At 62.5% G+C, this 55,988-nt stretch carries 54 protein-coding genes and 2 pseudogenes (1 of these 56 cut by a window edge); 17 read left to right on the top strand and 39 right to left on the bottom strand.

The genetic code is table 11. The features are described 5' to 3' along the window. Nucleotides 1–402: 402 nt before the first annotated feature. A pseudogene (locus tag P3T40_RS28845) lies at nt 403–1,569 on the top strand (2-isopropylmalate synthase); the annotation flags it as partial. 36 nt (nt 1,570–1,605) lie between these two features. Here P3T40_RS28845 and P3T40_RS28840 read toward each other — a convergent pair. Then, nucleotides 1,606–1,989 carry a nuclear transport factor 2 family protein gene (locus P3T40_RS28840; RefSeq protein WP_429271117.1) on the bottom strand — a complete coding sequence of 128 codons (384 nt, stop codon included), beginning with the start codon at nt 1,987–1,989 and terminating at the stop codon, nt 1,606–1,608. Nucleotides 1,990–2,033: 44 nt separating this feature from the next. After that, nucleotides 2,034–2,149 (bottom strand): annotated as a pseudogene (locus tag P3T40_RS28835) (acyloxyacyl hydrolase); the annotation flags it as partial. Nucleotides 2,150–2,550: 401 nt separating this feature from the next. Here P3T40_RS28835 and rpoH point away from each other — a divergent pair. From rpoH to cydX, 5 genes are all read left to right on the top strand, one after another. Beyond that, the gene (gene rpoH / locus P3T40_RS28830; RefSeq protein ID WP_429271116.1) at nt 2,551–3,486 is read left to right on the top strand and encodes an RNA polymerase sigma factor RpoH; all 936 of its coding nucleotides are present in this window, start codon (nt 2,551–2,553) and stop codon (nt 3,484–3,486) included. A gap of 283 nt (nt 3,487–3,769) precedes the next feature. After that, nucleotides 3,770–4,030, top strand: coding sequence for a cytochrome oxidase putative small subunit CydP (cydP, locus tag P3T40_RS28825; protein WP_429271115.1), 261 nt, complete (start codon nt 3,770–3,772; stop codon nt 4,028–4,030). Further along, nucleotides 4,020–5,615, top strand: coding sequence for a cytochrome ubiquinol oxidase subunit I (locus P3T40_RS28820; RefSeq protein ID WP_429271114.1), 1,596 nt, complete (start codon nt 4,020–4,022; stop codon nt 5,613–5,615). The genes cydP and P3T40_RS28820 overlap by 11 nt, the downstream gene beginning before the upstream one ends. Before the next feature lie 66 nt (nt 5,616–5,681). Next, entirely contained in the window at nt 5,682–6,818 is a 1,137-nt protein-coding gene (gene cydB, locus P3T40_RS28815) for a cytochrome d ubiquinol oxidase subunit II (RefSeq protein ID WP_429271113.1), read from the top strand. Nucleotides 6,819–6,886: 68 nt separating this feature from the next. Then, the gene (cydX, locus tag P3T40_RS28810) at nt 6,887–7,006 is read left to right on the top strand and encodes a cytochrome bd-I oxidase subunit CydX (RefSeq protein ID WP_429271112.1); all 120 of its coding nucleotides are present in this window, start codon (nt 6,887–6,889) and stop codon (nt 7,004–7,006) included. A gap of 140 nt (nt 7,007–7,146) precedes the next feature. Here the strand turns inward: cydX and nagE are convergent, their stop codons facing one another. From nagE to P3T40_RS28785, 5 genes are all read right to left on the bottom strand, one after another. Further along, nucleotides 7,147–8,925 (bottom strand): N-acetylglucosamine-specific PTS transporter subunit IIBC, encoded by a 1,779-nt coding sequence (gene nagE, locus P3T40_RS28805; RefSeq protein WP_429271111.1) that lies wholly within the window; start codon nt 8,923–8,925, stop codon nt 7,147–7,149. Between the two features lie 86 nt (nt 8,926–9,011). Then, nucleotides 9,012–11,570, bottom strand: coding sequence for a phosphoenolpyruvate--protein phosphotransferase (ptsP, locus tag P3T40_RS28800; RefSeq protein ID WP_429271110.1), 2,559 nt, complete (start codon nt 11,568–11,570; stop codon nt 9,012–9,014). A gap of 39 nt (nt 11,571–11,609) precedes the next feature. Then, the gene (locus P3T40_RS28795) at nt 11,610–12,617 is read right to left on the bottom strand and encodes an SIS domain-containing protein (RefSeq protein WP_429271153.1); all 1,008 of its coding nucleotides are present in this window, start codon (nt 12,615–12,617) and stop codon (nt 11,610–11,612) included. Next, the gene (gene nagA, locus P3T40_RS28790) at nt 12,610–13,713 is read right to left on the bottom strand and encodes an N-acetylglucosamine-6-phosphate deacetylase (protein ID WP_429271109.1); all 1,104 of its coding nucleotides are present in this window, start codon (nt 13,711–13,713) and stop codon (nt 12,610–12,612) included. Before nagA ends, P3T40_RS28795 begins: the two co-directional genes overlap by 8 nt. A 106-nt stretch (nt 13,714–13,819) precedes the next feature. Further along, nucleotides 13,820–14,554, bottom strand: a complete 735-nt coding sequence (locus P3T40_RS28785; protein WP_429271108.1) for a GntR family transcriptional regulator — start codon at nt 14,552–14,554, stop codon at nt 13,820–13,822. Nucleotides 14,555–14,935: 381 nt separating this feature from the next. Here P3T40_RS28785 and P3T40_RS28780 point away from each other — a divergent pair, with 381 nt between their 5' ends. After that, nucleotides 14,936–15,862, top strand: a complete 927-nt coding sequence (locus P3T40_RS28780; protein WP_429271107.1) for a bifunctional helix-turn-helix transcriptional regulator/GNAT family N-acetyltransferase — start codon at nt 14,936–14,938, stop codon at nt 15,860–15,862. Between the two features lie 18 nt (nt 15,863–15,880). On the opposite strand, the gene P3T40_RS28775 is transcribed toward P3T40_RS28780, so the two are convergent. The 6 genes from P3T40_RS28775 to P3T40_RS28750 form a co-directional block, all read right to left on the bottom strand. Then, nucleotides 15,881–16,693 (bottom strand): MetQ/NlpA family ABC transporter substrate-binding protein, encoded by an 813-nt coding sequence (locus P3T40_RS28775; protein WP_429271106.1) that lies wholly within the window; start codon nt 16,691–16,693, stop codon nt 15,881–15,883. Nucleotides 16,694–16,904: 211 nt separating this feature from the next. Further along, nucleotides 16,905–17,522 carry an SCO family protein gene (locus P3T40_RS28770; protein WP_429271105.1) on the bottom strand — a complete coding sequence of 206 codons (618 nt, stop codon included), beginning with the start codon at nt 17,520–17,522 and terminating at the stop codon, nt 16,905–16,907. 4 nt (nt 17,523–17,526) lie between these two features. Next, a complete protein-coding gene (cyoE, locus tag P3T40_RS28765; RefSeq protein ID WP_429271104.1) occupies nt 17,527–18,432 on the bottom strand; it encodes a heme o synthase in 906 nt (301 codons plus the stop codon). Between the two features lie 5 nt (nt 18,433–18,437). Beyond that, nucleotides 18,438–19,547, bottom strand: coding sequence for a COX15/CtaA family protein (locus P3T40_RS28760; protein WP_429271103.1), 1,110 nt, complete (start codon nt 19,545–19,547; stop codon nt 18,438–18,440). Between the two features lie 90 nt (nt 19,548–19,637). Next, complete coding sequence (locus tag P3T40_RS28755) at nt 19,638–20,300, bottom strand: SCO family protein (RefSeq protein ID WP_429271102.1); 663 nt, start codon at nt 20,298–20,300, stop codon at nt 19,638–19,640. A gap of 19 nt (nt 20,301–20,319) precedes the next feature. Continuing rightward, on the bottom strand, nt 20,320–21,036 hold the full coding sequence (locus P3T40_RS28750; RefSeq protein WP_429271101.1) for an SURF1 family protein: 717 nt from the start codon (nt 21,034–21,036) through the stop codon (nt 20,320–20,322). A gap of 87 nt (nt 21,037–21,123) precedes the next feature. On the opposite strand from P3T40_RS28750, the gene P3T40_RS28745 reads away from it, so the two are divergent. After that, nucleotides 21,124–21,333 (top strand): twin transmembrane helix small protein, encoded by a 210-nt coding sequence (locus P3T40_RS28745; RefSeq protein ID WP_429271100.1) that lies wholly within the window; start codon nt 21,124–21,126, stop codon nt 21,331–21,333. 298 nt (nt 21,334–21,631) lie between these two features. Here the strand turns inward: P3T40_RS28745 and P3T40_RS28740 are convergent, their stop codons facing one another. The 7 genes from P3T40_RS28740 to P3T40_RS28710 form a co-directional block, all read right to left on the bottom strand. Next, complete coding sequence (locus P3T40_RS28740; RefSeq protein WP_429271099.1) at nt 21,632–22,489, bottom strand: cytochrome c oxidase subunit 3; 858 nt, start codon at nt 22,487–22,489, stop codon at nt 21,632–21,634. 166 nt (nt 22,490–22,655) lie between these two features. Continuing rightward, nucleotides 22,656–22,892, bottom strand: a complete 237-nt coding sequence (locus P3T40_RS28735; RefSeq protein WP_429271098.1) for a DUF2970 domain-containing protein — start codon at nt 22,890–22,892, stop codon at nt 22,656–22,658. A 12-nt stretch (nt 22,893–22,904) separates the two neighbouring features. Next, nucleotides 22,905–23,039 (bottom strand): cytochrome oxidase small assembly protein, encoded by a 135-nt coding sequence (locus P3T40_RS28730; protein WP_216352739.1) that lies wholly within the window; start codon nt 23,037–23,039, stop codon nt 22,905–22,907. Between the two features lie 127 nt (nt 23,040–23,166). Beyond that, nucleotides 23,167–24,783: a cytochrome c oxidase subunit I gene (gene ctaD, locus P3T40_RS28725; RefSeq protein WP_429271097.1), complete on the bottom strand. Its 1,617-nt coding sequence runs from the start codon at nt 24,781–24,783 to the stop codon at nt 23,167–23,169. 44 nt (nt 24,784–24,827) lie between these two features. After that, entirely contained in the window at nt 24,828–26,489 is a 1,662-nt protein-coding gene (gene coxB, locus P3T40_RS28720; RefSeq protein ID WP_429271096.1) for a cytochrome c oxidase subunit II, read from the bottom strand. Between the two features lie 65 nt (nt 26,490–26,554). Further along, a complete protein-coding gene (locus P3T40_RS28715; protein WP_429271095.1) occupies nt 26,555–27,028 on the bottom strand; it encodes a DUF2244 domain-containing protein in 474 nt (157 codons plus the stop codon). Nucleotides 27,029–27,297: 269 nt separating this feature from the next. Further along, nucleotides 27,298–28,275 carry a methyltransferase domain-containing protein gene (locus tag P3T40_RS28710; protein WP_429271094.1) on the bottom strand — a complete coding sequence of 326 codons (978 nt, stop codon included), beginning with the start codon at nt 28,273–28,275 and terminating at the stop codon, nt 27,298–27,300. Between the two features lie 84 nt (nt 28,276–28,359). Between P3T40_RS28710 and P3T40_RS28705 the strand changes: the two genes are divergently transcribed. Together P3T40_RS28705 and trmL are read left to right on the top strand one after the other, a co-directional pair. Beyond that, nucleotides 28,360–29,142: a ComF family protein gene (locus tag P3T40_RS28705; RefSeq protein WP_429271093.1), complete on the top strand. Its 783-nt coding sequence runs from the start codon at nt 28,360–28,362 to the stop codon at nt 29,140–29,142. A gap of 40 nt (nt 29,143–29,182) precedes the next feature. Then, complete coding sequence (trmL, locus tag P3T40_RS28700; protein WP_429271092.1) at nt 29,183–29,653, top strand: tRNA (uridine(34)/cytosine(34)/5-carboxymethylaminomethyluridine(34)-2'-O)-methyltransferase TrmL; 471 nt, start codon at nt 29,183–29,185, stop codon at nt 29,651–29,653. A gap of 57 nt (nt 29,654–29,710) precedes the next feature. Here the strand turns inward: trmL and P3T40_RS28695 are convergent, their stop codons facing one another. The 4 genes from P3T40_RS28695 to P3T40_RS28680 all read right to left on the bottom strand — a co-directional run bounded on the left by P3T40_RS28695 (nt 29,711) and on the right by P3T40_RS28680 (nt 32,088). Then, entirely contained in the window at nt 29,711–30,709 is a 999-nt protein-coding gene (locus P3T40_RS28695; RefSeq protein WP_429271091.1) for an NAD(P)H-dependent glycerol-3-phosphate dehydrogenase, read from the bottom strand. Nucleotides 30,710–30,729: 20 nt separating this feature from the next. Next, the gene (gene secB, locus P3T40_RS28690) at nt 30,730–31,200 is read right to left on the bottom strand and encodes a protein-export chaperone SecB (protein ID WP_074300905.1); all 471 of its coding nucleotides are present in this window, start codon (nt 31,198–31,200) and stop codon (nt 30,730–30,732) included. A 205-nt stretch (nt 31,201–31,405) separates the two neighbouring features. Beyond that, the gene (gene grxC / locus P3T40_RS28685; protein WP_429271090.1) at nt 31,406–31,666 is read right to left on the bottom strand and encodes a glutaredoxin 3; all 261 of its coding nucleotides are present in this window, start codon (nt 31,664–31,666) and stop codon (nt 31,406–31,408) included. Beyond that, entirely contained in the window at nt 31,663–32,088 is a 426-nt protein-coding gene (locus P3T40_RS28680; protein ID WP_429271089.1) for a rhodanese-like domain-containing protein, read from the bottom strand. Before P3T40_RS28680 ends, grxC begins: the two co-directional genes overlap by 4 nt. 147 nt (nt 32,089–32,235) lie before the next feature. Here P3T40_RS28680 and gpmA point away from each other — a divergent pair, with 147 nt between their 5' ends. The 3 genes from gpmA to P3T40_RS28665 all read left to right on the top strand — a co-directional run bounded on the left by gpmA (nt 32,236) and on the right by P3T40_RS28665 (nt 35,871). Further along, the gene (gene gpmA, locus P3T40_RS28675; protein ID WP_429271088.1) at nt 32,236–32,982 is read left to right on the top strand and encodes a 2,3-diphosphoglycerate-dependent phosphoglycerate mutase; all 747 of its coding nucleotides are present in this window, start codon (nt 32,236–32,238) and stop codon (nt 32,980–32,982) included. A gap of 376 nt (nt 32,983–33,358) precedes the next feature. Continuing rightward, on the top strand, nt 33,359–34,948 hold the full coding sequence (locus P3T40_RS28670) for a S41 family peptidase (protein WP_429271087.1): 1,590 nt from the start codon (nt 33,359–33,361) through the stop codon (nt 34,946–34,948). Between the two features lie 164 nt (nt 34,949–35,112). Next, nucleotides 35,113–35,871: a HesA/MoeB/ThiF family protein gene (locus tag P3T40_RS28665; RefSeq protein WP_429271086.1), complete on the top strand. Its 759-nt coding sequence runs from the start codon at nt 35,113–35,115 to the stop codon at nt 35,869–35,871. A 56-nt stretch (nt 35,872–35,927) separates the two neighbouring features. Here P3T40_RS28665 and ptsP (P3T40_RS28660) read toward each other — a convergent pair whose 3' ends face one another. The 7 genes from ptsP (P3T40_RS28660) to P3T40_RS28630 all read right to left on the bottom strand — a co-directional run bounded on the left by ptsP (P3T40_RS28660) (nt 35,928) and on the right by P3T40_RS28630 (nt 43,626). Beyond that, nucleotides 35,928–37,679, bottom strand: a complete 1,752-nt coding sequence (gene ptsP, locus P3T40_RS28660) for a phosphoenolpyruvate--protein phosphotransferase (RefSeq protein WP_429271085.1) — start codon at nt 37,677–37,679, stop codon at nt 35,928–35,930. 301 nt (nt 37,680–37,980) lie between these two features. Beyond that, nucleotides 37,981–38,250, bottom strand: coding sequence for an HPr family phosphocarrier protein (locus tag P3T40_RS28655; protein WP_429271084.1), 270 nt, complete (start codon nt 38,248–38,250; stop codon nt 37,981–37,983). A 53-nt stretch (nt 38,251–38,303) separates the two neighbouring features. Then, the gene (locus tag P3T40_RS28650; protein ID WP_429271083.1) at nt 38,304–38,792 is read right to left on the bottom strand and encodes a PTS sugar transporter subunit IIA; all 489 of its coding nucleotides are present in this window, start codon (nt 38,790–38,792) and stop codon (nt 38,304–38,306) included. A 308-nt stretch (nt 38,793–39,100) separates the two neighbouring features. Then, a complete protein-coding gene (gshB, locus tag P3T40_RS28645; RefSeq protein WP_429271082.1) occupies nt 39,101–40,057 on the bottom strand; it encodes a glutathione synthase in 957 nt (318 codons plus the stop codon). A gap of 127 nt (nt 40,058–40,184) precedes the next feature. Further along, nucleotides 40,185–41,474, bottom strand: coding sequence for a glutamate--cysteine ligase (gene gshA / locus P3T40_RS28640; RefSeq protein WP_429271081.1), 1,290 nt, complete (start codon nt 41,472–41,474; stop codon nt 40,185–40,187). Nucleotides 41,475–41,747: 273 nt separating this feature from the next. After that, entirely contained in the window at nt 41,748–43,250 is a 1,503-nt protein-coding gene (locus P3T40_RS28635; RefSeq protein ID WP_429271080.1) for an ammonium transporter, read from the bottom strand. Between the two features lie 37 nt (nt 43,251–43,287). Next, the gene (locus P3T40_RS28630; protein WP_006048089.1) at nt 43,288–43,626 is read right to left on the bottom strand and encodes a P-II family nitrogen regulator; all 339 of its coding nucleotides are present in this window, start codon (nt 43,624–43,626) and stop codon (nt 43,288–43,290) included. Nucleotides 43,627–44,047: 421 nt separating this feature from the next. Between P3T40_RS28630 and P3T40_RS28625 the strand changes: the two genes are divergently transcribed. Both P3T40_RS28625 and P3T40_RS28620 read left to right on the top strand, forming a co-directional pair. Further along, a complete protein-coding gene (locus tag P3T40_RS28625; RefSeq protein WP_429271079.1) occupies nt 44,048–44,302 on the top strand; it encodes an accessory factor UbiK family protein in 255 nt (84 codons plus the stop codon). A gap of 103 nt (nt 44,303–44,405) precedes the next feature. Continuing rightward, nucleotides 44,406–46,043: a YifB family Mg chelatase-like AAA ATPase gene (locus P3T40_RS28620; protein ID WP_429271078.1), complete on the top strand. Its 1,638-nt coding sequence runs from the start codon at nt 44,406–44,408 to the stop codon at nt 46,041–46,043. A 330-nt stretch (nt 46,044–46,373) separates the two neighbouring features. Here P3T40_RS28620 and P3T40_RS28615 read toward each other — a convergent pair whose 3' ends face one another. Then, nucleotides 46,374–47,018 carry a hypothetical protein gene (locus tag P3T40_RS28615; RefSeq protein WP_429271077.1) on the bottom strand — a complete coding sequence of 215 codons (645 nt, stop codon included), beginning with the start codon at nt 47,016–47,018 and terminating at the stop codon, nt 46,374–46,376. A 137-nt stretch (nt 47,019–47,155) separates the two neighbouring features. On the opposite strand from P3T40_RS28615, the gene P3T40_RS28610 reads away from it, so the two are divergent. Next, nucleotides 47,156–47,689, top strand: coding sequence for a TlpA disulfide reductase family protein (locus P3T40_RS28610; RefSeq protein ID WP_429271076.1), 534 nt, complete (start codon nt 47,156–47,158; stop codon nt 47,687–47,689). A 71-nt stretch (nt 47,690–47,760) separates the two neighbouring features. Here the strand turns inward: P3T40_RS28610 and P3T40_RS28605 are convergent, their stop codons facing one another. The 4 genes from P3T40_RS28605 to P3T40_RS28590 all read right to left on the bottom strand — a co-directional run bounded on the left by P3T40_RS28605 (nt 47,761) and on the right by P3T40_RS28590 (nt 53,222). Then, a complete protein-coding gene (locus P3T40_RS28605) occupies nt 47,761–49,113 on the bottom strand; it encodes a sigma-54-dependent transcriptional regulator (protein WP_429271075.1) in 1,353 nt (450 codons plus the stop codon). A gap of 48 nt (nt 49,114–49,161) precedes the next feature. Next, on the bottom strand, nt 49,162–51,201 hold the full coding sequence (locus P3T40_RS28600) for a sensor histidine kinase (RefSeq protein ID WP_429271074.1): 2,040 nt from the start codon (nt 51,199–51,201) through the stop codon (nt 49,162–49,164). Nucleotides 51,202–51,232: 31 nt separating this feature from the next. After that, nucleotides 51,233–52,528: a dicarboxylate/amino acid:cation symporter gene (locus P3T40_RS28595; protein WP_429271073.1), complete on the bottom strand. Its 1,296-nt coding sequence runs from the start codon at nt 52,526–52,528 to the stop codon at nt 51,233–51,235. 394 nt (nt 52,529–52,922) lie between these two features. Then, entirely contained in the window at nt 52,923–53,222 is a 300-nt protein-coding gene (locus P3T40_RS28590) for a zf-TFIIB domain-containing protein (protein ID WP_429271072.1), read from the bottom strand. A gap of 137 nt (nt 53,223–53,359) precedes the next feature. Here P3T40_RS28590 and P3T40_RS28585 point away from each other — a divergent pair, with 137 nt between their 5' ends. Then, nucleotides 53,360–54,241, top strand: coding sequence for a LysR family transcriptional regulator (locus tag P3T40_RS28585; protein WP_429271071.1), 882 nt, complete (start codon nt 53,360–53,362; stop codon nt 54,239–54,241). Here P3T40_RS28585 and P3T40_RS28580 read toward each other — a convergent pair. The 3 genes from P3T40_RS28580 to P3T40_RS28570 all read right to left on the bottom strand — a co-directional run. Further along, complete coding sequence (locus tag P3T40_RS28580; protein WP_429271070.1) at nt 54,214–54,675, bottom strand: TerB family tellurite resistance protein; 462 nt, start codon at nt 54,673–54,675, stop codon at nt 54,214–54,216. The genes P3T40_RS28585 and P3T40_RS28580 overlap by 28 nt on opposite strands. Before the next feature lie 161 nt (nt 54,676–54,836). Beyond that, entirely contained in the window at nt 54,837–55,907 is a 1,071-nt protein-coding gene (locus P3T40_RS28575) for an ABC transporter ATP-binding protein (protein WP_429271069.1), read from the bottom strand. Between the two features lie 19 nt (nt 55,908–55,926). Beyond that, nucleotides 55,927–55,988 carry the end of an ABC transporter permease gene (locus tag P3T40_RS28570; RefSeq protein ID WP_429271068.1) on the bottom strand. Its footprint extends 742 nt past the window's final position, so 62 of the gene's 804 nt are visible here — the last part of the coding sequence; the start codon falls outside the window, past its right edge; the stop codon is at nt 55,927–55,929.

Below are 55,988 nucleotides of genomic sequence, written 5' to 3'. Positions count from 1 at the left end.
TCCGAATTACCTCCGGCCGCCTAGCGCGGCCCCTATCGCTACGTCTAGCGTAAGCCAGGCGTAGCGCCGCGCGTTGGCCGCCTCAGCGGCTGTCGCACGGTCCCCAAAGTAGTTCCCGCAGTTCCCGCAGTTCCGCGTCACCCCAAAACCGTCGTTCCTTTTAAAACCTGTCAGTCGTCTGCATTCGTCCGTTTACCGTTCGGACGAGTCGCGAGGGTCAAATGCGCGCTTCATGGGCATCACTCAAGGTCGTTACCGGCGTCATCATCGCCATGACGTGCTTCGTACGCGCCCGTTCGTTACTCCCGCTAGCGCCCGGCTCGCGGGCCGTGCATCCGTGGCAGCCCGCCAGCCGCTCGACGCCACACCCCTTTGCAAATGACGAAACGAACGAGGCTCACCATGTTGCGCAACCCTGCTGAAAAATACCGTCCCTTCCCCGCCGTCCGTTTGACCGGCCGAAAATGGCCCAGCCGCACGATCCAGCAAGCTCCCGTCTGGATGAGCACCGATCTGCGCGACGGCAACCTGGCGCTGATCGAGCCCATGAGCATCGCGCAAAAGCTCGAATTCTTCGAGATGCTGGTCGCGATCGGCTTCAAGCAAATCGAAGTCGGCTTTCCGTCGGCCTCGCAGACCGACTTCGATTTCGTGCGCAAGCTGATCGACGAAAAACGCATTCCCGCCGACGTGACGATCGAAGTGCTCGTCCAGTCGCGCGAAGAGCTGATTGCGCGCACCTTCGAGGCGCTCGACGGCGTGCCGCGCGCGATCGTGCACCTCTACAACGCGATCGCGCCGTCGTTTCGCAAGATTGTGTTCAACCAGTCGAAGGATGAGGTGAAAGCGCTTGCGGTCGAAGGCACACGGCTCATCAAGCAGTACGCGCAGGCACGGCCGCAGACGCACTGGATCTACCAATACTCGCCGGAAACGTTCAGCATGACCGAGCTGCCGTTCGCCCGCGAGGTGTGCGACGCGGTCGCGCAAACGTGGCGGCCCACGCGCGATCACAAGATGATCGTGAACCTGCCGGCGACGGTCGAGGCGGCCACGCCGAACGTCTACGCCGATCAGATCGAATGGATGGACCGCAACCTCGCCTATCGGGATAGCATCGTCTTGTCGGTTCATCCGCATAACGATCGCGGCACTGCGGTAGCGGCTGCGGAGCTCGCGTTGTTGGCGGGGGCAGACCGCGTCGAAGGGTGCCTGTTCGGCAATGGCGAGCGCACCGGCAACGTCGACCTCGTCACGCTCGCGATGAACCTCTATACGCAAGGCATCGACCCCGGTCTCGATTTCTCGGACATCGACGCGGTACGCCGCGTGGCGGAGCGGTGCAACCAGCTTCCCGTGCATCCGCGTCATCCGTATGCGGGCGACCTCGTCTACATGGCGTTCTCCGGCTCGCATCAGGATGCCATCCGCAAGGGCTTCGCGCAGCAGGCGCCGGATGCCGTCTGGGAGGTGCCGTACCGGCCGGTCGACCCGGCCGACGTGGGACGCAGCTACGACGCCGTGATCCGCGTCAACGGCCAATCGGGTAAGGGCGGTCCCACCTATCTGCCTGACCACCGGGTCGCGGCCTGACGGCCACGGGCTTCACTCGATCGCGCAACGGGTCGCCTGCCATGCCACCAGCCGCCATTGGCCGTCCACCTGAGCGTGGATCGCGGTATAGGCGATCGGGAACAGCAGCGCGCCGTTGTTCGCCTCCATCTCGATCAGCGCGCGGCCGGTCACGATGAAGGTCTCGCGCCCCGCCGGCAGCACGTCCTGCGACTGGATCTCGATCTGCCGGTAGCGGCGCCGCCCCGCCGTGATACCGTCGATGAACTGCTGCTTCGTTTCGCGTTTGCCATTCGTATGGATATAGCTCACGTTGTCGGAAAGCAGTTCGTCGAGCAACGGCCCGTTACCGTCGACCATCGCGCGAAAGCGGTCGCGCTCGAGCCCACGAATCGCTTCGATCACCTTTTCGGCCATTGCTCAGCCCCTTTGCCTCGACGGGCCGACAGCGGCCACGGTCGTCAGAAGTTACGTTGCAAATGTAGCTGGCTGAAATTTATACCAGGATTCGGCTCTTTGATACCGCCGTTCGACACCCGCTCAATCCGGTAGCCCGCCAGTACGGTTGATGGCCGCCGAGAAGCCACCTGATCGAATTCGGCCGCGACCCAAGCTCGGATCGGCTATTTTCGGCGAGGATCAACCGCGCCGGGCACCGAGTAAACCCTCTATATATTAGGGGCCACAAGAGCAATAAATCATAAGAAGAAAGCGGCAAACAGCCAGATTGCCACCCTAAACAGCGCAAAACCGGTGATTCCGCACAGACAGACGCGCATCTACGGCAAATCCTACGCTCATCCCTACAATAGTACAGAAGGCGTATGATGCTATTGAAAACCAAATTTCAATAGCCGAGCGGGAACCCGGATACCCCCACGCACTCTAAGTATTAGCACTCGGATATTCAGAGTGCTAACATCCACGCTGGAGTCGAAGTCCGACTAAGCTATTTGCTGATTCCAAGGAGTTTTCTACGTGAGCAACGCAATGACCCTTCCGAGTACTCTAAGCCCGTCGTCGGCTAAGGCCGCTTCGGCAGGTGCACTGGCGCTCTCGCATTCTTCGCTGCTGCCCGGCCAATTGGGCAATATCGACGCCTACATCCAGGCCGTGAACCGGATTCCGATGCTGACGCCGGCGGAAGAACGCCAGTTCGCCACTGAATTCCGCGACCAGGCCAATCTGGAGTCTGCGCGCCGCCTTGTCCTGTCGCACCTGCGGCTGGTGGTTTCGATCGCGCGTAATTATCTGGGCTACGGCCTGCCGCATGCCGACCTGATCCAGGAAGGCAATATCGGCCTGATGAAGGCTGTGAAGCGCTTCGATCCGGAACAGAACGTACGTCTCGTGTCGTACGCCATGCACTGGATCAAGGCTGAGATTCACGAATACATCCTGCGCAACTGGCGCATGGTGAAGGTCGCCACAACCAAGGCGCAACGCAAGCTGTTTTTCAACCTGCGCAGCCACAAGCAGGGTTTGCAGGCGTTCACCCCGGACGAGATCGAAGGTCTCGCCAAGGAACTGAACGTCAAGCGCGAAGAAGTGGCCGAGATGGAAACGCGTCTGTCCGGCGGCGACATTGCGCTGGAAGGTCAGGTGGAGGACGGCGAAGAATCGTACGCGCCGATCGCCTATCTGGCCGATTCGCATAGCGAACCGACGGCTGTGCTCGCCGCGCGCCAACGCGACAAGCTGCAAAGCGACGGTATCGCTAGCGCGCTCGAATCGCTGGATGCACGCAGCCGCCGCATTATCGAAGCCCGCTGGCTGCACGTCGAAGATGACGGCTCGGGCGGTTCGACGCTGCACGATCTCGCCGACGAATTCGGTGTTTCGGCCGAGCGCATTCGCCAGATTGAAGCGAGCGCGATGAAGAAGATGCGCAGTGCATTGAACGAGTATGCGTAACGTAATACGGCGCCATGTGGCGCCCTGTCAGACCCTAGCCCTGCCCTCGTAAGACGGCAGGGCTTTTTCTTCTTGCCCTTCGGAAATCGCACCCCGCTTCCTTGACGTATCGCAAGCTTGCTTGTATTACTGAGTTGGACGGCACCCATCCGCGACCCAATGCCACAGTCGCGAACTTCCTCGCTGCCAGCCCCTATCTTAATATCGTTATGTACTCGCCAAGCCGTTTGTCCGGCTTGAATCCGACCGGGTAAACCGGTGTGAAGTCGTCCACCGACCGATCATGACCATAACGCTGAACGACCGGAGTCCGCCTCGCCCCACGCTGCGCGCGCGACTCGCCGGCTGGATGCCCGGCCCGACCTTCGCGCGAGATATTGCCATCGTGCTTGTTGTCAAATTCGCACTACTGATGATGATTAAGTACGCGTTCTTCAACCATCCTATGGCGGAAAACATGTCCATGCCGCCCGCACTCGTCGCGCAAGCACTGCTTTCAGTGCCTGCCTCGCATCCGTCTCAAGGTGATCAACATGCCCGTTAGCGATGTCGTCGATCTTTCGCGCCTCCAGTTTGCCGTGACGGCGCTGTACCACTTTCTTTTCGTACCCCTTACGCTTGGTCTGTCGTGGTTGCTCGTCATCATGGAAGCCGTCTACGTGATGACCGGCAAGCAGATCTACAAGGACATGACGCAGTTCTGGGGCAAGCTGTTTGGCATCAACTTCGCCATGGGTGTCACAACGGGCCTCACCCTGGAGTTCCAGTTCGGCACCAACTGGTCGTACTACTCGCATTACGTCGGCGATATCTTCGGCGTGCCACTCGCCGTCGAAGGGTTGATGGCGTTCTTCCTCGAATCGACTTTCGTCGGCCTGTTTTTCTTCGGCTGGAACCGTCTGTCGAGAGTGCAGCATCTGCTCGTCACCTTCCTCGTTGCACTGGGCTCGAACCTGTCCGCGTTGTGGATCCTCGTAGCGAACGGCTGGATGAACAATCCGGTCGGCGCCGAGTTCAACTACGAAACCATGCGAATGGAACTGTCGAGCATCTTCGCCGTGCTATTCAATCCGGTTGCTCAAGTGAAGTTCGTGCACACGGTTTCGGCCGGCTATGTGACGGCCTCGATGTTCGTGCTCGGCATCTCGTCGTGGTATCTGCTCAAGCGCCGCGACACCGAATTCGCGCTGCGCTCGTTTGCGATTGCGGCGGGTTTCGGCCTTGCATCGACGGTCTGCGTGATCGTGCTCGGCGACGAATCCGGCTACCGGACCGGCGAAGTCCAGCAGGTCAAACTCGCCGCCATCGAATCGGAATGGGAAACAGCGCCGGCGCCGGCCCCATTCACGATCTTCGGGATTCCGAACCAGAAGGAAGAAAGGACCGACTACGCGATCCGGGTTCCGTACGCGCTCGGCATCATTGCGACGCGTTCGCTCGATGAGCCGGTGCTGGGCCTGAAGGATCTGATCGCGCAAAACGAAATCCGCATCAAGGACGGCATGATCGCGTACAGCGCACTGCAGCAGCTCAAACAAGGCAATGCCACCGATGACGCCAAGACGGCCTTCGCGCTGCACAGGGACAATCTCGGCTATGCCCTGATGCTCAAGCAGTTCACTGCCAATGTGACTGACGCGACGCCGGACCAGATCGCCCAGGCGGCAAAGAAGACCATCCCGCCCGTGTTGCCGGTGTTCTTCTCGTTCCGCATCATGGTGGGCCTCGGCATCCTGTTCCTTGCGACCTTCGTGACCGCGTTCTGGTTCTGCGCGCAACGCTCGCTTCTGCTCGACAAGCGCCGCTGGTTCTTGCGCTGGGCGGTGTGGGCGATTCCTTTGCCGTGGCTTGCGGCGGAATTCGGCTGGGTGGTTGCTGAAGTGGGACGTCAACCATGGACCATTGCCGGCATCCTGCCCACCGCCTTGTCTGCCTCGAGCCTGACCGCTACCGACCTCTATCTGAGTATCGGCGGCTTTGTGGTGTTCTATACGGCCCTCTTCGTGATCGAGATCACGCTGATGTTCAAGTACGCGCGCCTTGGCCCGTCGTCACTGCATACGGGACGCTATCACCACGAAACGCCGCCGGGTCAGCCGTCCAAGCCGCTGAGCACCACAACTGCATGATCGATCGTCACCAGACTGCGCAAGCTGTCCTGGCAGTCCTAGCTGTGTAAAAAGGGAAAAATCATCATGGACTACGCAACCCTCAAAGTGATCTGGTGGGTCCTGATCGGCGTGCTGCTGATCGGCTTCGCCCTCACCGACGGCTTCGACATGGGCGCGGCCATTCTGCTGCCGTTCATCGCGAAGACAGATTCAGAGCGGCGCATCGTCGTGAACACGGTCGGCGCGACGTGGGAAGGCAACCAGGTCTGGTTCATCACCGCAGGCGGCGCGATGTTCGCTGCGTGGCCGCTCGTCTACGCGGCGTCGTTCTCGGGCTTCTACTTCGCGATGCTGCTGGTGTTGTTCTCGCTGTTCTTCCGGCCGGTGGGGTTCGACTACCGCAGCAAGCGCGAAGATCAGCGCTGGCGCACTGCTTGGGACTGGGCGTTGTTCATCGGCGGCTTCGTACCGGCGCTGGTGATTGGCGTCGCGTTCGGCAACCTGCTGCAAGGCGTGCCGTTCTCGTTCGATACCGACCTGCGCGTCACCTACCACGGCAGTTTCTTCGCACTGCTCAATCCGTTTGCGGTGTTGTGCGGGCTCGTCAGCGTGTCGATGCTGGCCGCACACGGTGCCGCGTTCGTGAAGATGAAGACCGACGGCGTGATTGCACGGCGCGCTTCGATTGCGTTGCGCATCGCTTCGCTGGTTGGCGTTGCGTTGTTCCTGATTGCTGGCGTGCTGGTCGCCACGATCATTGGCGGTTATCAGATCGTCGACGCTGCGCCGTTCGATACGGTCGCCAATCCGCTGTTGAAAAGCGTGGTCGGCGCGCCCGGTTTGTGGCTTACCAATTACTCCACGTACCCGTGGATGGTCGCGGCGCCGGTGATCGGTGTGGTGGGCGGCGTGCTGGCGTTGGTGCTCGCCAGTTCGCGCTTTGAAAAGAGCGCGTTCATTACGACCGGGTTGATGATCATCGGCGTGATCCTGACGGCGGGCTTCTCGATGTTCCCGTTCATCATGCCGTCGTCGCTCGACGGCCGTAGCAGCCTCACGGTATGGGATTCGACTTCGAGCCAGATGACGCTGCAGATCATGCTGATCGCCGTGATCATATTCTTGCCGATCATATTGATCTACACGAGCTGGGTGTATCGCGTGATGCGCGGCAAGGTCACGGCGGCTGCGCTCGAAGAGAACAGTCATTCGATGTATTGAAGCGTCCCGCGCTCGTCGTTGTGGACTTCTCGCGCAAGTAACCGAAACCGAACTCACAGGAGCACATCATGTGGTATTTCAGCTGGATTCTCGGCGTTGGCGTGGCACTCTCGTTTGGCATCATCAATGTGATGTGGCTTGAATCGCATCGGCCGGCGGAAGTGGTGGCGAAGCGTAGGGCGAATTGACTGGCCGTGCGAGCGGCTTGTACATGCAGTTCACACATAGCCAGCGGTAAACGCAAGAGCGACGCCCTAAGGCGCCGCTCTTTTTTGTGCTGCTTCACCGATACGCGTGGACGGTCAATGCCGTCCTTACATCACCTATATCACGCAGGTTGAGCCGCAGTCGCACCCGTTGCGCCCGCAGCCGGCAGACGCGCCGACAACTGCTGCGCATAACGCTGTGCCGCTTCACCGACGACGATATGGAACGTATCCACCGAGATCCACGCCACGTCGAGCGAAGCGAGACGCTGACGATCCACCGCGGTCGGGTCGGTCACCACGATACGCAGACGGGTCGACGCGACAGCATCCAGCGAAACGATGTTGGTCGCACCGCCGAACACAGCGAGCCAGCGCGTCGGATCAGGATCGAGCGGACCACTTTGAGCTGCACCAACCGGGGCCGCTGCCGCAGCAGGCGCTGCTGCCACCGCTGCCGGCTTCGCTTCAACGCCACCGCCTTGAGCAATCACAGTACGGATCTCATCAGCAATGATGTCCGCTTCCGGCCCGATGATCACCTGCACGCTGGTCGCACCGCGCTTGAGCACACCTCGCGCACCAATGGTCTTGAGATCCGTTTCCGAAACCTTGCTCGGATCGACCACCGACAGACGCAGACGCGTCGTGCAAGCATCGACGATCGACAGATTCGCCGCACCGCCCAGTGCAGCGATATAGCGCACTGCGCGCGGCACAGCTGCCGCCGCTGCCGGCGCTACGAATCCGCCCTTATCGAACGACTCCACCTGTTCTTCAGCAGCAGCGGGTTCGCGGCCCGGCGTCGCCATGTTGAACTTGCGGATGAAGAAGCGGAACAGGCCGTAGTACACGACGGCATAAATCGCACCTATCACCAGCGCCAACCAGCCCTTGGTCGACAGACCATAGTTCAGCACGTAGTCGATCGCGCCAGCCGAGAAGGTGAAGCCCAGGTGAATCCCAAGCGCCGAGCAGACGGCGAGCGAGATCCCGGTCAGTACCGCGTGGATCGCGTACAGCACCGGTGCGAGGAACATGAAGCTGAATTCGATCGGCTCGGTCACGCCCGTCAGGAACGAGGTGAGCGCCATCGAGAACAGCAGGCCGCCGACCATTGCACGGCGTTCCTTCGGTGCCTCATGGAACATCGCAAGACAGGCTGCCGGCAGACCGAACATCATGACCGGGAAGAAGCCCGTCATGAAAGTTCCCGCGGTCGGATCGCCCGCGAAGAAGCGGTGCAGGTCGCCCGTGACTGCAGCACCACCGCCCGGCGGCGTGAACGAGCCGAACACAAACCACGTCAACGAGTTCAGGATGTGATGCAGACCCGTGACCAGCAGCAAGCGGTTCAGCACGCCAAACACGAATGCGCCAATCGCGCCTGCGGTAGTCAGCCAGTGGCCGGCCATGTCGATAGCAGCCTGCACAGGCTGCCAGACGTAGCCAAGCACAATGCCGATCACCAGACAGGTCACCCCCGTGACAATCGGCACGAAGCGTTTCCCTCCGAAGAACGCGAGGTACTCGGGCAGCTTGATGTCCTTGTACTTGTTGTACAGCATGCCGGCCACGATACCGGCCACGATCCCCGACAACACGCCCATGTTGAGCTTGTCGTTGATGTCCTTCATCACCGCGATTTCGACCAGATAACCGATCGCGCCCGCGAGCGCCGCCACGCCGTTGTTGTCCTTCGCGAAGCCGACCGCAATGCCGATTGCGAACAAGAGCGGCAGGTTGTCGAAAATCGCTCCGCCGGCGTCGGCGATCATCTTGATGTTGAACACATCAGGCTGGCCGAGACGCAGCAAGAGCCCTGCGACCGGTAGCACTGCAATCGGCAGCATCAGCGCGCGGCCGAGCCGTTGCACCTTCAGAAACGGATTTCCATCCATTGATACCTCCACTCCTTTGTCTCGTTGTTGAGTCGTTGCTTTACGTGTAGTTACTGAGCGAAATTCCGCCGTGGACTATATGGGGTTCAGTCCAGCGGCCAGGTTTCGCGGCTCACTGCTCTTACCGCCTGCGCCGATTCCAGCGCCAGGACATCCTGGGCGCGTTGCTGGCACAGCTGATAATTGAGGTTGCGCACTCGCGCCTTGATGCCCGGTACCGAAACCGGATCCACCGACAGCTCGGTCACGCCCAGGCCGACGAGCAGCGGCACCGCCAGCGGATCGCCCGCCAGTGCACCGCACACGCCCACCCATTTGCCATGCTTGTTCGCGCCCTGCACGGTCGCCGAAATCAGACGCAGCACCGCCGGATGTAGGCCATCGGCTTGCGCGGCGAGGTCGGCCTGGCAGCGGTCCATCGCCAGCGTGTATTGCGTCAGATCGTTGGTGCCGATCGAGAGGAAATCTGCGTATTGCGACAGTTGATCGGCCAGCAACGCTGCTGACGGGACTTCGATCATCACGCCGACTTCGATCGGATCGGTGCGGCCCATTTCGCGGGCGAATTCGTCGATGCGTTTGCGCAGGCGGATCAGTTCGCCGGCGTCCGTCACCATCGGCAACAGGATGCGCACCGCGCCGAGCGGTTGCACTGCCAGCAGGCCGCGCAACTGGTCATCGAGCAGGTCCGGGCGCACCTGCGCGAGACGGATGCCGCGCAGGCCGAGTGCCGGATTCGGCTCGGGCGGCAGCGTCAGATAATCGACTTCCTTGTCCGCGCCGACATCCAGCGTACGGATGATCGCGGTACGGCCGCTCAGTGCGTCGACAATCGATTGATAGCTTTGGCGATGCTCGTCGGTGGTCGGGGCCGAGGCGCGGTGGATAAACAGCAGTTCGGTGCGCAGCAGGCCAACCGCGTCGGCGCCGTTCTCGACCGCTGTCTTCGCGTCGTCCAGCGTGGCGATGTTCGCCGCCACTTCGATCGCGCGGCCATCTGCCGTCGCCGCCGCCTGTTGCGAGGTGCGGCGGTTCGCTTCGCGCACACCGGCGAGCCGGCTGCGTTCGAGACGGGCGCGCTCCACATCGAGGGCCGTCGGCGCAAATTCGATCCGACCTGCGGTCGCATCGACCACAACCTCAGTGCCTTCGGGAATCGCATGCAGTGCATCGCCGACAGCCACCAGCGCCGGAATGCCGCTCTGCCGCGCGAGGATCGCAGCGTGCGAGGTCGCGCCACCACGTGCCATCACGAGCGCCGTGACATGGGCACGGTCCAGCGACGACAGATCGGAAGGCGTGAATTCTTCGGCCACCAGCACCGCTTCGTTCGGCAGCGTGCGAGCCGCGTTGTTCGAATAGCCGAGCGCGCGCAGCACGCGCTTTTCCAGATCGCGCAGATCCGCGGCCCGTTCGGCGAGCAGCGCGTCGTCGACTTTCGTCAGGACAGCGATCTGTGCGCGAATCGACTGGCGCCATGCAAAACCGGCGCTTTTTCCGAGGCTGATCTGGTCTCGTGCGGCGTCGAGCAGCGTCGGATCTTCGAGCAGGACTCGGTGAACTGCGAAAATCCCCGCCTCGCCATGCGCGCCACGTTGTGAAGCGTCGCGCACGGTCGTATTCAGTTCGGCGTCGACGGTGGCGAGCGCCTTGTCGAGCAGGCGGCTTTCCGCCGCCGACGTGCCGCTTGCCGTCTCGGGCGGATCGAGATCCGCATCGTCCCAACGCACCAGCTTGCCGACCGCGACGCCAGGAGCCGCACAAACGCCCGCGAGCGTATTCGGCGCGAGCGGCGCACCGTTTGATTGCGCCACTGGTTGCGGCGCGGGCGAGATTTGCCGGGCCGGTTTTTCTTCGACTTCGCCATGCGCTTTGCGCAGCAGTTCATGCGCGACCGCTTCGACCGCGGCCGCCGCTTGCGGACCGACGCCGAGAATTTCTATCGTAGCGCCCTCGCCCGCGCCAAGGCCGAGCAGGCCCACGACGCTTTCGATCGGCGCCTTGCGGCCTTCGTAACGCACTTCAACGCGTGCATCGAGACCGCGCGCCGCTTCGCGCGCACGCGCTGCCGGTCGCGCATGCAAGCCACCAGCGTGGCCAAGCGTGACCGTCTGGCGCGCTTCTTCCGTCACGTTGGTGGCCTGGCGCGATGCTTCCGCCGCTGCACCTCCGCGCGGACGCAGCACGAGCAACGGTGTTTCGCCGGCCTTCAGCATGCCGCCTTCAGCGCGCTCGACGATCTCGAACGCATCCGAATTCGCAATCGCGATCACCGAGACCAGGCTTGGCGCGTTGCACGCAACCAGATCCTGATCGAATTCGATCAACAGATCGCCCGTGCGCACCTGCGCGCCTTGCGTGACCTTCGGCGTAAAACCGCGGCCGTTCAGTTCGACCGTGTCGATACCGATGTGCAGCAGGATCTCCGCACCTTCGGCTGTCGCCAAGGTCAACGCGTGGCCGGTGCGCGCCAAATGCGTCACAACCCCGTCGCATGGCGCGACGAGTTTGCCCTCAAGCGGATCCACGCCAATACCGTCACCGAACATGCCGCCCGAAAACACAGGGTCGGGCACGTTCGCGAGCGGTACGACCGGACCGGTCATGGGCGCGAGCAAAACAATATGGCCTTGGGAAGGGCTCATCAAGCGGGACTCCTCGACACGTCGCATCTGATTTCTCGATCAGTGAGTTTCGGTGACTTTATTCAGATGGCGCGGCGCATCGGGGTTGCGTCCGCGTGCGGCAGCAAGACCGGCAGCCATCACATAAAAGGAAAGAATGGCGGCGATCGGGTCGAGCGCCGCATGGGCCGTCGTGACGAGCGGCAAGGTGGCTTCCGGCACATCGGCCGGGGCAGCGAGCAGAACGCGTGCGCCGCGTGCCTGCATGTCGCGGGCAAGCTGGATCAGGCCGGCCTGCTCGGGGCCGCGTGGGGCGAACACCAGCAGCGGGTAGTCCTGATCGATCAATTCCATCGGACCATGGCGCACTTCTGCGCTGGAGAACGCTTCGGCCTGGATGCCCGAGGTTTCCTTGAGCTTGAGTGCCGCTTCCTGCGCGATCGCAAGACCGAGACCACGGCCGATCACGATCATGCGTTCTACACCACGCAATTCTTCGACGGCCTGGCTCCAGTCGAGCTGGCCGGCGCGGCGCAAGGCTTCGGGCAAGTCGCGCAGTGCGCCGAGCAAGGCTTCGTCGCGCTGCCAGTGCGCGACCAGTTGCGCGGAAATCGACAGCATCGCGATATAGCTCTTGGTGGCCGCGACGCTCAATTCGGGACCGGCGACCAGCGGCAGATGCCATTCGCACGCATCGGCCAGCGGCGATTGCGGCGCGTTCACGGCCGCCACGGTCAGCGCGCCGGCCTCGCGCAGCGCGGCCATCGTGCCCACCAGATCGGGGCTCTTGCCGGACTGCGAGAACGCGAGAGCCAGCTGATCGCGCACTTGCAGCGGTGCCTGCTGCAGCGTCGCGACTGACATCGGCAACGAAGCGACCGGCACGCCAAGGCGGCTCATCGTCAGGCTCGCGAAATAACTTGCTGCGTGGTCCGAACTACCGCGCGCAACCGTTAGCGCGACATGGCGCGGCTGTTCAGCGAGCTTCTGCGCAAGCGCCTCGACGCGAGACGTATCCGCAAGCTGCGCGGCGACCACTTCTGCGGACGCCAGCGCTTCGTTAAGCATATTCGACAATTGATTCTCCTTCGACGTAAGTCGCGGTCAGCGCCAGTTCACGATCGAACACGACGAGATCGGCCCATGCACCACGCGCGATGCGGCCGCGGTCTTCGATGCCGAGGTAGTCGGCGGCGTAGCGCGACAGACGATTTGAAACATCGGCCATCGGCAGGCCGATCGATACCAGATTGCGCAGCGCCTGATCCATCGTCAGGGTGCTGCCGGCGAGCGTGCCGTCGGCAAGTCGGACGCCGCCCAGACACTTCGTGACATGCTGGCTGCCGAGACGGTATTCACCGTCCGGCATGCCGGTGGCGGAGGTGCTGTCCGTCACCACATACACGCGTGGAATCGCGCGCATCGCGGCGCGAATCGCACCCGGATGAACGTGCAGCAAATCGGGGATGATCTCGGCGAATTCGGCGTGCGCGAGCGCTGCGCCAACCATGCCGGGATTGCGGTGATGCAACGGCGACATCGCGTTGAACAGGTGCGTAAAACCGCACGCGCCGTGCTTGAGCGCCGCGACCGCATCGTCGTAGGTGCCGAGCGAATGGCCGAGCTGCACGCGCACGCCGCGCGCAGCGATTTCGGAAATGATCTCCATGTGGCCGGAGATTTCCGGCGCGATCGTGACCACGCGGATCGGCGCAATCGACAAATACTTCAGCACTTCATCGAGCACCGCGGACACCGCGGCATCCGGCTGCGCGCCGAGTTTGCCGGGATTGATGTACGGACCTTCGAGATGAACACCCAGCACGCGCGAGCCACCCGGTGTGCGCACCCGTGCGACGTCGCCAAGATTCGCGACGACGTTCATCAGCTCTTCGCGCGGCGCGGTCATCGTGGTGGCGAGCAGGCTCGTGGTGCCGAAGCGGGCATGCGTGCGCGTGATCGTCTCGATCGCGTTGCCCGCTTCCATGACGTCGGAGCCGCCACCGCCGTGCACGTGCAGATCGATGAAGCCCGGCAGGATGTACGGCGCGTCGTTCGTCGACGGGTCAACACGCTCACCCGTGAGCGCCGTGATGCGGCCGTTTTCGTATTCGAGCGTGCCGTAAATCCACCCATCGGTGGTGAGTATGTTTCCGGTCAGCATGAGTCTCTCTGATATTACGTAGTGCGATACGTTGCCAATTCGCGCTCTTCAGCGTTGCGCGAGGGTTTCGCCGGTACTGCACCGGTCCTGCTACGTTATTGCGCCGTCATTGGCGCAACTCGGCGACAAAGTCGTAGTAGTCGTCCCGGCAGTAGGTGTCCGTCAATTCAATCGCGCGCTGGTCAGCGCTGTAGCCGATTCGCGTGATCACCAGCAGCGCCGAGCGCGGCTCAATGTCCATCAGCGATGCAATCTCGCTCGTCGCATTGACAGCCCGAAAGTGCTGCAGCGCACGCACAACCGCCATGCCGCGCTGCTCCAGATAGCTGTACAGCGAGACGCCAATGGCCTGCGGGTCGGGCACGATCGCGGCCGGCAGCGCCGAATGTTCCACCGCCATCACGATGCCGTCCGCGCGCCGCAGGCGCCGCAGGCTCGTCACCGCCGCGCCCGGCGACAGGCCGAGGTGCACCAGTTCGTCGCGGTTCGCCGCACGAATGCCGCGTTCGAGCCAGACCGAGTCCGGACGAAAGCCGCGTTGCTGCATCTTTTTCGTGAAGCCGGTGAGCCGCGACAACGGATCTTCGACGCGCGGTGTAATGAAGCTGCCCGCCCCTCGCGCACGCCGGATCAGACCTTGCTCAACCAGCAGCTCAATCGCCTTGCGCGCGGTAATGCGCGACACGCCAATCGCGTCCGACAGCGTGCGCTCCGACGGCAACGCTTCACCCGCCGACCAGACGCCACAGTGGATCGCTGTGGCCAGGTTGCGCGCGAGTTGCAGGTAGAGCGGCGTGACGTTGCGAGCGTCAGGCATCAATGCGGACCAGCGTGTTTCCATGGGACTCAGGTGGGTCGAAAGGACAAGCACGGGCTACGGAAAGAGAGCCCATTATATAACCACCATAATACCAGTCAATCGAGTTGTTCCATGTGCGCCGGATCGCCCGCAAAGCCTTGATACAAAGGGGATTTGACGTAATTTCCCGAGGTTTTTTGGGCGTCTGCGGCCCTCAGTATTTACCCGTATTGGAGATAATTTGCGGCTCGGTAGCGAACCACTGGTTCGCTACCGCACAGAGCGCGCAACTCCGCGCTTGTACTTTGGTATTACCAATATATGGAGGGCGTGGCTGGAGCGCAGCATTTGCAGCTTTTATATAGGATTGCATCCAATATAGTGCTGTGTGACATCCACAAAAAACCTCCGGGGAGCCGTACGTTGATCGATTCCGCAGCGCTGCGGCGCGCTGAGGCAGTCCGCCATTTCAACCGCTTCTATACGAAGCACATCGGCGCGCTGCACGAGCGGCTGCAAAAGAGCGTGTTCTCGTTGACCGAAGTACGCGTGCTGCACGAACTGGCACGCGGTCGCGCGCAAACTGCCGCGGTGTTGACGCGCAACCTGGGGCTGGACAGCGGCTATCTGAGCCGCCTGCTGACGAGCTTCGAGCGCCGCAAGCTGATCACCCGGCGTCCCTCGGAGAGCGACGCACGTCAATCGCTCATCTCGCTGACGGACGAAGGCCATGCCGCCTACGAACCGCTTGACGCCGTTGCTATCGAAGAAGTGATGTCGGTGCTAGACCGGCTCGCTGGCAGTTCGCAGGAGCAGTTGATCGGCGCAATGAAGCTTGTAGAACGGCTGCTCGACGATCAACCGCGCCGCGGCATCGTCACATTGCGGGGGCCTCGTGGCGGCGAATATGGCTGGCTGGTGCATCGGCAAGCCGTCTTGTTTGCGAATGAACACGGCTGGGATCAGTCGTTCGAAGGGCTGCTCGCTAGGACCGTCGCCGACTTCACCCTGAATCGCGATCCGGTGCGCGAGACGTGCTGGATCGCCGAACAGGACCATTCGATCGTCGGTTCGGCAATGGTAATGGCTGTGTCGGCGACGATTGCACGCATCGAACTGCTATACATCGAGCCCGACATGCGCCGGCTCGGCATCGGCACACAACTGGTCAACGAATGTGTGCGCTTCGCGAGGCGCGCGGGCTATACCAGGCTCACACTTTCGACCGTCACAACGCTCGCCGAGTCGCGGCGGCTCTGCGAGCGCGCGGGTTTTGTCTGCGCGAGCTCGGCACCCGAGCTGCGCTTCGGCCATGACTTGACGGTGGAGCGTTGGGAGCGCGATCTGTAGATCGTGCTCCGCGCGTGTTTAGAACGACGGCACCACCGAGCCCTTGAACTGGGTCTTGATGAACTGGCGCACGTCTTCCGACTGGTAAGCTGCGACCAGCTTCTTCACCCATGGTTTGTCCTTGTCCTGCGTGCGCACGGCAATCAGGTTCGCGTACGGGCTGTGGATGTCCTCGAGCGCGATGGCATCCTTGGTCGGCTGCAGGCCGCCGGCCAGCGCGTAGTTGGTGTTGATCGCGGCTGCATCGACGTCGGAAAGCGAGCGCGGCAATTGCGCAGCGTCGAGTTCGACCAGCTTCACCTTCTTCGGATTGTCGGCGACGTCGAGCGGCGTCGCGCTGTTGCCATTCGTGCCGGCGCCGGCCTTCAGCTTGAGAACGCCTTGCGCCTGCAGCAACAGCAGCGCGCGGTTCTCGTTGGACGGATCGTTCGGCACCGCGACCTTCGCACCCTGCGGCAAATCCTTCAGCGACTTGTATTTCTTCGAGTAGATGCCGAGCGGCGAGATATAGGTGAGACCGGCGCTCACGATCTTGTAGCCACGCTGCTTTACCTGGCTATCGAGATAGGGCTGGTGCTGGAAGCTGTTGGCATCCAGATCGCCTGCGTCGAGCGCGGCGTTCGGTTGCACGTAGTCGTTGAACTCGATGACCTTCACGTTCAGGCCTTCGCGCTGCGCTACTTTCTGGACCACGGCCCAGATTTGCGCGTCGGGACCGCTGATGGTGCCAACCTTGATGACCTTGTCATCGGCATGGGCGCCGAAGCTGGTCACGAGAGCTGCGGTGGCGACAACTGCGGAGAGGGCTTTGAGGATATTTCTGCGCTGCATGGTGTTCTCGTTGGTTCTGATCAGTGTCAGATTCGGGTGAAAGGCCAGCGGCGTGTGATGCGTGCCGCCAACTGGACCGTAAATGGTCTCATAGGCCCCGCGAGAAGGGAAATATCACGAACTTATATGGGTATGCCCCGGTGCAGGAGGCCTGGGAAGCGGCGAATTGCCATGCGCCTGCTTGCGGCAGCAGGCGCATGGCACTCATGCTTTAACCGAGCAGCAGCTTGATATCGTGCACCCAAGGCGCGGCGCCCTGGCCGTCGCGCGCGAAGAGCCGCAGCTTGCCGTCCGGATCGAAGACGTAGCTCGCGGCCGTGTGGTCCATCGTATAGCTGTCGGGCGTCTTGCCCGGCACCTTCGCGTAGTAGACGCGGAAGTCCTTCGTCACCTGGGTGAGCTGCGCCTGATCAGCGGGACGCAGGCCGACAAACGAAGGATTAAAGGCCGGCACATACTGCGCCATCAACGCGGCGGTATCGCGCTCGGGATCGACGGTGACGAACAGCACCTGCACACGGCTGGCGTCCGCAGGGCCTAGTTGCTGCAGCGCTTGCGAGAGCTCGGCCATCGTCGTCGGACAGACGTCGGGGCAATGTGTGTAGCCGAAGAACAGCACCACCACCTTGCCCTTGTAGTCCGCGAGCGTGCGAGTCTTGCCGCTGGTGTCGGGCAGCGAGAAGTCCGTGCCGAACTGTGTGTTGCCGGTGATGTCGACGTTCTGGAACGAGGGGGCGGGTTTGCCGCAGCCCGAGGCCAATACCGCGCCGCCGAGCGCACAGGCCATCAAGGCGGCGCGCGCCACGCGCGCTAGCCGGTTTGTGAGCATGGTGTTACGCGCCGATCAGGACACGTGCATAGTGATCGATCAACAGCGCGGCGAACAGCAGCGACAGATAAATGATCGAGTAGCGGAACAACTGACGTGCGAGCGTATCGGAGTACTCGCGATAAATCTTCCACGCGTAGGCGAGGAACACGGCGCCGAGCAGCACCGCCGCCACCAGATACACGATGCCGCTCATGCCCGAGATGAACGGCATCATCGTGACCGCAAACAGGATCACGGAGTACAGGAAAATATGCAGCCGCGTGTACTGCTCGCCGTGGGTGTTCGGCAGCATCGGCAGACCGGCGTTTTCGTAGTCCTTGCGGCGATACAGCGCGAGCGCCCAGAAATGCGGCGGCGTCCACACGAAGATGATCAGCACCAGAATCCATGCATCGCCGGGCACATGACCCGTGACCGCGGCCCAACCGAGCGCTGGCGGCATCGCACCCGAGGCGCCGCCAATCACGATGTTCTGCGGTGTAGCCGGCTTGAGCAACAGCGTGTAGATGACCGCATAGCCGACGAAAGTGGCGATCGTGAGCCACATGGTCAGCGGATTGGCGAACGTATAAAGCGTCCACATGCCTAGGCCGCCGAGTACAGCCGAAAACAGCAGGATTTGCGTTGTGGTGATTTCGCCGCGTGCGGAAGGACGCCAGGAGGTGCGACGCATCTTCGCGTCGATTTTCTGCTCGACGAGGCAATTGATGGCAAACGCCGCGCCGGCCAGCAACCAGATGCCGACGGTGCCGCCAATCAGCGGGGTCCACGGCACCATGCCGGGCGTGGAGAGGAACATACCGATTACCGCGCAGAACACGGCAAGCTGCGTGACGCGCGGCTTGGTCAGCGCGATGTATTGGGAGATCCGGCTACCGGGGGTCTGGGAAAGAGTTGTGCTGTCCATGAGGGTCACGCTGGCGCGGCATCGCGCGCGGGGAACGCGGCGCGGCCGGGACGGCTATAAGCGATTCGAAAGTTTAGCATAACGAGCAGAAGCAGCAGGATCGCGGCGCCACCGTTATGGGCGACTGCAATGGCTAACGGCCATTGCAGGACAATGTTCGACAGGCCGGTGATGAACTGGATCAGCACCACCATCACCAGGCCGTTGGCGGGCCGCCGCAGCGACTCGAAACGGCGCACCTTCAGTGCAAACCAGAGCAGATAGGCGATCACCACGATGGCAAAGGTCCGGTGAGTCCAGTGGATCGCCACCAGCGCATCCTGGGTGATCATCTCGCCGTCGCCGGTCATGCCGAGCGCGCGCCACAGGTGGAAGCCGTGGGCGAAGTCCATCGGCGGAATCCATTGACCGTTGCAGGTCGGGAAGTCGGTGCAGGCGAGCACCGCGTAATTGGTACTCACCCATCCCCCCAGCGCGATCTGCACGATTAGCAGCGCCAGCCCGGCAAGCGCTGCCGCACGCCAGTGGGCGGCCTCGGGTTCGTAGGCGGGCAAGGGCGTCTGGCGCGCCGCCAGCCAGCCGAGGGTGCCGAGCAAGGCGAGGCCCAATAGCAGGTGCGTCGTCACGATCACCGGCTGCAGTTTCAGCGTCACGGTCCACGCGCCGAACGCGCCCTGCACGAGAATCAGCAGCAGCAGCGAAGTCGGCCACCACGGCGACACATGCAGCGGGCGCCGCCTGATGCGCGCAACCCATGCGATCAGCATCTGCGCCACGATCAGCACGCCAATCGCCATCGCGAAATAGCGGTGGATCATTTCGATCCACGCCTTCGTCATGCTGACCGGCCCAGTGGGCATGGCCAGATGAGCCGCGGCAATCGCCGCATGTGCGATAAACGGGGACGACGTGCCGTAACAACCTGGCCAGTCCGGGCAACCGAGACCGGAGTCGGTGAGACGCGTGAAGCCGCCGAACATCACGAGGTCCAGCGTCATGAAGGTGGTGACCCAGACCAGCTTGCGGAATTTATTGTCGTCGGCCTTGACCCATACGTAGGACAGCGGCAACAACGCAATGCACAAGCCGATCAGGCCCAGTTGCAATACGAACATCTCTCTACCTTCTCGCGATAAACGTGGCGGCCAATGGTGCTACAGGCGATCCACCCCGCGGCGCACCTTGCTCCGCGACAAAACGTCGCATCAGCCAATGCTCGACCACTTCAGCAGTTTCGTGATGTCGCCCTTGATCTTGCTCGGGTTCGGATCTTTCGGGAAACGCATCATCAGGTTGCCGTTCGGATCAACCACGAAGATGTGATCGGTGAGGGTCGTGCCCGCATCCACGGGGAGCCAGGCGGCCAGCGCGGCCGGATCGGCGATCAGCTTGTGCGTATCCGGATAGGCTTTCTCGATGACGTCGGCCACGTTGCCAGCATCGGTGCGCAGCCACACCTCGACGACCCGCTCGCGCTCCGGCCCTTGCGTCGCGCGCACCTGGCGCATGAAATACAGCTTGGTCACGCAGGCCTTGTCGCAGGCGCTGCTATCCACAGAAACCAGCAGCCATTTGCCGCGCAGCGACGCGAGTTTCAGCGGCTTGCCGTCTTCGCCGGTCACGACAAGCGCATCGGGAATCGGCCGCTGCGGCTCGACCAGGGTGCCATAGCTGGTGGTGCCGCCGGAGGGCTTGATCACGTAGTACGTGAAATACGAGCCGATCACCGGCGCAGCGCACACAATCGCGATCAGCAGCATCATCCAGCGGCCGCGATTCCACGATCCTTTGCCTTGGGGCTGACCGGGCGTCGCAGCCGGAGCAGCGGATTTGCCGGCTTGCGGCGAACGGGGAGATTGCGTCGACACTACAAAACCTCTTTCAATGTTAGGCGCTAGGCGCGTGCTCTTTCTTTGCTGCGCGCCGCGCTGCATACAGACCGAATCCCACCGCTGCGATCGCCATGCCCCACCATTGAAGCATGTAGCCGTAGTTGCGCTCGACGTCGGTATCCGGCGCCGGCCAGTCGCGCACGAGCTTGTCGCCGTCGTCGCTCAGTTGCTGAATCACGAACGGCTGCAACGGCAATCCGGTCTCCGCGGCGTAGGCCCCCACATCCAGATTCTGCCGGATCAACTGGTGCGCGGCCGAACCGCCCTGCCCGAGTTCGAACGCGCGGGTTGCGTCGGCGCGCGCAATGCCTTCGATCTCGATCTGACCTGCCGGCGTGGCGTACGGTTCGATGGTGGTGCGATTGGCAATGTTGCGCGGCAACCAGCCGCGATTGACCAGCACATAGCCACCATCCGCGAGTTTAAAGGGCATCACGACGTAAAAGCCCGGCTGATCGTTATACGGGCGATTGTCGAGGTAAACCACCTTATCGGCGACGAAACTGCCGCGTGCGCGCACCCGGTGAAACTCGATGTCTTTCAGCGCAACCGGCGCGCTGCTAACGGGCTCGGCCGGCGCGTTTTCGAACTGCGTGATGTGGGCCTGCAGGGCCTCTTTCTGATGCGCGCGATCACGCTGCCAAAAACCCAGCCGCACCGTCACCGCCACGACGATCAGGATCAGCAGTGCCGGCAACCAGCGGATCTTCATCGTGCCGGCCCCAACGCCATACGCGGCGCAACGCACGGTGCGATAATAACCATATTGCCTTTGCGCTCCTGAATTTCAGCTGATTTCATGCACATTCTCGTTCCCATCGCCTTCGCCCTGATCATCGCCAGTATGGCCTCGGCGCTGTACTTCATGATGCACGACAAGGGTAAGACGAAACGCATGGTCTGGTCGCTGGCCACTCGCGTGGGCCTGTCGATCTCGCTGTTCCTCCTCATCCTGTTTGCTCACTGGATGGGCTGGATCCAGCCTACCGGTATTCCTTACGGCCGCTAAGCCACGCGCGTCTGCCAGGCGATCACGCACTGTAGTGGCAGCACCTACGCGGTGGGCGCTCTCGCCGCCGCACGTGTTCTCTGTGCGCTGGTTCTGCTTGATGGCCGCACGTCGCGCTCAATCCACGCAGTCCCCACACATTCCGCGCCCCAGAAGCAAAACGCCGCACTGACAGGGTCGAGGGCGGCGCTGCGTCAGGCTGCATACTACTCGCGGGTTCTACTGCTTGCAGCGAACCCGGCAATTCAGGCGCCTGCTCGTAGCCGGTAACAATGACCGCGCGCAGGCCCGACAAGCTTTACAGCCAGTACACGACGACGTACAGCCCAAGCCACACGACGTCCACAAAGTGCCAGTACCAGGCCGCGCCTTCGAAGGCGAAGTGGTGATCAGCCGTGAAGTGGCCGCGGATCACGCGCACCAGCACCACCGTCAGCATCGTGCCGCCCAGGAACACGTGGAAACCGTGGAACCCGGTCAGCAGGAAGAACGTTGAGCCGTACACGCCCGAAGCCAGCGTCAGGTTCAGTTCGTTGTACGCGTGGTAGTACTCGAAGCCTTGCAGGAACAGGAAGCACAGGCCCAGCAGCACCGTAGCAGCCAGCCACGCAATGGTCTTGTTGCGATGATTCTCACGCAGCGCATGATGGGCCACGGTCAGCGTCGCGCCCGAGGACAACAGCAACGCCGTGTTGATGGTCGGCACCGGCCAGGGTTGCATGGACTTGAAGTGCGACACGAGCGTCGCCGGTCCGATGTTCGGCCACACCGCCGTGAAATCCGGCCAGATCAGCTTGTAGTCGAGGCTGCCCAGTTGATGCATCGCGATTTCACGGGCGTAGAACAGCGCGCCGAAAAATGCGCCGAAGAACATGACTTCGGAGAAGATGAACCAGCTCATGCTCCAGCGGTACGACTTGTCGACGTTCTTGCCGTACATGCCGCCTTCGGATTCGGAGATCGCGTCACCGAACCAGTGCCACAACGTGAAGAGCAGCCACAGCAAGCCAGCGAGTACCGTGATGGGCGCCCAGCTTTCGCCGTTGATCCACGCCGCAAGCGATGACAGCATGACCAGCAGCCCGATGGCCGCGCTGATCGGATGCCGCGACGGATGCGGTACGAAATAGTACGGGCTCTCGTTTTGACCGCTCATTCTTGATTCTCCACTTCAGTCCAGTTGTTCCGCTTGATCCGGTTGGGACCGGCTGTCTCTTCGGCGACGCGTCGATACCGCACCGCTTCACTCTAATCTCGAGGCCGCGTCTGGCCCGTTGCTGCTGCCGCTTTTATCGCGCTTGCTCCGCTTCGCGCCACGCGCCTCAGTGCACCACCGCGCGGACGACGAGAAGCAGAATGGCGGCAAAAATCGCCGCACCGATCAGCGCCGCCGCCACCACGTGAAGCGGATTGAGCTGCGATACGTCCGACTCCAGATCACGCCCCTTACGCACGCCGAAAAACGCCCAGAACACGGCTTTCATCGACTTGCCGAAGCTGCCCTTACGCGCATCAGGGCCAGGGCCAGGGCCACCACCGCTACCGCCGTTGTCACTCATACGTGATGGCCTTCAGGAGAAAAAGCTCCGTTTGACGAAGATACCCACGAAAAACGCGGCGGCTATGGCAAGCATGAGCAAACCGAGCCGCAGATTGCCCGCGCGGATTTCCTCGGGCGTACGTCTTTGTAATGGATTCCGGGTCATGCTGGAGTTTCTCGGTACTTCACCAATAGGGGCGCCGCCTGGCATTGCTATGACTCTGCGGCACTACGCCTTCGCTGCACCCGGTCCAGCTTGCGCCAGGACCGGGATTACCGCTTCGAAATAACGCTTACTCGACCGTCGGCGGGTGTTCGAACGTGTGGAACGGAGCCGGGCTCGGCACGGTCCATTCGAGGCCCGTTGCGCCGTCCCACGGCTTGTCGCCTGCCTTTTCGAGCTCGCCGCCGCCGCGATAAGCCGGCAGTGCGACCGCAAACAGGAAGTACACCTGGGCAAGACCGAAGCCAAACGCACCGATCGTGATGACCTGGTTCCAGTCGGTGAACTGCGCCGGATAGTCGGCGTAACGACGCGGCATGCCTGCGAGACCCACGAAGTGCATCGGCAGGAAGGCGAGGTTAAAGAAAATCATCGACGCCCAGAAGTGGATCTTGCCGCGCGTCTCGTTGTACATCCAGCCGGTCCATTTCGGCGACCAGTAGTACCAGCCGGAGAAGAGACCGAACAGCGACCCCGCCACCAGCACGTAGTGGAAGTGCGCCACCACAAAGTAGGTGCCGTGATACTGGATGTCGAGCGGCGCCATGGCGAGCATCAGGCCTGTCAGACCGCCGAACGTGAACACGAACAGGAAGCCCACCGCGAACAGCATCGGGGTTTCGAACGTGAGCGAACCGCGCCACATCGTGGCCACCCAGTTGAACACCTTCACGCCCGTCGGCACGGCAATCAGCATAGTGGCGTACATGAAGAACAACTGGCCCGTCACCGGCATGCCGGTCGCGAACATGTGGTGCGCCCAGACCATGAACGACAGGATCGCGATCGACGACGTTGCGTACACCATCGAGCTATAGCCGAACAGCGGCTTGCGCGCGAACGCTGGGATCACCTGCGATACGATCCCGAACGCCGGCAAGATCATGATGTACACCTCGGGGTGCCCGAAGAACCAGAAGATATGCTGGTACATGACCGGGTCGCCGCCGCCTGCTGCGTTGAAGAACGACGTGCCGAAGTGGCGGTCGAACAGCAGCATGGTGATGGCGCCGGCCAGAACGGGCATCACTGCGATCAGCAGGTAAGCGGTGATGAGCCACGTCCAGACGAACATCGGCATCTTCATCAGCGTCAGACCCGGCGCGCGCATGTTCAGGATCGTCACCACGATGTTGATCCCGCCCATGATCGACGAGGCGCCCATCAAGTGGACCGCGAAAATCGCGAAGTCCATGCCCGGGCCCATCTGCGTGGAGAGCGGCGCGTACAGCGTCCAGCCAGCAGCCGTTGCACCGCCGGGCGCGAAGAACGAACCCACCAGCAGGACCGCCGCCACCGGCAGCAGCCAGAAGCTGAAGTTGTTCATGCGCGCGAAGGCCATGTCCGATGCGCCGATCTGCAGCGGCACCATCCAGTTCGCGAAGCCCACGAAGGCCGGCATGATCGCGCCGAACACCATGATCAGACCGTGCATCGTGGTCAACTGGTTGAAAAACTCAGGACGCATGATCTGCAGGCCCGGTTCGAACAGTTCGGCACGGATCAACAACGCCATCACGCCCCCGGACAGGAACATGGTGAACGAGAAGATCAGGTACAGCGTACCGATATCCTTGTGGTTCGTGGCATACAGCCAGCGACGCCAGCCATGCGGCGTCCCATGAGCATGGGGGTCACCGTGGACGTGCTCGTGGCCCGCAACTACATCGTGTCCAACGCTAGACATGACAATCTCCTAAAGCTAATTCTGCGGTACTGACCATGAACACGTCAGGCAGCCGGGCTGATCTGAACCCGCCGGGCTTCTTTGGCGTCGCTACCGCCGGTGACCGTTTCCGGTTTCTTCAAAATAATATGGTCTTCGGCAATGCCGGCGGCCTTCAGCGCATCGCGCACGGCTTCCGCACGGCTCTTCGCCAGCTTCGCGTTGACCTCGGCCGAACCCGTCGCGTCAGTAAAGCCTGACAGCGTGAACTTTGCATCCGGATGCGCCTTGGCGTAGTCAGCAGCCGCGCCGACCGCCGCTTTCGCGTCGTCCGGCAGTGTGCTCTTGCCGGTTTCGAAGTAGACATTGGCCGGCAACGCTGCCTGCGGTTGCGACGCCGAGCTGTCCGAACTGCCGGAAGCCGGGGCTGCGCCGCTGGCGTTCGGGGCAGCCGCGGCACCGCTGGCACCACTGGCGTCGGACGCAGCGGCCGCGCCGCTCGCGCCTGCAGCTGCGCCCGCAGCCAGGTGGTCGCCGCCTTCCGGCAGCTTGCCGTTACGTGCATCCGCGACCTGCTTCGGCTGGAGGATGTCACCCGTGTGGTTGCCCCACGAGTTGCGTTCGAACGTGATGACCGAAGCGATTTCGACGTCGTTCAGCGTGGGTGCCCAGGAAGGCATCGCGTTCTTGCCCTTCAGCACGAGGCTCACGTGTTGAGCGATCGGACCGTTGGCAATCTTGCTGCCGTCGAGCGCCGGGAATGCGCCTGCACCCTTGCCAGTGGGCTGATGGCAGACCGCACAGTTCGACGCGTAGACCTTGCCGCCACGTTCCATCAACTCGGCCAAGGTGTAGGTCTTGTTCGGATCGTCAGCGCCGGCGGCCATTTTCTTCTTCTGGTCGTCGACCCACTTCGCGTAGTCGTCAGCCGAGAGTACTTCAACCACGACCGGCATGAACGCGTGTTCCTTGCCGCACAGCTCCGTACAGAAGCCGCGGAAGGTACCGGTCTTGTCAGCCTTGAACCACGTATCGCGCACGAAGCCCGGAATCGCATCCTGCTTCACGCCGAAGGCCGGCACATACCAGGAGTGGACCACGTCGTTGGCGGTGGTGATGATGCGGATCTTCTTGTCGACCGGCACCACGAGCGGGTTGTCGACTTCCTGCAGATACGTATCGGTCTTCGGCATCGTGCCGTCGACCTCGGCACGCGGCGTGGTGAGCGTGGACAGGAAGCTGATGCCTTCGCCCGGACCCTTCACGTAATCGTAACCCCACTTCCACTGATATCCGGTCACCTTGATGGTGACGTCGGCGTTGCTGGTGTCCTTCATCGCCACGACGGTCTTGGTGGCGGGCAGCGCCATCAGCACGACGATAATGAACGGGACGATCGTCCAGATAATTTCGACGGTGGTGCTTTCGTGGAAATGGGAGGCCTTGTGGCCTTTCGACTTGCGGTGAGCAAAGACCGAATAGAACATCACACCGAACACGCCCACGAAGATCACCGTACAGAGGATCAACATGAAGGTGTGCAGGTGATAGAGCTCCTCAGCGATAGCGGTTGCAGGCGGCTGGAGGTTGATCTCGTTGACGGCGGGGCCGCCCGGACTGTCACCCACTGCCAGCGCGGCACCAGCAAAGAGCAGCCCGGTAAGCGCCAGCCCGCCCATCAGGGCTCGCTTGATTGTTTTCATAGCTTCCTTACCCAAAATTTCCATTCAAACCCTCGACCCCGCTGGAAGGCTGCCTCGCGCTCCCCTGAACGGCGCGAGCCTCAGTGCGTCTAACAACGCATGAGCCACATGCGCAATTCGGCTGCAAATTGCGCGCGCCGATACTGCGCGAGGTGCTGCCCGATCATGATCGTCTCGCCACGCGAGACCAGTTTGATGTGGTCACGCGGCGTTGCGCCAGGCTCGATCCGCACCCAACGCGGATTGAATTCGAACTGCGTGACTTGCTCCGCACTCACCCGCTCGATCACGAGCCGGTTCGGAAACAGTCTGATGCGTTCGTAATCCACAGCATGACGCGCGTAAATTGCAAAAGCGATTCCGACTGCAAGCAACTCGATGCCGGTGAACGGCAACACCAGCCAGGCGCCGATCAGATCCAGCATGAAAGCAATAACCAGCGAGACCACCGCAAGCGATAGATAGAAGCATACAAACTGCTTAGGGGACACCGAACAGTTACGCTTCATCGTCCAGTCTTTAAGGACCGGTTCCGACTCCGCCAGCAGATCAGATGACGCCATCGCTGTCTCCTGCGAATTGCCTCTTAACCCTGCCTCTTACCCGTTCGTGCCGCCCTGTCCTGCTGTCCAGCCCCTCGGGCCTGCCGCTCTCGGATGTGGGAACTCCGAGCGACAAACTGACGCATTATAGGCGCGTTCTATGGCATCCACAAGCAACGCCCTATCGGCCTGGAAACCATGCCTGACAAGCCTTTGCGCCGTTTTGACGCATCTTGCAAGGCACTTTTGCCCTCGTAATTTCAGGCATAACAGATGCCCTCTTTACCGCTTCAGCGATTCTTCGACGGACCTCGTCCAATGTCCTCGAGACGCACGATGCCATGTCCTTCGGCGGTCATGCGCGGCACAGCTTTCCAGGCATGTCCGTAGATCACCTCGAACGTCAACGGAATCGTGCCGTCGGCGCCACGGCGTGCTTCCAGAGCCCCCAGTAATGCCTTATGCAGACGCCGTGCGGCCGGGATCGAGGCCTGGTTGGCATCGGCCTCCCGCTGAAACGGGTAAGCACCCCAGCGGCGCACATCTGCCAGCAACGACTGCGGTGACTTGTAGGTGATCGTGATCGTCTCCTGGTCCATCACCGGGATTTCGAAGCCGCTCTCCACCAGCATATCGCCCAGGTCGTGCATGTCGACGAAATCGATCACATGCTTGACCGAAGGCGCACCGTGCGTCGCCTCCACTTCAGCATAGGCGCCGCGCAACTCCTTCAGTGTATCGGGACCTAGCGTGCTGAACATCAGTAGACCTCCTACCTTCAGCACGCGCTGCCATTCCGGAAACACGAGATCGGGCCGCGAGTGCCAGTGCAGGGCGAGATTTGACCAGATGAATTCGAATGCGCCAGCCGTAAAGGGCAACGCCGAGAAGTCGGCCTGCGCAAAGCGCGGGCCGCGGGCGCCCAGCGCCTTGCCGATCGAAGCCGGCAGAAAGCGCCGCCAGCTCGTGTCGCCGACGTCGTGCCTCATGGCACGGGTGAGCATCGCATGCGACAGGTCGGTGCCGAACACGGGCGCCTCGGGAAAGCGCTCGCGCAAGCCGGGCAAGTCGTCGCCCGCGCCACAGCCCGCGTCGAGTACGCTGGCCGGACTCACCTTGATGTATTCAAGCCGCTCGCGCATGCGCTGCGCAATCTCGCGCGGCAGGAACGCAACGTCGTCGAAGGTCGCGGCGCGGCGGTCGAAAATCCGCTGAAGGCGCCGGGAATCATAGGCCGGACGGCTAGATTTTGCGGGTGTTGGAGACATGGGAGCCACACGGACGAAGAGCCCGAAGTATACTCGCTCGCTTCCCTCCCTTCAGCGCAGGAGGCCTTCGCGGGCGGCCCATTGATGCGATTTCCAGCATCCGTTTCCTCACCTTGCAGCCGGTTTGCAGAGTTTGCAACCCGGCTCGGTTCTTCATGGCCGCGCCTTGCTCACGCAGTCCTGCCGAACCTTTGCGCGTTGTGCGGCAATTTGTCGCAGAACACGCTCTGCAGGGGCTGTGACGAGGCTTATGCGAACGAAACGCGCTTGCGTTGCACGGTTTGCGCAGTCGCCCTGTCTGGTTCGCGCCGCGATAGGAGCGCCGGTTATCGCTGTGCGGATTGCGTCGCCACGCCACCGACTTTCGACGCCACCATTGCGCTGGCTGACTACCGCGCGCCGCTCGACACGCTCGCTGTGGACCTGAAGTTTCGCGCCCGGCTGATGCTGGCCGATGAGTTCGCGCAACGGCTCGCTCGCCTCGCGGACGATATGCTGGACGCATCGCACTGGCCCGACGTGATCGCGCCCGTGCCGCTGGCGGCGCGGCGGCTTGTCGAACGCGGCTACAACCAGGCGTGGCAGATTGCGAAGCCGCTCGGCCGCGCGCTACAGGTGCGCAGCGACCCCACCCTGCTCGCGCGCGTGATCGAGACCGCACCGCAGTCGCGGCTCGATCTCGACGCACGCCGCCAGAACGTCGGCCGGGCGTTTCAGGTCGACGCGCCGGTAAACGGCCTGCATGTGGCCATCGTCGACGATGTAATGACCACCGGCGCCACGCTCGAAGCGTTGGCGCATGTGCTGAAGGCGGCCGGCGCCCGGCGCGTGACCAACTTCGTCGCCCTGCGTACGCCGAAAAACTAGTTTCCACTGGCTCACATCATGATTTCCACCGGTTCACATCATGTTTAACGTCGTTCTCGTCGAACCCGAAATTCCGCCGAATACCGGTAACGTCATCCGCCTGTGCGCGAATACGGGCGCGAGCCTGCATCTGATCGAACCGCTCGGCTTCCCGCTCGACGACGCCAAGATGCGGCGTGCAGGGCTCGACTATCACGAGTACGCCCAGATGCATGTGCATGCGGATTGGGCGGCGTTCGTGGCCAAGGAGTCGCCGGATCCGGCGCGGATGTTCGCGTTCACCACGCGAGGCTCGGGCGCATTCCATGCGCATGCATTCTTGCCCGGGGACTGGTTCGTGTTCGGTGCGGAGACGCGCGGCCTGCCTGATAACGTGCTGGGACAGTTCGCCACTGAACAACGCGTGCGGCTGCCGATGCGGCCCGGCAACCGCAGCCTGAATCTGTCGAATACCGTCGCGGTAGTGGTGTTCGAAGCCTGGCGTCAGGCCGGCTTCGAAGGTGGCGCCTGACGGCGCGCAGTCAGCGATGCGGCCCGAGAAAGCGCCCCGCCTCGCGCTGAACGGTTGTTACTCGGCTTTGGCGTCGCGGCGCAGTAGCGCGCTGACGGCATCGCGCGCAGCGACACCATCAAACAGCACCGCGCAGACGGCTTGCGTGATCGGCATGTCGATCGAGTGAGCCTGTGCGATGGCCAGCACGGCTTGCGCACAGCGCACCCCTTCGGCCACGTGACCGAGAGCGCCGAGGATGTCGTCCAACGTGCGACCCGCAGCCAGCTGCAGGCCCACCGTCCGATTGCGCGACAGGTCGCCGGTGGCGGTCAGAATCAGGTCGCCGAGGCCCGTGAGACCGGTAAACGTTTCCGCCCGGCCGCCGAGCGTCACACCGAGGCGCGACATTTCGGCGAGACCGCGGGTAATCAGCGCCGCCCGCGCGTTGAGCCCAAGACCGAGCCCGTCGGCAATACCCGTGGCGATGGCCAGCACGTTCTTCACGGCGCCGCCTACCTCCACGCCGACGAGGTCGTCGCCCGTGTAGATCCGCATCGCGCCATGGTGAAACGCTGCCACGGTTCGCTCGCGGCAAACAGCCGACGCGCTGGCGATAGTCAGCGCCACCGGCAAGCCTTGCCCTACTTCCCGTGCAAAACTGGGGCCCGACAGCACGCCATTGCTAGCGTGACCGGCCAGCTCGGCGGCGACGACCTGATGCGGCAGCAGCTGGGTTTCCGCCTCGAAGCCCTTGCAGAGCCAGACCACGTGAGCCGGCACCTTGCCCGCGTCGCGCATCGCCTGAAACAGTCCGCGCAAGCCCGCCACCGGCGTGGCTACGACGCAAAGCGCGTCGTCCGACAGCCCGTGGCTGAGCGCCTCGCCGAGATCCGCTTCGTAACCAAGCCCTGCCGGCAAAGCAACGCCCGCCAGATAGCGGGCGTTTTCGTGCGAGGCGGCAAGCTCGGCGACCAGCGCCGGCTCGCGCGCCCACAGCACCGTATCGTGCCGCACAGCCAGATGGCCCGCGAGAGCGGTGCCCCATGCACCAGCGCCGAGAACGGCGACTTTCATACCCGGCACCCGTGCAACGCTTAGTGCGTGACGCCGTTCTGCGCCGCGCCGTCTTGCGAGCCGAGTTGCGCGAGACGTTGCTCGTACAGGGCCTGGAAGTTGATTTCGGCGAGGTGGATCGGCGGGAAACCGGCGCGGGTGATCGCGTCGGCGATGTTCGAGCGCAGGTACGGGAACAGGATCGTCGGGCAGGCAATGCCGACCAGCGGATCGATCTGTTCAGCCGGAATGTTGCGGATATCGAAAATACCAGCCTGCTTTGCTTCGATCAGGAATGCCACCTTGTCCGACACCTTGGCCGTCACGGTGCCGGTGACGAGGATTTCGAACACGGTGTCGGCAAGGCGCTCGGCCTTCACGTCGACTTCCACTTCGACCGACGGCATTTCCTGTTCAAGGAAGATGGCCGGCGAATTCGGCTGCTCGAGCGACATGTCCTTCAGGTAGATGCGCTGGATGTTGAAGAACGGCTGGTTATTCTCGTCGGACATGATTGGATAATCCCTGAATATGGTTATTGCGGCCCGCCATGCTTCCATGACGTGCCGGATCGGTGCGATACGCGCCGCCCACCGCGGGCGTCGACGAACCGGCTTGTTTTGGTACTGTTTTGCTTGCTCGCAGCGGCTAGAACAACACTAGCAGCTTCAAGGCCGCTGGCAAGGCAGCCTCAGGCTGCCTCTTCAGCAGGCATGTTCAGGCTGCTTCGAGCAGCGGCGTCAGGCCGCCCGCGCGATCAAGCGCGGAAAGGTCATCATAGCCGCCCACATGCGTCTCGCCGATGAACACCTGAGGAACCGTGCGACGACCCGTGCGGCTCATCATTTCTTCACGCCGGGCCGGGTCTTTGTCGATCAGTACCTTTTCGACGCTCTCGACGCCGCGCGACTTTAAAAGACGTTCGGCCATCTGGCAATACGGGCACACCTGGGTGCTGTACATGATTACCTTGTTCACTTCGCTGCTCCTTGTTTCACAACCGGCATGCCGGCTTGCTGCCAGGCGTTCAGGCCGCCTTCGAGTACGTGGACTTCGGCGTAGCCCGCGTCCTGCACGACGCGTACCGCCTTGTTCGACTGCTGGCCGGTCTGACAGACCAGCAGCACCGGGTTGCTCTTGTTTTTCACGAGCTGGCCGACCTTCGCCTGCAACTCGGCAAATTCAAGATGCCGTGCCGAGGGCAGATGACCGTTCGCGAACTCCGCCGACGGCCGAAGGTCGATGACGACGGCGTTGCGCCGGTTGATCAGCTGGGTGGCAGCGGCTGCTGACAGGCCGCCGCGACCCCGGCGGCTGATCGCCGGCCACAGGAGCAACCCACCCGAGATGAGGACGATCGCGATGAGTACAAGGTTTGTGTAATCGGTGAAAAACTTCACGGAAAATCCGCCGAAAAAGAGAGAAATCGGAAAAATCAGAAAGGGGCAATCCGACCATTATAAAATAACCGCCTGACGCGATGGCGACGGCCCATTCGGGCGTGTCCGCCGCGCTTTACCGCTTCCTTACTACCGACCGGCCATCTTATGTACAAACTCGTTCTCATCCGCCACGGCGAATCGACGTGGAACAAGGAAAACCGCTTCACGGGCTGGGTCGATGTCGACCTGACCGAGCAGGGCAATCGTGAAGCGCACCAGGCTGGCGTGCTGCTGAAGGAATCGGGCTATACGTTCGACATCGCCTACACGTCGGTCCTGAAGCGCGCCGTGCGCACCCTCTGGCACGTGCAAGACCAGATGGACCTGATGTACCTGCCGGTGGTCCATTCGTGGCGCCTCAACGAACGCCACTACGGCGCGCTCTCGGGCCTGAACAAGGCGGAAACCGCTGCCAGGTTCGGCGACGAACAAGTGCTGGTCTGGCGCCGCAGCTACGACACGCCGCCGCCCGCGCTCGACCCGTCGGATGAGCGCACTTCCTACAACGACCCGCGCTACGCCAAAGTGCCGCGCGAACAGTTGCCGTTGACCGAGTGCCTGAAGGATACAGTCGCACGCGTGCTGCCGATCTGGAACGAGTCGATTGCGCCTGCCATCAAGTCCGGCCGCAAGGTGCTGATCGCCGCGCACGGCAATTCGATCCGCGCGCTGGTCAAGTACCTCGACAACATCTCGGACGACGAGATCGTCGGCCTGAACATCCCGAACGGCGTGCCGCTCGTGTACGAACTGGACGAGAACCTGAAGCCCATCAAGCACTATTATCTGGGCGATCAGGAAGCCATCGCCAAGGCCCAGGCCGCGGTTGCCAAGCAAGGCAAGGCAGGCTGAGCGCCCTTGCGCTGCGCACCGGTCGCTCATTTGGGCTCCTGATTGGCTCTGACAGGAGCCTGATCAGGCGCTCCAGGGGCCGAGCGCATTGGCTTCAGAACGCGCAATTCAAAACTGCTGTAAACACGCTGTGCACACCGGTCAATGCCAGCCGGGGTGTGTAGCGCAAGGCGCCATCTGCCGCCATGACGAGCTCCGCCCATCCCGTTACGGGGTTTTTCTTCCATACCACAGGGCAAATCCTCAGAACCTGGCACGCCACACGCTGTCGAACTGCGATTACTATCGCTGTGCACTGCCTGAGCGGGTGTGCAGTTATACTTGTCCGTCCCCATCTCTTTGACGCTGCCACGCGCTTCCGACCGCAACAGACTCTATGCGAAAGAACCTGAAAAATATCGGCCTGATTGCCGCGGGCCTTGCTACCGGCGTTTTTGCAACACTGCAACTTTCCGCCTCGGCCCAGCAACCCGCCAGCAGCGCGGTCGCGCCGCTGCCGCTCGATCAGCTGCGCCTGTTTGCCGAAGTTTTTGGGCAGATCAAGCACGAATATGTCGAACCGGTCGATGACAAGAAGCTCCTCACAGCCGCTATCAAGGGCATGGTGTCGAGCCTCGACCCGCACTCGTCGTATCTCGACAAGACCGATTACGAAGAACTGCAGGAACAAACCAAGGGCCGTTTTGCTGGCCTCGGTATTGAAATCTCGTCGGAAGACGGTCTGATCAAGGTGATCTCGCCGATCGAAGACACGCCAGCGTTTCGCGCCGGCATCCGTCCGGGCGACCTGATCACGCGCATCAACGACAAGCCGGTGCGTGGCATGACGCTCGACCAGGCCGTCAAGCAGATGCGCGGCGACCCGGGCACCAAGGTCACGCTCACGATCTTCCGCAAGACCGATGACCGCACGTTCCCGCTCACGGTCACGCGCGCCATCATCAAGGTGCAGAGCGTGAAGATGAAGATCCTGGCTCCTGGTTATGCGTACATCCGCATCACCAGCTTCCAGGAACGCACGACGCCTGATCTGGCCGAAAAGCTGCAGGAAATCGCGCGCCAGCAGCCGAATCTGAAGGGCCTCATCCTCGACCTGCGTAACAACGGCGGCGGTCTGCTGCAAAGCGCGGTTGGCGTAGCAGGCGCGTTCTTGCCGCCGGATTCGGTGGTGGTGTCGACCAATGGTCAGATTGCGGACTCGAAGCAGGTCTACCGCGACACTTACGATAACTACCGTCTGCCGTCGTTCGACAGCGATCCGCTGAAGGACGAAGCGCCGATCTTCAAGACCGTGCCGATGATCGTGTTGACCAACGCCTACTCGGCGTCGGCGTCGGAAATCGTTGCCGGTGCGCTGCAGGATCAGCATCGCGCGTTGATCGTCGGCAAGACCTCGTTCGGCAAGGGTTCGGTGCAGACGGTGCGTCCGATGACCGCTGACACCGCGCTGCGTCTGACCACGGCGTACTACTACACGCCGAGCGGCCGCTCCATCCAGAACAAGGGCATCCGCCCGGACATCGCAGTGGATCAATACGCTGACGGCGATCCGGACGACGCACTCGTTACGCGCGAAGTCGACTACTCGAACCACCTTGCGAACACACAAGATCCGAACGAGAAGAAGGAACAGGATCAGCGCGAGGCCGACCGCATGGAACAGTTGCGGGTACTTGAAGAGCAGAACGACAAGAAGACGCCTGAACAACGCCAGAAGGACCGCGACCGTAAGCCGGTCGAGTTTGGCTCGGCAGACGACTTCATGCTGCAACAAGGCCTGAACAAGCTGGAAGGCAAGCCGGTGCAGGAATCGAAGTCGCTCTCCGAACGCCGTCTCGCGCAGAACAAGCCGGAGCAATCCGCTTCGGCACCGGTTGCAGTGAAGCCGACCACGCCGGTTCCGGGCATGGGCGCATCGGGCAGCACGCCGGCGTCCGCGCCGGCTCCGGCCTCGCAAAGCAACTAAGTAGCAAGCCTTACCCAAGGGTCTTCGTGGCGCACGCTGCGAAGACCCTTTCCTCAAGCGCGATTAAAATAACCAGAACGAACGCTCGCGCCACAGGCGATGCCTGACCTTGTAGCCGGCGGCCCTGTCTGCCGTCATCGCGCGATTCACTTCTGCGCCCCGCCATGAACGACGATCAACTGCTCCGCTATTCCCGCCATATCCTCGTCGACGAGCTCGGCATCGAGGCTCAACAGCGTTTTCTCGATGCGCACGCGATCGTCGTCGGCGCAGGTGGCCTCGGCTCGCCTGCGGCGATGTATCTGGCCGCAGCCGGCGTCGGCAAGCTCAGCCTGGTCGACGCCGATGCGGTCGACCTCACCAACCTGCAGCGCCAGATCCTGCACGTGACGGCTTCTGTCGGCCGCAGCAAAGTCGAATCCGGCCGCGATACGATTGCGCAGCTCAATCCCGAAGTGGTGGTGGACGCGGTCGCACAGCGTGTGGACGATGCGTGGCTGGACGCGGCCGTGCCGCAGGCAACCGTCGTGCTCGATTGCACCGATAACTTCGCGACGCGGCACGCCATCAACCGCGCTTGCTTTGCGCACCGGGTGCCGCTCGTGTCAGGAGCGGCGCTGCGTTTTGACGGGCAGATCAGCACGTTCGACTTCCGCGACCCCGCCTCGCCCTGCTACGCGTGCGTATTTCCGGAAGATCAGCCGTTCGAGGAAGTGGCCTGCTCGACGATGGGCGTGTTTGCGCCGACCGTGGGGATCATCGGCGCGATGCAGGCAGCCGAAGCACTGCGTGTGATTGCGGGGATCGGCACGCCGCTGGTGGGCCGTTTGATGATGCTCGACTCGCTGCGAATGGAGTGGAATACGATGCGCATCGCACGCCAACCGGATTGCCCGGTGTGCGGCGAGACGCATCGCAGGTAAGCAAGCAGGAAGCCTAAGCAACGTTGGCGCCGCGTGAAAGCGGCGCCGCATACAACTCAAGCCAGCGCCACCCGCTTGAGCGCCGCCTGCACTTCTTCCGGCTCGAAAGACGCCAGCACATCCGCCACCGGCTTCTCCAACGTCTTTACGTGCGAGCGCAGGATCTCCTGCTTCACGACCAGCAACTGGCTCGGATGCATGGAAAACTCGGTGAGTCCCATCCCGAGCAACAGACGCGTGAGCGTCGGATCGCCCGCCATCTCGCCGCATATCGACACCGGCACACCCGCCCGCTTCGCCTCGCGCAGCGTGAAGGCGATCAGGTGCAGCACCGCCGGATGCAGCGGGTCGTACAGATGCGCCACGGCATTGTCCGCACGGTCGATCGCCAGGGTGTACTGGATCAGATCGTTGGTACCGATCGACAGGAAATCGAGCCGCTTCAAAAACAGCGGCAATGCAATCGCCGCCGCAGGAATCTCGATCATCGCGCCGACCTGCACGTTCGGATCGTAGACGAGGCCCGCATCGTCAAGTTGCCGCTTGGCTTCGCGAATCAGGTCGAGCGTCTGATCGATCTCCTGCGCATGCGCGAGCATCGGAATCAGGATCTTCACCGTGCCGAACGCCGACGCCCGCAGGATGGCGCGCAACTGCGTCAGAAACATCTGCGGCTCAGACAGGCTCCAGCGGATCGCCCGCAACCCCAACGCAGGGTTCGCGGCGGTCTCGTAACCGTCGCCGCTGCTCATCGAATCAAGCGGCTTGTCTGCGCCAACGTCGATCGTGCGGATCGTCACCGGCAGCCCGTTCATCAATTCCACGGCCCGCTTGTATGCCTCGAACTGCTCCTCTTCCGCCGGTAGCTTGTCCTTGTGATTCATAAACAGGAATTCAGTGCGGAACAGGCCAATGCCGGTCGCACCCGCATCCACCGCCGCCTTGGCGTCATCGGGCAATTCGATGTTCGCGCACAGCTCGATACGCGTGCCGCACAGCGTCTGCGTAGGTGAGAATTTCAAACGCTGCAGCTTGCGCTGCTCGAGCGCCTTCTCGCTTTGCCGGTACGAATACTCTTCCAGGACGATCGGCGCGGGATCGACGATCACAATGCCGTGGTCGCCGTCGACGATGATCAGGTCATCCTGGCGAATCAACGCGCTCGCGTGCTGCACGCCGACGGCAGCCGGAATGCCGAGGCTGCGCGCCACGATCGCCGTATGAGAGGTACGTCCGCCCAGGTCCGTGACGAAGCCCTGGAACGTCTGCGTCTTGAACTGCATCATGTCGGCGGGCGCGATGTCGTGCGCGACGACGATCATTTCATCGCAGGTACCGTGCACGTTCTGCACGAGGCTGGCCGCCGAAGCGCCGGCCAGCGCCTTCAAGACACGCTCGACGACCTGCTGGATATCGGCTTTGCGCTCGCGCAGATATTCGTCTTCGATGTCGTCGAAGTGGCGCGACAGGCGTTCGAGTTGCTCGGTGAGCGCCCACTCGACGTTATAGCGGCGCGTGCGGATGAGATCGATGGTCTCCTGAACGAGCATCGCATCATTCAGGATCATTGAATGAACGTTGATAAACGCGCCCATCTCGCTCGGCGCGTCAGCCGCGAGATCTTCGCGCAATGCGTCAAGCTCCTGATGCACGAGTTGCTGGGCCGAGCGGAAACGCTCGACCTCCCCCTCGATCTGGGCAGGTTCGATCAGATAGTGGTCGACGTCGAGTGCAGCCGGGGCGATCAGATAGGCCCGCCCGATGGCAATACCGCGTGACACGGGAATTCCATGCAGCGTGAAGGACACGCGCACCTCCTCTAGTTGTGTAATGCCGCGGTAGACCGCTGCAATGCTCTCAGACCTTGCACGTCATTATAAATTCCGCAGCCGCTCAACGCCCGCTTTAACAGTGTGCAGCGCAACACGCTTGCAGCACCCAGGTGACACAAAAAACCATCGCGCGTCGCTGACATCGCGCCTGCCCATGGCTTGCGATATCACAACGGCACGCACACGACAGCGCCTCTGCGACGATTGTGACGTGTTAAAAAAAACGCCGCGGAAAACCGCGGCGTGATGACCCTAACAAATCGGTGCGCGCGGCGCTTTACTGACCCTCGCCGAATTTCTCGGCGATCAGTTTCAGTAGTGCGTCCATGGCTTCCTTTTCGTCCGAGCCTTCGGTCTCGATCAGCACCGTGCTGCCGATTCCCGCGGCCAGCATCATCACCCCCATGATGCTTTTCGCGTTGATGCGCCGCCCATTGCGGCTCATCCAGATTTCAGCCTGGAAGTTACCCGCGAGTTGCGTCAGTTTGGCCGACGCGCGTGCGTGCAGGCCCAGCTTGTTCACGATAGTCGTTTCCTGTTGCAGCATGTGATGGTCCGAAAGCGCGGGTAATGATGTTATGAAGGATGAAACTGAAACCGTTAAAGACTGGTCGAGCCCTGCTTATGGGTGAGATCGGTCTCGGGCGGCATGGCCGGCACGCAATCGCCCATCACGGGAGCGCACGCAGGCGGCGCGGGCGAACCCGGAACAATCGTCTGCACGCCCTTGGTCGCGCCGGACAGCGCCTTGTCGACGAGCGTGTCGAGCGGCGTTGCGCGGTAGCAGACCGCACGCAGCAGCATCGGCAGATTCACGCCCGCCAGCACGCGCACTTGCGGCAGCGTCGCGAGCCGCGCGGCGATGTTCGAGGGCGTCGCGCCGAACATGTCGGTCAGCACGAGTGCGCCGTTCTCTTCCTTGAGCCGCTCAACCTCGGAGTAGGCGAATGCGACCACCTCTGCGGGATCGCAATCCGGCGACACGTCGATAACGCCGATACGAGCCGGTAAGCCACCGTAGACGTGCGCGATACAGTCCCTGAGCGCGGTTGCGAGAGGGGCGTGTGCAATGATCAGAATGCCTGCCATGTCAGCCTTGCTGCAAAAAAACGGCCCTGAACCGTGACCCGGTACGCACCGGGTCGTCACACCCTCGACCGGCCGATGGTCATGAGGGTCGGAACGGCGTTTCTCGACGCCCGCATATCCAGCCTGTGCGGCCCCGCAACGCGGGCGTGCTTCATGCCTGCTTCATCTCCGCAACCCGCCCTGCACGGCCGTTGGCGATGCTAACTGACGTGGCGTGCCGCTGAAGAGCGGGCATTGTAACAGGCTCATTTTCGCGCTTTCGCCACTTGTTCGCTCAGCCCCGCCGCCGCGCAACCCCGCGCAACCCATTAGCCGGCCGCACGCTCCAGCGCGTCGATGAACATCGCGGCGACGTCGAAGCCCGTCTGATCCATGATTTCGCGGAAGCACGTCGGGCTCGTCACGTTCACTTCCGTCAGCCAGTCGCCGATTGCATCCAGCCCAACCAGCAACAAGCCGCGCGCAGCCAACACCGGCGCCAGCGTTTCCGCAATCTTGCGGTCATGCTCAGTCAGCGGCTGCGCAACGCCAAGACCACCTGCCGCCAGATTGCCGCGCACTTCATTGCCCTGCGGAATGCGCGCGAGCGCAAACGGCACCGGCTGGCCGCCGATCAGCAAGATGCGCTTGTCGCCGTCCTTGATCTCGGGGATGAATTTCTGCGCCATCACCGAACGCGCGCCATCGTGGCTCAACATTTCGATGATCGAACCGAGGTTCATGCCGTCGGCCTTCACCCGAAACACACCCATGCCGCCCATGCCGTCGAGCGGCTTCAGGATCACATCGCCATGCTCGGCGTGAAACGCACGCAGGCGGGCGGCGTCGCGCGTCACCAGTGTCGGCGCTACGAACTGCGGAAACTCGCCGATCGCGAGCTTTTCCGAGTGATCGCGAATTGCCTGCGGCCTATTGAAGATGCGGGCGCCGCCGCGTTCTGCAAGCTCGAGCACCCACGTCGACGTCACGTATTCCATGTCGAACGGCGGGTCTTTGCGCATCACCACCGCGCTAAAGCTCTTCAGCGAGCGCGGCGCAGCAGCGTCGGCCGCATACCAGGTCTCACGATGGCCGTCCGACTGGTCGCCGACAATCGCAAAACGCTGCACGTTCGCCTCGACATCCGCCCCCGTCCACGCCAGGTGTTTCGGCTCGCAGGTGTAGAGCGTGTGACCGCGCCGGGCGGCCTCGGCCATCATCGCGTAGGTCGAATCCTTGTAGATCTTGAAGTGATCCAACGGGTCGGCGATAAACAGAATGTCCATGGGGGTCCTGATGCGCCCTGATGGGCTTGGCATGATGCGTTAAACAAGGGCGGCGTCCAGCTCCGCGCCGCCCGTCGGTCGGTCAGGCGCAGCTCCGCTGCGCCGAGGTGAAACGCGAGGTCCGAACTCAGACCTGGATGGCTTCCGGATCGGTCTTTTCGAGTTCGACCGAAGCGGCCAGCAGTCCGAGGCGCGCCACCACGCCATACATATAGAAGCGGTTCGGCGGCGCTGCACCCGGCTTCGCATGTGCGTCGGGCAACGCCGTGTGCTCGAAGCCGAGCGGCACAAAGTGCATGCCCGGCGCATTGAGGTTCTGGTCGCGCTCGCGGCTGCCGTGCACGCGGTAGAAGCCGCCTACCACGTAGCGGTCGATCATGTACACGACCGGCTCGGCCACTTCCTCACCGATGCGCTCGAAAGTGTAAACGCCTTCCTGCACGATCACGTCATGCACCTCGAGACCGTCCTTGGTGGCGGCCATCTTCGCCCGTTCGCGCTTGGTGAGCGCAGCGACTTCCGATGCGTCGTGCACGGTCATCACGCCCATGCCGTAGGTACCCGCGTCTGATTTGATGACCACATACGGCTTCTCGGAGATGCCGTACTCGCGATACTTCTTGGCAGTCTTCTTCAGCACGCCGTCGATTGCATCGGCCAGCGCCTGTTCGCCGGTGTGCTCCTGGAAATCAACCCCTTCGACGTGCGCGAAGTATGGATTGATCATCCACGGGTCGATCTCGACCATCTTCGCGAACTTCTTCGCGACGTCGTCATAGCAGGAGAAGTGCGTCGATTTGCGCCGTACCGCCCACGCTGCATGCAGCGGTGGCAGCACGTATTGCTCGTGCAGGTTTTCGAGGATCGGCGGAATTCCGCCGGACAGATCATTGTTCAGGAGAATCGAACACGGATCGAAGTTCTTCAGTCCGAGCCGGCGCGGCGTGCGTTCGAGCGGTTCGAGGACGATCTTCTGACCGTCCGACAACGCAATGGTGACCGGCCCGGCGACGCTCTCGTCGAGCGTACCGAAACGCACGTTCAGCCCCGCTTGACGCATGATGGTCGCCAGACGCGCGACATTCTCCAGATAAAACGCGTTGCGCGTGTGACGCTCCGGAATGACCAGCAGGTTCTTCGCGTCCGGACAGATTTTTTCGATCGAGGCCATGGCCGCTTGCACGGCAAGCGGCAACACTTCCTGCGGCAGGTTGTTGAACGCACCGGGGAACAGGTTGGTGTCGACCGGCGCGAGCTTGAAGCCCGCGTTACGCAGATCGACGGAGCAATAGAACGGCGGCGTATGTTCCTGCCATTCAAGACGGAACCAGCGTTCGATGGCGGGTGTAGCGTCGAGGATCTTCCGCTCGAGGTCGAGCAGCGGGCCGTTTAACGCCGTAACTAGGTGCGGAACCATTGATCACTCGCAGACTGGAGAAAAAAGATTGTAGAGCAAACGCTTCGTCCATTTGGGGACGGTTTCTCCATTCGCAAGCAGGCATGAATGCATTCTCGCTATCGGCGCCATAGCCGGCGGAACGGCTCCTCCAAAGCAGTTTAGCGCGATTCATCCGGAAACAGCAGATCAGAGACCACCAAGAAAAAGGCCCGCCAGAAGGCGGGCCAAAGTCGCTGCGCTTGATTCGTGATCGTGATCCGTAAAACCTTAAAACGTTGGGACCTTGAAACCTTATTCGACGTGCTCGCCGTGCAGGCTGACGTCCAGACCTTCGCGTTCCTCTTCTTCCGTCACGCGGATGCCCATCACCAGGTCGATGACCTTCAGCAGGACGAAGCTCACCACGCCGCTGTAGATCAACGTCGTCAGCACGCCCTTGGCCTGCAGGATCACGCTGCCGTCTGAGCCACCGATGTCCTTGACTGCGAACACGCCGGTCAGCAGTGCACCGACGATCCCGCCGACGCAGTGCACGCCGAAGCAGTCGAGCGAATCGTCATAGCCGAGCTTGCCCTTGAGCCACGTTGCCGACCAGAAGCAGATCACGCCAGCGGCGATACCGATCACCAGCGAACCGGCGATACCGACGAAACCCGAAGCCGGCGTAATCGCCACCAGACCAGCAACTGCGCCCGACACGATACCGAGCACCGACGGCTTGCCCTTGGCGATCCATTCAGCAAACATCCATGCGAGTGCTGCGGCTGCCGTTGCGACTTGCGTTGCGAACATCGCGAAGCCGGCACGGCCGTCTGCTGCCACTGCGGAACCTGCGTTGAAACCGAACCAGCCGACCCACAGCATCGCGCCACCGATCAGCGTCAGCGTGAGGTTGTGCGGAGCCATCACTTCCTTGCCGTAGCCGACGCGCTTGCCGAGCACCAGGCAGCACACGAGACCAGCGATACCGGCGTTGATGTGCACCACCGTGCCGCCTGCGAAGTCGAGGATGCCAGCAGCGGACAGCCAGCCGGTCGGTTCCCAGACCATGTGAGCGATCGGCGAGTAGACGATGATCGACCACAGCGTCATGAAGACCAGCATCGCCGAGAACTTCATGCGGTCAGCAAACGCACCCGTGATCAGCGCCGGCGTGATGATCGCGAAGGTCATCTGATACACGCAGTAGACCGTTTCCGGGATCGTCGGAGCCAGGTGGCTCACCGTCAGCGTGGTCGCCTTGTCGCCGTGGATATAGTTCATCCCGGCCATGAAGACGCGCGAGAAGCCGCCGATGAACGCACCACCAGGCGTGAAGGCGATGCTGTAGCCCACCACCACCCAGACGATCGTCACGACGCAGGTGATCGCGAAGCTTTGCATCAGCGTCGCGAGCACGTTCTTCTTGCGGACCATGCCGCCGTAGAACAGTGCCAGGCCCGGGATCGTCATGAATAGCACGAGCGCGGTGGAGGTCAGCATCCAGGCTGTGTCGCCGGAGTTGATCTTCGACGAGTCGACCGAGAACGGTGCGGTCGGTGCTGCCGGGGCCGCTGCTGCGGCGGCGGCCGAAGCGTCAGGTGCGGAGGCTGCGGTTGCGGCCGGTGCGGACGCGTCGGCGGCCGGGGCCGAAGCTGTGGCGGCAGCCGAAGCGTCAGGCGCCGGCGCACTCGCCGTCGTATCGGCAGGTGCCGAGGCGGCTGCGGGTGCGGAAGCGTCGTCCGCGAGGGCGGCGCCGACACCGCCCGCAAGGAGCGATCCGGCCATCAGCAGGGACATCATTAATTTGCGCATCTTCTTTTCCTCTTGTAGCTAGTCGCTATCGTTCTAATTACAGGGCGTCCGCCCCGGTCTCCCCGGTGCGAATCCGAATCACTTGCTCGATCGGCGTGACAAAAATTTTGCCGTCACCGATCTTGCCGGTGCGTGCCGCACGTTCGAGCGCTTCGATTGCCTGATCGACGATGTCGTCCGAGACCGCAGCCTCGATCTTCACTTTCGGCAGGAAATCGACGACGTACTCTGCGCCGCGGTACAGCTCGGTGTGGCCTTTCTGACGCCCAAAGCCCTTCACTTCTGTCACCGTGATTCCGGAGACGCCGATTGCCGACAAGGCTTCGCGCGCCTCATCGAGCTTGAACGGCTTGATGATTGCGGTAATCAGTTTCATGAAATCCTCGCTGTAATTGTTGCGTAACCCGTTTGCGTAACCCTGTTTCCCCTGAACTGTTGCGTCGATCCACGGTTGGTGCTCAAACCGCATTCGATGCAGCGCCGGTAAAGACGTCCCGGCGGTGCGCGCCGGGCAGTAACAGCAACTCGCATGCCATGTGAGTGTCACGATGGCTGGAACCGGTCCCCGAACGGGGCTCACGCACCCCTGGCCGGATGGCCAACGTGGTCGGGGGACGGTGGCGCGCCGCCTGGATCGTTGCTAGAGTGTTCGCAGGCAACGGAAACCAAAGCGCGCACCAAAGGCGCTCATGCGGCGGGACTGGTCAAGGGGTCATGCACCAGAATCGCGCATCGGAGAATCCGGAGCACAGACGTAATGAGATATGCACACTTTTTGTGCACCCAAGGGGAACACCATGAAACAACCGAACGACGTCTTCAACGATCTGCAGGCGCGCGTGAGCGATCTGCTCAAGAACTCGCCAGCCAAAGATGTCGAACGCAACGTCAAGGCCATGCTGTCGCAAGGCTTCTCGAGACTCGATCTGGTTACGCGCGAGGAATTCGATACCCAGACCCAGGTGCTGGTGCGCACGCGCGCCCGGCTGGAGGAGCTGGAGCGGCGCGTCGCCGAGCTTGAGCAGAAGCTGCCGGTGACCCACACGTCCTGAACAGCAGTCTGAATGCTGCACATCACAGGCAAGCGAGCCGTGACGTCATCAGCGTTTTAGGGAGTCGCGCGCGCCGCCGGCGCGCCGTCTGACGGGAGAAAACATGTCGCTTGCCGTGGTGCGCAGTCGCGCGCCGGCCTCTGGCCGCGCGCCCGAAGTAACGGTCGAGGTTCACCTCGCCAATGGATTACCCTCATTTTCGATCGTGGGCCTCCCCGATCTCGAAGTGCGCGAAAGCCGCGAACGCGTGCGCGCCGCGCTGCAGAACTGCGGCTTCGACTTCCCGGTTCGCCGCATCACCGTCAATCTCGCCCCTGCCGACCTGCCGAAGGAGTCCGGCCGCTTTGACTTGCCTATCGCGCTGGGCATTCTGGCCGCGAGCGGGCAGATCCCGGTGGAATCGCTCATGCATCGGGAATTTGCCGGCGAGCTTTCGCTGACTGGAGCGCTGCGGCCCATGCGTGGCGCATTCGCGATGGCCTGCGGCACGGCGCGAAGTCACGCGGCACAGGCGGGGGACGAAGGAACGACGAAGCTGACCGCGGGGATGGCGGCAAATGCGCAGTCTAATGTCACGCTTTCGATGTTGCGGCCAGACGCAGTCGAGTGCGCGCATCGAGCCTCCGAACTCTATCTGCCAGCGGCCAGCGCGTCCGAGGCCGCGCTTGTACCAGGCGTGGACGTCTACGGCGCAACCGACCTGCCCTCGCTCTGCGCCCATCTGGCTGGTGTACCGGATTGTCGGCTTACACCGGTCGCCGCCCCTGAACTCGCCGCGGCACCAGCAGCCTCGGCCGCGGACATGGCCGACGTGATCGGTCAGCGCGGCGCACGGCGAGCGCTGGAGGTCGCCGCCGCCGGCGGCCATCATGTCCTGATGGTAGGACCACCGGGCGCCGGCAAGTCGATGCTGGCTGCGCGGCTGCCGAGCCTGCTGCCGCCGATGACCGACGAAGAAGCGCTGACCTCGGCGGCGCTGCTGTCGGCCAGCATGTCGGGCTTCTCGCCGGCGCAGTGGCGGCAGCGGCCATTCCGCGCGCCGCACCATTCGTCGAGCGCGGCGGCGCTGGTGGGCGGCCGCAATCCGCCGCAGCCGGGCGAGATCACCCTGGCGCATCTGGGCGTTCTCTTCCTCGACGAAATCCCCGAATTCGACCGTCACGTGCTCGAGACGCTGCGCGAACCACTCGAAGCCGGGCGCATCACGATTTCGCGAGCGGCGCTTCAGGCGGACTTCCCGGCGGCCTGCCAACTGATCGCGGCAATGAACCCCTGCCCTTGCGGCTGGCGCGGCGACCCAAACGGGCGCTGCCGCTGCACGCCGGAAATCTCCGCGCGCTATCTGCGCAAGCTGTCCGGGCCGCTGCTGGACCGCATCGACATCCAGATTGAGATCCCTGCGCTCACGCCGGCCGAACTATCGGCGCGCTCCAGCGCCACCGGTGAGTCGAGCGCAGCCATCGCTGCCCGGGTGAGCGCGGCACGCGAGCGCCAACTAGCGCGGCAGGGGAAAACCAATCGCGAACTGAGCGGACGCGAGGTCGACGAGGTCTGCCGGCCCGACGCGGCCGGCGAAGCGCTGCTGCGCGAAGCGGGCGATCGCTTCGGCTGGTCGGCGCGTGCCTATTACCGGGTGCTGAAGGTGGCGCGGTCAATCGCGGACCTGGCCGGTGCGGACGTACCGACCGGCAGCCAGATCGCGGAAGCGGTTCAATATCGGCGCGCGTTCGCGGTTGGATAAAGCAAAAAAATAGCTGTCAAGACTTGACTTATGCACATAAAAGCATTCCTGACAAACTTGAAGTGAACTGAAAGGTAGGCGCGCGGCGTTTCGGCAAAGACCTTGATTTCATTGATTTTTCTAATTTCCCATTGGGACGGGAAAAGTTCCCGAAGGCCCGCCGGACGGGCATTCTAGCCAACTCATCAGAGGTTCTCCACAAAGTTATCCACAGGCACTGTGGGTAAAAGAAAAATCCCCATAAAATCCGGCTATTAGCGTCATAACCTGCGAAGCGACTTTCACTTTGCGCAGTGATCTGAGACACCTGTGGATCGCCAAGCGCGATGCTCAATACAGCTGGAAAGACTGAAAAAATTGGTCGACCTGCTCCTGGGGCAGCGGCTCATTGGCAATGATCGCCGCCTGGTAGGCGTGCCGGCCATGAGCGACAAACCGCGCGTAGATCGTGCGGGTTTCCTTTTGCTCGCCAGCTCTGCCGCTCAGCGTCATTTCCAGGCCGGGCACCTGGCCGCCCGCCGCCAGTGGAATCTGCACCGCGTGCCCGTCGGGCGCAGCGCTGACGTTGCGGGCGAGTCCAGTGCGCAGGAAGTCGAGCGCCGTGCGTTGGGTCTGCGGATCGTCGGACGGCAGTATTACGGTGCCCACCGCGAAGACGGCGTTGCCCGCTTCGGCGGTTTGCATCGCCATCCGCATTGAGGTCCCGCCAATGTCGATCTGGCGCGCATCGTTGCTCGGCTTGGCCGGCAGGTCGACGGTATAACCATTGTCGTTGTTCATGACCGTGCGCCAGTCGTAGGTCGGCGAGCAACCCGCCAGCAACCCGCCCACAGCCAGCCAGCAAGCGCTCGCGAGCAGCACGGAACGTAGCCGTGCCAGTCCGCACAGAACGCGGCGCAAAGCGGCGGCGCTCAGACGTACGGCGAAGTAGAACAGGAAGCTGGGGGATGACAGGCGAAACGTGCGTCGGAACATGAGGGCGAAGTCAGGGAAGGACGAGGCATAAAACCCTATTATCCGCTGACAGGCAACTCCCAGCCGCCTCGCCGGATTGAGGCTACAATACGTCGCAACGTTGGCGCGTGTTCTACGCGAATCTCGAGGTCCCGTCCATGAGCCCTACTCCTTCTGCCCCGGTGACGAAGCGCACCAGCCCGATCCGCTATATCGTCATGGCCGTGGTGGCCGGCGCGATCGCGATTGCCGGCTATTTCGCGTTCAACGGCCAGCAGCATGTGCCGGATGCCACCTTCACGCTGCTGTCCGGCCAGAAAGTCTCGACCGCCGACCTGAAGGGCAAGGTCTACCTCGTCAACTTCTGGGCCACCAACTGCGACACCTGCGTGCAGGAAATGCCGAAGATGGTCGAGACGTATAACCGCTTCAAGGGCAAGGGCCTCGAATTCGTCGCCGTGGCGATGAACTACGACGCCCCGATGTACGTGACCAACTACACTCAAACGCGTCGCCTGCCGTTCAAGGTGGCGATGGATGACGGTTCCGCAGCCAAGCAGTTCGGGAACGTCCAGCTGACGCCGACCACCTTTGTGGTCGACAAGGACGGCAAGATTCTGAAGCGCTACGTTGGTGAACCGCAATTCGCCGAGCTCGATCAACTGCTCGAGAAGGCGCTGAACGCGGCCTGAAGCACGAGAGCATTAAATAAAAACGCGCCGGTAGCGGACAGGTCTGCTACCGGCGCGTTGCTTTTGGAGCATTACCGCTCGCCCTCCCCCTTCGCCGCGAGCCCATAGCGCTTGATCTTTTCGTAGAGCGTCGCCTTGCCTAACTGCAGGCGGTCTGCCGCCACGGCCACCGCGCCACCGGTCTGCTCGAGCGCCTGCGCGATCACCGCCCGCTCGAACTGCTCGACGCGTTCCTTGAGCGACTGCGTATCCGCGGCTTCATCGACCGACGCCGTCATCGGATCCTCAGCCACGCCGAGCACGAGGCGGTCGGCCGCATTGCGCAATTCCCGTACATTGCCCGGCCAGTTGCGCTGCATCAGGCCGGCCCGCTGACGGTCGGTCAGGATCGGCGCGGGACGCTGATAGCGCACCGCCGCATCGAGCAGGAAATGCTCGAAGAGCGGCACGATGTCTTCGCGACGCTCGGCGAGCGGCGGCAGCGCGATGGTCACCACGTTCAGCCGGTACAACAGGTCGCGCCGGAAGGTGCCGGCCGCGACGTGCTCCAGCATGTCGCCCTTGGCGGCCGCCACGACGCGGCAATTCACGCGAATCGGCTGGTTCGAGCCGAGCCGTTCCAGCACGCCATCCTGCAGCACGCGCAACAACTTGACCTGGAGACCGAGCGGCATGCTCTCTATCTCATCGAGAAACAGCGTGCCGCCGGATGCGTGTTCGAGCTTGCCAACCCGGCGTTTTGCCGCGCCGGTAAACGCGCCTGGCTCATAGCCGAACATTTCCGACTCGAACATCGGCTCCGGTAGTGCACCGCAATTCACGGCGATAAAAGGCTTGTCACGCCGCGGCGATAGTTCGTGCAGGCTGCGTGCGATAAGTTCCTTGCCCGCGCCCGTATCGCCGTTGATCAGTACGGACGCGTCGGTCGGCGCGATGTTCGCAATCAGCCGGCGCACCTGTTCAATCACAGGACTGCGGCCGATGATGCGCGGCGCCACTGTGTTCTGCCCCGCCAGTTCGCGCCGCAGTGCGTGGTTCTCCAGCACCAGGGTGCGGCGTTCCAGCGCGCGCCGCACGGTCTCGATCAGACGCTCCGAGGCAAACGGCTTTTCGATGAAGTCGTACGCGCCGTCGCGCATCGCCTGCACGGCCATCGAAATATCGCCGTGGCCGGTGACGAGAATCACCGGCACGTCCGGCGCGCGTTCGTGGCACTGCGCGAGCAGATCGAGGCCACTCGCGCCGGGCAAACGGATATCGCTGACGATCACGCCCGGAAAATCCGCGCTGATGGAACGCGCCGCCGATTCGACCGATGCATGACCGGTGACATCGAAGCCCGCGAGCTGCAGACTTTGCACGCTCGCGCGACGCACCAGTTCGTCGTCCTCGATATACAGCACCGGCAAACTGTTGTTGACCATTGTCCCTCTCACCTTAAAGCGCCCGAGCGCATCTGAAGCCGCCTGAATTCAGGACCCCGTCGTAAGTGGATCCGTTGCCTGCACACGGGCCCGTCGCAGCGTGAGCACGAACAGCGCACCGCCGTCCGGCGCGTTGCGGGCGACGAGCGAGCCACCGGCGTCACGCGCGATCGACGACGAGATGGCGAGACCGAGCCCGAGTCCCTGGCCCATTTCCTTTGTCGTAAAGAACGGCTCGAAGAGCCGCGGCAAGACGTCGTCTGGGATGCCAGGCCCGTTGTCGTGCACCGAGATCGCGAGCGTCGCCTCCGTGGCTTCGATGTCGATCTCGATGCGAGGAGCCATGATGCCCACTGACGGATGGCCGCCCGCTGCATCCACGGCATTGCTCAGCAGATTGATCAGCACCTGCTCGAGTCGCAAATCATCGCAATTGGCGACAAACTCAGGATGCTCGTCAGACGGGTCGAAACGCGCGCGCGTGCCGGCTTCGGCGTCGACCACCGTCAACACCACTTCCACATCCTGCAAGCGCTTTTGCAGCAGCGCCAGCACATTGCGCAACGCACGCGCGAGTGGCGCACGCGCACTACGCGGCCGCGCCCGGCCCACGAACAGCTTCAACTGGTTGGTGATCTTGCCCATGCGCTCCGTGAGCGCGGCAATCGCTTCAAGGTTCTCGCGCGCCGACTCCTGATCGCCGCGTTCGAGGAACACCCGCGTGTTGTCCGAGAAGCCACGCAGTGCCGCCAACGGCTGATTCAACTCGTGCGTAATGCCCGCGGCCATCTGGCCAAGCGCCGCCAGCTTGCTCGCCTGGATCAGTTCGTCGTGCGCCGAGCGCAATTCCTGTTCGGCGCGCGTGCGCTCGCTCACTTCCTTTTTCAGTTGCTCGTTCGCCTGCGACAGATCCGCGGTCCGTTCCGCCACCCGCTGGTTCAACTCTGCATACGCGCGCTGCAACAACTCGCGGCTGCGGATCATCTCGCGCACGCGCGCGCGTCGCATTCTCCAGTAAAACGCCAGCAGACACAGGGAGATGTAGCCGAAGCCGGTCACGATCGCGTCGTTGCGAGCATCGGCGTCGACGGGAGCCACGCTCGCCAGGCTGATCAGTTGCCAGTCCGGTTCGCCCATCGCCCGGCGCGACGCAAGATAGCGCGGCGCATAACGCCCGCCGCCGATGCGCACGATCTGCGCATCGCCTTCGAGCATGTGTTCGATCGTCACCGGTAGCGGCGGAATCTCTTGCTGCGCATACTGACGCGTCTGATAAATCGAGTCCGCCACCGTCCCCGACAGCGGCCTCACCGTGTGGTATTTCCAGGCCGGCACGGACGAGAGAAAAATCACGCCATGATCGTCGGTGACGATCAGCGGCTCGGAGGCATCCGCGCCCTGAAACCATTCCAGATTGAGTTTGACGACCGCCACGCCGACGATCTGGCCGTCACGCCGCACCGGCTGCGAGATGTAGTAGCCGGGATCATGCGAGATCGTGCCGATGCCGAAGAAACGGCCTACGCCCCCCTTCACGGCATCCACGAAATACGGCCGGAACTGATACTCGCTGCCGACGAAGCTCTCCGGCTCTTGCCAGTTGCTCGCCGCGACGCAAAGCCCGTTCGCCTGAATGATGTAAGTGGCCGTGGCCCGCGCGTGGCGGTTGAGGTCTTCCAGATAGCGATTGGCGCGCAAGACATTTGGCGCGGTGGCACTCACCAGCACGTCCTGCACGAAAGGATGCTCGGCTAGCAGATAAGGCAGGGATTCATAGCGTTCCAGCGTGCTCTTGAGCGCACTGGCCGTGCGGTCGACGCGCACCGCGGCGTTGCGCCGCAAATTGTCGATGCCGCGCTGCCACGCGATGCTCCACGTGAGCCCGCACGCCGCCACGAGCCCGGCGGCGAGCGCGAACAGGATCAGCAGACGGCGCGTCACGTTGGCGAATTCCGGTGGATGGGCTGCGGCTATTGTGGCATAACGCGCTGGGGTCAAGCTCGCTGCGGCGGCCGCTCGTCTTCGGGCCGCCCTAGGCCAGCGGAACGACGTTTCGCTGCTGCGGGGTGGGGGCGGTGACGCCTTCATGTCAGCGCCCCGCCCGTCGCCCCTGACGGGTTCAGGCACCCGCCACTTCCGTTTCCGCTTCGGTGGCAGCAGGCACCTCGCCGCGCAGCACAGCGCGCAGTTTGTTGTGGTCCAGTTCCTTCTCCCAGGCCGACACCACCACCGTCGCAACTCCATTGCCGACGATGTTCGTCAGTGCGCGGCATTCGCTCATGAAGCGGTCGATACCGAGAATCAGCACCATGCCCGACAGCGGAATGGTCGGCACCACCGCCAGCGTCGCCGCGAGCGTGATGAAGCCGGCGCCCGTCACACCGCTTGCGCCCTTCGACGTCAGCATCGTGACGGCAAGCAGCGTGAGCTGCTGCGTGAGCGTGAGATCGGTATTGGTAGCCTGGGCGATAAACAGTACCGCCATCGTCATATAGATGTTGGTACCGTCGAGGTTGAACGAGTAACCGGTCGGCACCACGAGACCCACCACCGAGCGCGAGCAGCCGAGCTTTTCAAGCTTCAGCATCAACTGCGGCAGCGCCGCTTCCGACGAGCTCGTACCGAGCACGATCAGCATCTCTTCCTTGATGTAGGCCACGAAGCGCAGGATGCTGAACCCAACCATGCGGGCGATCGCGCCGAGCACCACCACCACGAACACGATCGAGGTCAGATAGAACGTGCCGATCAGCTTGAGCATGGGGACCAGCGAACCGATGCCGTACTTGCCGATGGTGAACGCCATCGCACCGAATGCACCGATCGGCGCGAGCTTCGTGATAATGCGCACCACACCGAACAGCACGCTCGACAGGCTTTCGATCAGATCCGTGACGACCTTGCCGCGCTGGCCGAGCGTCGCGAGCACGCTGCCGAACAGCATGGCGATCAGCAGGATCTGCAGGATTTCGCCTTGTGCGAACGCATCCGTGATCGTGTTCGGAATAATGTGCATGAAGAAGTCGACGGTGCTTTGACCGTGCGCCTTGGCGGCGTACGAAGCGACTTCCTTGCCGTCGAGCGTCGCCGGGTCGACGTTGAAGCCAGCGCCCGGTTTCAGCACGTGCGTAGCGACGAGGCCGAGCAGCAGCGCGAACGACGAAACGATTTCGAAGTACAGCAGCGCCTTGCCGCCGACCCGCCCGACCTTCTTCATATCCTCCATCCCGGCGATGCCGGTCACGACCGTACAGAAAATGATGGGCCCGATCACCATCTTGATCAGCTTGATGAAGGCGTCGCCGAGCGGCTTCATGTCGATGGCGAGGGCGGGCGAATAGTGGCCAAGAACGATGCCGACGAGGATCGCGGCGATCACCTGGACGTAGAGCACTTTATAGAAGGGTTTCTTCACGATGGTTCCTGCGATGTGGGTGAGCCAATGGCCTGCCACGCTGCGCATCAATGCGAACGAATAGACGTATCGCCTGTGCACGGCATCGGGCCGCGACAAGACGACAAACTCAGAAATACTGGGAAGGGAAATCGGACATCGTTGTCTCCATGCTTTAGTTGTCGGGCCTTTGCGGCCGCGCTTCTACTTTGCAAGGTCGATGCCAGTTGGGTTTAGATTCTATCTATCTGATTTTTATATATATTCTTGTTTTATGCGAGGCGCCGCGTCCAGCTTTCCGGAAATCCGGACGCGAGGTGTCGGGGATTCCGGACGGCGCGTCTAAAAAAAATGCCTTCCTCGCGGCAGGAAGGCATCCTCAATGGAATATCGGAGACTTTGTTCGCTGACTTGTTCAGTCAAAGTCGAACACGTCGAAAAGCGAGCGTTTTTTCCTGTATCCCGTGTGCCCCGATCGACGATCGTCGTACTTATGGTGGCTCTCGGTCGGATGCTCACGATACCGGTCGCGATGACCTTCCCGGTTCGGGCTCACGCCACTCTGCGTGCCGACGCGTTCCACGTCGTCGGCAATCAGCTTGTCGAGCTCACCGCGATCGAGCCAGACGCCCCGGCAATCCGGGCAGTAGTCGATCTCGATCGAGCGGCGCTCGGTCATCAGAAGGTCAGTCGTCTTGCAGACGGGGCATTTCATTGCGTTGCTCCTCAAAAGGGTAAGACATCGAACGCTCAACCTGGCGTGGTCCGTGTGGATATCATCGTTGCCCCGTGAGTTCGGATAAAGCAGTGCTAAGCTGAACGACATATCGATTTTTTCGAAATTAAGCCGCCATGCTGAACTATCGCCATCTCTACTATTTCTGGCTCGTCGTAAAGGAAGGCGGCTTCGCGCGCGCCGCCGAGCGTCTCGATATGGCCGTCCAAACGATCAGCGCGCAGGTGCGCGAGCTGGAAAAATCGATCGGGCGCCAGTTGCTGAAATCCGCGGGACGTGGTGTGACCATGACCGAAGCCGGCGAGACCGCTTTCAATCGCGCAGAGCAGATTTTTCAGATCGGCGAGGCGCTGCTCGACGAGATGCGCGAGGCAGGCGGAGAAGGTGTTGCGCGGCTAGCCGTGGGTCTCTCCGACGGCGTTTCGAAGCTCGCCGCGCACGCGCTGCTAGCGCCGGTGCTGGGTACGCCGTCGCTCAGGCTCCTCTGCCACGAAGGCGAGCCCGCGCAACTGTTGTCGGAACTCGCGCTGCATCGGCTCGATCTGGTGCTGGCATGTCAGCCGGCGCCGCACAACGCGGACCTGCGCGTTGTGAGCCAGCGCCTCGTCGGCTCGCCTGTCGACTGGCATGGTCCCAAGGCGATCATCGACAAGGCATCTCGCGCCAGCTTTCCGCAGTGCCTTGCGGATCTGCCAGTGCTCTTGCCCACCGGGCACGGCGCGCTACGCGCGCGGCTGGACCGGTGGTTCGAAGCGCAGGGGATCCGGCCGCGAATCGTCGGAGAATTCGAAGACAGCGCGTTGATGGCGGTGTTCGCCGCGCGTGGCCTCGGCGTGTTTCCTCTCGCGGAACTCGGTGCCGAGGACCTGTCTTTACTGCGAGGACTGCGCTGGCTCGGTCGCGCGGACGGCGTAATTGAAGAGATCCACGCCATCCGCTCGCGACGCGGCCAGCATCATCCGCTCGCCTCTCAGGTGGTCGACGCCACGCGTGTGTGAGCGTGCAGGACGGCTCGCGGGGTATCGTGGCGAACTTTCGCCGCTGCTGGAGCGGGTCCCCACGCAGTAAAAACGGCCGCTAGCAGGGCGATCTCGCCATCCGCGAGATAGTCGTCGGCGCTCGCGGCGGCGACGCACAGGCGCATGACCTTGCGTTGCAACGCCGGAGAGTCGATCTCACTCATCAGCGTGGCAAGCAGGGTCGTATCTATCTGGCCGGCCATCGGCGCGTGCGGCGCGTGGCCGACGGAGTGATCCTCGTATAGCGCCTGCACGATCTGCGCGAATTGCTCCGGCAAGAGACCGAGTTGCCCGGCGATATCGAGCTTGTCGAGCGCGCGCTCCTCGGAACTGCACACGTGGCCGTCGGAGGTCAGCACCAGCGCAACGATGCGGGCGGCGGCTTGAGGACTGTTGCGGGGATAGGTTCGCATGACTGGGCTCCTTTTCGCGGACGGTGTCCGCAGTGGTGATGAGCCTCAGTCTGCGTCAGGTTCTGAACCGGATAAACCTGTTAATTCAGGAGCAATGGTTCGGAAAAACCGAAGGATGCATGAGCCCGCCGTTCAGCGTCCCTTGGCGAGACACCCAGCGCCTAAGCCGCGCCCTCTTCCAGCACCAGCAGGTTTTCGTGCGAAAAGCCCAAAGCAACCGGCTGACCGCGCTCGGGCAGCCGGCGATTCGGATCGTTGAAGACGTCGAGCGAAATCACCGCATCTTTTACCCGCGTGCGGATTCGCACCACCGCGCCGAGGAAATTCACTTCTTCCACGGTCGCCGCCAACGTGTTGCGCCCCGCCGCCGGCGCTTCCAGCACGATCGCTTCCGGACGCAACGCCAGTAGACGCTTTTTACCGGCGTCGTCCGGCGCGAGTTGCTGCGTGGTCACGAGTTCCTGACCATCAACGGCCATCTTTCCGCTCGCCGGATCTACTACGTGACCGGAGAGAATATTCAGCGTGCCGACAAACGACGCCACGAAGCGCGTGCGCGGATAGTTATAGATCTCCGACGAGGTGCCCACCTGCTCGACCCGCCCTTCGTTCATCACCACGATGCGGTCGGAGATCGACAACGCCTCCTCCTGATCGTGCGTGACGAAGATCGATGTAATGCCGAGTTCACGCTGCAACGCGCGAATGTCCTGGCGCAGCGAAATGCGGATCTTCGCGTCGAGCGCCGACAGCGGTTCGTCGAGCAGCAGGACCTGTGGCTTGCCGGCCAATGCGCGGGCTAGCGCGATGCGCTGTTGCTGGCCACCGGAGAGCTGCCACGGGTAGCGTTCTGCGACATGCGGTAGCTTGATGAGATCCAGCATCTCGCCGACCCGCTTGCGAATCTCCTCCTGCGGACGGTGCGCCACCTTCAGTCCGAAGCCGATGTTGTCGGCCACGGTCATGTTCGGAAACAGCGCGTACGACTGGAACACCATGCCGACCTTGCGCTGCCGTGTGCGCAAATGCGTGACGTCACGTCCGTCGAGCCGGATGACGCCGCGCGTCGGGCTTTCGAAGCCCGCGATCATGCGCAGAACCGTCGTCTTGCCGCAACCCGAGGGCCCGAGAAAGGTGATGAACTCGCCGCGCTCGATCTTCATGTCGAAATGATGCAGCGCCGTGCTCGCCCCAAAGGACTTGTGCAGATTTTCGATCTCAAGGAATGCCATGATTCGACGCCTCAGTTCATCAGGGTTTTTGTCCGGCCAGCGCGCGAGCCGAGCCGCGGGCTGAGCCAAATACCTGGATCA

It is taken from the genome of Paraburkholderia sp. EB58, from assembly GCF_050436665.1.
Lineage (GTDB): Bacteria > Pseudomonadota > Gammaproteobacteria > Burkholderiales > Burkholderiaceae > Paraburkholderia.
Note: the sequence above shows the minus strand (reverse complement) of the source record. Positions and strands in the feature narration are given on the sequence as shown.

What these genes read in the sequence shown, in the direction of transcription:
- P3T40_RS28840 (WP_429271117.1), bottom strand. Translation starts at nt 1,989, where the DNA reads ATGGCCGAAAAGGTGATCGAAGCGATTCGTGGGCTCGAGCGCGACCGC.
- cydP (WP_429271115.1), top strand. Translation starts at nt 3,770, where the DNA reads ATGACCATAACGCTGAACGACCGGAGTCCGCCTCGCCCCACGCTGCGC.
- P3T40_RS28820 (WP_429271114.1), top strand. Translation starts at nt 4,020, where the DNA reads ATGCCCGTTAGCGATGTCGTCGATCTTTCGCGCCTCCAGTTTGCCGTG.
- cydB (WP_429271113.1), top strand. Translation starts at nt 5,682, where the DNA reads ATGGACTACGCAACCCTCAAAGTGATCTGGTGGGTCCTGATCGGCGTG.
- cydX (WP_429271112.1), top strand. Translation starts at nt 6,887, where the DNA reads ATGTGGTATTTCAGCTGGATTCTCGGCGTTGGCGTGGCACTCTCGTTT.
- nagE (WP_429271111.1), bottom strand. Translation starts at nt 8,925, where the DNA reads ATGGATGGAAATCCGTTTCTGAAGGTGCAACGGCTCGGCCGCGCGCTG.
- ptsP (WP_429271110.1), bottom strand. Translation starts at nt 11,570, where the DNA reads ATGAGCCCTTCCCAAGGCCATATTGTTTTGCTCGCGCCCATGACCGGT.
- P3T40_RS28795 (WP_429271153.1), bottom strand. Translation starts at nt 12,617, where the DNA reads ATGCTTAACGAAGCGCTGGCGTCCGCAGAAGTGGTCGCCGCGCAGCTT.
- nagA (WP_429271109.1), bottom strand. Translation starts at nt 13,713, where the DNA reads ATGCTGACCGGAAACATACTCACCACCGATGGGTGGATTTACGGCACG.
- P3T40_RS28785 (WP_429271108.1), bottom strand. Translation starts at nt 14,554, where the DNA reads ATGGAAACACGCTGGTCCGCATTGATGCCTGACGCTCGCAACGTCACG.
- P3T40_RS28775 (WP_429271106.1), bottom strand. Translation starts at nt 16,693, where the DNA reads ATGCAGCGCAGAAATATCCTCAAAGCCCTCTCCGCAGTTGTCGCCACC.
- P3T40_RS28770 (WP_429271105.1), bottom strand. Translation starts at nt 17,522, where the DNA reads ATGCTCACAAACCGGCTAGCGCGCGTGGCGCGCGCCGCCTTGATGGCC.
- cyoE (WP_429271104.1), bottom strand. Translation starts at nt 18,432, where the DNA reads ATGGACAGCACAACTCTTTCCCAGACCCCCGGTAGCCGGATCTCCCAA.
- P3T40_RS28760 (WP_429271103.1), bottom strand. Translation starts at nt 19,547, where the DNA reads ATGTTCGTATTGCAACTGGGCCTGATCGGCTTGTGCATTGCGTTGTTG.
- P3T40_RS28750 (WP_429271101.1), bottom strand. Translation starts at nt 21,036, where the DNA reads ATGAAGATCCGCTGGTTGCCGGCACTGCTGATCCTGATCGTCGTGGCG.
- P3T40_RS28745 (WP_429271100.1), top strand. Translation starts at nt 21,124, where the DNA reads ATGCACATTCTCGTTCCCATCGCCTTCGCCCTGATCATCGCCAGTATG.
- P3T40_RS28740 (WP_429271099.1), bottom strand. Translation starts at nt 22,489, where the DNA reads ATGAGCGGTCAAAACGAGAGCCCGTACTATTTCGTACCGCATCCGTCG.
- P3T40_RS28735 (WP_429271098.1), bottom strand. Translation starts at nt 22,892, where the DNA reads ATGAGTGACAACGGCGGTAGCGGTGGTGGCCCTGGCCCTGGCCCTGAT.
- P3T40_RS28730 (WP_216352739.1), bottom strand. Translation starts at nt 23,039, where the DNA reads ATGACCCGGAATCCATTACAAAGACGTACGCCCGAGGAAATCCGCGCG.
- ctaD (WP_429271097.1), bottom strand. Translation starts at nt 24,783, where the DNA reads ATGTCTAGCGTTGGACACGATGTAGTTGCGGGCCACGAGCACGTCCAC.
- coxB (WP_429271096.1), bottom strand. Translation starts at nt 26,489, where the DNA reads ATGGAAATTTTGGGTAAGGAAGCTATGAAAACAATCAAGCGAGCCCTG.
- P3T40_RS28715 (WP_429271095.1), bottom strand. Translation starts at nt 27,028, where the DNA reads ATGGCGTCATCTGATCTGCTGGCGGAGTCGGAACCGGTCCTTAAAGAC.
- P3T40_RS28710 (WP_429271094.1), bottom strand. Translation starts at nt 28,275, where the DNA reads ATGTCTCCAACACCCGCAAAATCTAGCCGTCCGGCCTATGATTCCCGG.
- P3T40_RS28705 (WP_429271093.1), top strand. Translation starts at nt 28,360, where the DNA reads ATGCGATTTCCAGCATCCGTTTCCTCACCTTGCAGCCGGTTTGCAGAG.
- trmL (WP_429271092.1), top strand. Translation starts at nt 29,183, where the DNA reads ATGTTTAACGTCGTTCTCGTCGAACCCGAAATTCCGCCGAATACCGGT.
- P3T40_RS28695 (WP_429271091.1), bottom strand. Translation starts at nt 30,709, where the DNA reads ATGAAAGTCGCCGTTCTCGGCGCTGGTGCATGGGGCACCGCTCTCGCG.
- secB (WP_074300905.1), bottom strand. Translation starts at nt 31,200, where the DNA reads ATGTCCGACGAGAATAACCAGCCGTTCTTCAACATCCAGCGCATCTAC.
- gpmA (WP_429271088.1), top strand. Translation starts at nt 32,236, where the DNA reads ATGTACAAACTCGTTCTCATCCGCCACGGCGAATCGACGTGGAACAAG.
- P3T40_RS28670 (WP_429271087.1), top strand. Translation starts at nt 33,359, where the DNA reads ATGCGAAAGAACCTGAAAAATATCGGCCTGATTGCCGCGGGCCTTGCT.
- P3T40_RS28665 (WP_429271086.1), top strand. Translation starts at nt 35,113, where the DNA reads ATGAACGACGATCAACTGCTCCGCTATTCCCGCCATATCCTCGTCGAC.
- P3T40_RS28655 (WP_429271084.1), bottom strand. Translation starts at nt 38,250, where the DNA reads ATGCTGCAACAGGAAACGACTATCGTGAACAAGCTGGGCCTGCACGCA.
- P3T40_RS28650 (WP_429271083.1), bottom strand. Translation starts at nt 38,792, where the DNA reads ATGGCAGGCATTCTGATCATTGCACACGCCCCTCTCGCAACCGCGCTC.
- gshB (WP_429271082.1), bottom strand. Translation starts at nt 40,057, where the DNA reads ATGGACATTCTGTTTATCGCCGACCCGTTGGATCACTTCAAGATCTAC.
- gshA (WP_429271081.1), bottom strand. Translation starts at nt 41,474, where the DNA reads ATGGTTCCGCACCTAGTTACGGCGTTAAACGGCCCGCTGCTCGACCTC.
- P3T40_RS28635 (WP_429271080.1), bottom strand. Translation starts at nt 43,250, where the DNA reads ATGCGCAAATTAATGATGTCCCTGCTGATGGCCGGATCGCTCCTTGCG.
- P3T40_RS28630 (WP_006048089.1), bottom strand. Translation starts at nt 43,626, where the DNA reads ATGAAACTGATTACCGCAATCATCAAGCCGTTCAAGCTCGATGAGGCG.
- P3T40_RS28625 (WP_429271079.1), top strand. Translation starts at nt 44,048, where the DNA reads ATGAAACAACCGAACGACGTCTTCAACGATCTGCAGGCGCGCGTGAGC.
- P3T40_RS28620 (WP_429271078.1), top strand. Translation starts at nt 44,406, where the DNA reads ATGTCGCTTGCCGTGGTGCGCAGTCGCGCGCCGGCCTCTGGCCGCGCG.
- P3T40_RS28615 (WP_429271077.1), bottom strand. Translation starts at nt 47,018, where the DNA reads ATGTTCCGACGCACGTTTCGCCTGTCATCCCCCAGCTTCCTGTTCTAC.
- P3T40_RS28610 (WP_429271076.1), top strand. Translation starts at nt 47,156, where the DNA reads ATGAGCCCTACTCCTTCTGCCCCGGTGACGAAGCGCACCAGCCCGATC.
- P3T40_RS28605 (WP_429271075.1), bottom strand. Translation starts at nt 49,113, where the DNA reads ATGGTCAACAACAGTTTGCCGGTGCTGTATATCGAGGACGACGAACTG.
- P3T40_RS28600 (WP_429271074.1), bottom strand. Translation starts at nt 51,201, where the DNA reads ATGAAGGCGTCACCGCCCCCACCCCGCAGCAGCGAAACGTCGTTCCGC.
- P3T40_RS28590 (WP_429271072.1), bottom strand. Translation starts at nt 53,222, where the DNA reads ATGAAATGCCCCGTCTGCAAGACGACTGACCTTCTGATGACCGAGCGC.
- P3T40_RS28585 (WP_429271071.1), top strand. Translation starts at nt 53,360, where the DNA reads ATGCTGAACTATCGCCATCTCTACTATTTCTGGCTCGTCGTAAAGGAA.
- P3T40_RS28580 (WP_429271070.1), bottom strand. Translation starts at nt 54,675, where the DNA reads ATGCGAACCTATCCCCGCAACAGTCCTCAAGCCGCCGCCCGCATCGTT.
- P3T40_RS28575 (WP_429271069.1), bottom strand. Translation starts at nt 55,907, where the DNA reads ATGGCATTCCTTGAGATCGAAAATCTGCACAAGTCCTTTGGGGCGAGC.